The organism is Mesorhizobium sp. 8, assembly GCF_006351905.1.
GTDB lineage: Bacteria > Pseudomonadota > Alphaproteobacteria > Rhizobiales > Rhizobiaceae > Mesorhizobium > Mesorhizobium composti.
Genome location: NZ_CP040914.1, coordinates 613,626 through 671,296 on the forward strand (window position 1 = coordinate 613,626; position 57,671 = coordinate 671,296).

A 57,671-nucleotide genomic window follows, 5' to 3' on the forward strand; every position below is an offset into this window, starting at 1 on the left:
GATATCGGCCATCAGGCCGCATTTTTCGGCGACGGGAATGAATTCGCCGGGCGAGACCATGCCGCGCGTCTTGTGCTTCCAGCGCACCAGCGCCTCGACGCCGCCGATCGAACCGTCGACAAGCGAAACCTGCGGTTGGAAAAAGACCTGGAAGCCTTTTTCGGCGATGGCCGTGCGCATATCCTGCTCGAGCTGCTTGCGATGGTCGAGTTCGCGGCGCAGCTCTTCCGAGAAGAAGGAGAAGGTGCCGCCGCCGAGTTTCTTGGCCGAGTAGAGCGCGAGATCCGCATGCACCATCAGGTCCTTGGCGTTGTCTGCGTCGACCGGATAGACGGCGATGCCGGCGCTCGCGCCGGGCAGGATGGTGGTGCCCTGGAAAACGATCGGCTGGTTGACGCGCGACAGGATGCGCCGGGCCACCATGTTGATGTCTTCGGTGTCGCCCGCCCCGTTGAGGATGATGACGAATTCGTCGCCGCCGAGCCTGATGCACAGGTCGGAGGCGCGGCAGGATTCGCGCATGCGCTGGGCGGTCGCCACCAGAACGTAGTCGCCGGCCGCATGGCCCAGCGTGTCGTTTATCTGCTTGAAGCGGTCGAGGTCGAGCTGGACCACCGCCAGCCGCTCGCGCCGGCGATATGCACCCTTGATGAGCGTGTCGAAATGGTCGGTGAGGAAGGCGCGGTTGTGCAGCCCCGTCAACCCGTCGTGCACGGCGATGAAGGCCATGGAATTGCGTGCGTCGATGAGTTCGTGGGTCTTGCGCAGGATGGCGTTCGACATCGGCCGGAAAATGAACAGCGCGACCAGTATGATGACGCCGATGGTGGCGAAGAACAGGTTGCGATGCAGGTTGAGCATGCCCTGCGAGCGCCGTTCGGCCATGGCGCTGATACGCTGGCCGAGGGCCGAGTAGCCTGACAGCGTGGCGTTGGCGAGCGAAGGGTCGAGAGCGGTATATTCGCCGCCGGCCTTGCGGGAGTTCGCGCCGGCATAGCTGCGATCGAGCTCCGCTTCGAGCGCAGCCGTCAGCCGCCGCCCGTTGGCGGCTAGCCCGACGGAAAAATAATCGAGATGGAACGGCTTGCCGTAGAGCACGCTTTCGATCGAATTCGGGTCGTACCGTGCCGGTGAGGTCGGGTCGGCGTCCGTGTCGTCGACAAACAGGTCGTAGTTCTTCTCGAATTCCTCGGTGGCAACCTTGAGGTCGCGGACGAAGGCCGGCTTCCTGTTGGGCGAGGCCGCTTCCGCGGCGCTTGCGAGGAAGACGATGCGCTGCGACAGCGCTTTTTGCGTCGACACCATGTCGAGCAGGGCGCCGTCGCGCTGCTGGGCAGCCATCATCTCCTGCAGGAGCACGAAGGAGGCGACCGCCATGGCCGCGATGATGAGCAGGGCAACCCAATAAGCGCTCTTGATCAGGAGCACGAGCCGGCCGGAAACGGCGGCTTGCACGGATGGCTGCGACATCGACCGGATTGCTTTCCCAAGATGCGTTCTGCGAAGGATCGTGGGCAGGCAATGGTTAAGGTGTGAAGAAAACACGCCGCCTGCGCCGGGCCGTCGATGCCGAAAAGATGTGCAATGGTTATCGACTGGTTGCGAAAAGCGCATGCTTTGCCGCAATTTCCGCGATCGCGTGTTTTGCGGTGGATTTTTGTTGCGCCCGGCGCGACAGTCGCCCGCGACAAAAGGGGCAGCGCATGACCAACGCATTTCTTTCCCACATCGATGCGGAGCTCGAAGGATTGAAGGCCGCAGGCCTCTACAAGGCCGAACGCGTCATCACCTCCATGCAGTCGGCCGAGATCGAGGTGGCGGGCGGGGCGAAGGTGCTGAACTTCTGCGCCAACAACTATCTCGGCCTCGCCGACAACGCCGAACTCAGGCAGGCGGCGAAGGCCGCGCTCGACCGCTACGGCTACGGCATGGCCTCGGTGCGCTTCATCTGCGGCACGCAGGAGGAGCACAAGCAACTTGAGGCGAGGATTTCATCGTTCCTCGGACTGGAAGATACGATCCTCTACGGCTCCTGCTTCGACGCAAACGGCGGCCTGTTCGAGACGCTGCTTGGCGAGGATGACGCCGTCATTTCCGATGCGCTGAACCACGCCTCGATCATCGACGGAGTGCGGCTCTCCAAGGCCAAGCGCTTCCGCTACGCCAACAACGACATGGCGGCGCTGGAGGAAGAATTGAAGAAGGCGGAAGGCTGCCGCTTCAAGCTGATCGCCACGGACGGTGTCTTTTCCATGGATGGCATTATCGCCAACTTGAAGGGTGTGTGCGACCTGGCCGAGAAATATGGCGCCATGGTCATGGTCGACGACAGCCACGCCGTCGGCTTCGTCGGCAAGCACGGGCGCGGCTCGGCCGAGCATTGCGGCGTCGAGGGCAGGGTGGACATCATCACCGGTACGCTCGGCAAGGCGCTCGGCGGAGCGTCCGGCGGTTATACGTCCGGCAAGCGGCAGGTGGTGGACTGGCTGCGCCAGCGTTCGCGGCCCTACCTGTTCTCCAACACGCTGATGCCGGCGATTGCCACAGCCTCGCTGAAGGTCTTCGACCTGATCGAACATGGCGACGGGCTGCGCAAGAAGCTCACCGACAATGCCGCGCGCTTCCGCTCGTCCATGACGAAGCTCGGCTTCACCCTGGCCGGCGCCGATCACCCGATCATCCCGGTGATGCTGGGCGACGCCGCACTTGCGCAGCAGATGGCGCAAAAGATGTTGGAGCGCGGCATCTACGTGATCGGCTTTTCCTTCCCTGTGGTGCCGAAAGGGCAGGCGCGCATCCGCACGCAGATGTCGGCCGCGCATTCGAGCGCCGACATCGACCGCGCGGTGGACGCTTTCGGGGAAGTGGGCAAGGAACTGGGGATTATCTGATGTCCAACATGATGCGTGCCTTGGTGAAGGCAAAGGCCGAACCCGGCATCTGGATGGAGCGGGTGCCGGTGCCGGAGATCGGCCCCAACGACGTGCTTATCAAGGTGAAGAAGTCCGCCATCTGCGGCACCGATGTCCATATCTACAACTGGGACCAGTGGGCTCAGAAGACCGTGCCGGTGCCGATGGTGACGGGGCACGAGTTCGTCGGCACCATTGCCGATGTCGGCTCGGCCGTGACCGAATACAAGGTCGGCCAGCGCGTGTCGGGCGAGGGCCATATCGTCTGCGGCCATTGCCGCAACTGCCGGGCGGGCAGGGGACACCTGTGCCGCAACACTTTAGGAGTCGGCGTCAACCGGCCGGGTTCGTTCGGCGAATATGTCGCCATTCCCCAGCACAATGTCGTGCCGATCCCCGACGACGTGCCGGACGAGGTGGCGGCGATCTTCGACCCACTCGGCAATGCGGTGCATACGGCACTTTCCTTCGACCTCGTCGGCGAGGACGTGCTGGTGACGGGCGCCGGCCCCATCGGCATTATGGGCGCGCTGGTGGCGCAGTGCGTCGGCGCGCGCAAGGTGGTCATCACCGACATCAACCCTTACCGGCTCGACCTCGCCCGCAAGGTCGGCATCCACCACGTCGTCGATGCCTCGAAGGAGAAGCTGCGTGACGTGATGCGGCAGGAAGGCATGACCGAAGGCTTCGACGTCGGGCTGGAAATGTCCGGCTCGGCGGTCGCCTTCCGCGACATGATCGACACCATGAACAACGGCGGCAAGATCGCCATCCTCGGCATCGCGCCGACCGGCTTCGAGATCGACTGGAACAAGGTCATCTTCAAGATGCTGACGCTCAAGGGCATCTACGGCCGCGAGATGTTCGAGACCTGGTACAAGATGATCGCGCTGGTGCAGGGGCCGCTCGACGTGACGGGCCTGATCACCCACCGCATCGGCATCGACGACTACCAGTCCGGCTTCGAGGCGATGAAGAGCGGCAATTCCGGCAAGGTGGTGATGGACTGGTGAAGGCTGTCGGCCGCCGTCATTCCTCGCCCTCGCGCATGAATTCTTCCAGCCGCTCCAGCCCGTAGTCGAATTCGGCAAGGCGCGCGGCGCCCATGGCCTGCGAGAGACGCCGCTCGAACGCCTTGGCCAACGGCACCATCTCTCCATAGGCGGCCAGCCCGGCTTTGGTCAGCGTCAGATGCTCGATGCGGCGGTCGTTCGCGTCGGGTGTGCGGGTGAGCCAGCGCCGCCGCTCCAGTTCCGCCACGGCGCGCGATACCTTGGTCTTGTGCATGGCGGACTGCTCGCCGAGCGTCTTGGCCGTCAGCGTGCCGTGCTGGCCGAGCCCCGCCAGCACGCGCCATTCCGGCCGCGTCAGGCCCAGCCTGTCCTTGTAGACGGCGGCGAACTCGCGGCTGACCAGATCGGCCAGCCGGTAGAGCCGGTAGGGCAGGAAATTCTCCAGTTCGAGGATTTCGGTTCTCATCGCATGATGTCCAATTGTGCGTCCTTCGAGGCTCGCTCCGCTCGCACCTCAGGATGAGGACCGCAGGGTGCCAACCCCGGCAAAGGAGCACCTGCGCCAACCTCCCTCATCCTGAGGTGCGAGCGGAGCGAGCCTCGAAGGACCGCACCACCAAGCCGTTGATAGTTACAAAATCGATGGTTACAGATGAAACAAATATGGTCAATCCGGGAGGATGCGATGGCCTTTTCCTATATGCCGGGCTTCGGCAACGATTTTGAGACGGAAAGCCTACCGGGGGCGCTGCCGCAGGGCCGCAACTCGCCGCAACGGCCGGCCTACGGGCTCTATGCCGAGCAGCTTTCCGGCTCGCCCTTCACCGCACCGCGCGGCACCAACGAGCGCTCCTGGCTCTATCGCATCCGCCCGAGCGTCAAGCACACCGGCCGCTTCAAGGGCGCCAGCTATCCGCATTGGAAAACGGCACCGAACCTCGGTGACCACGAGTTGGCCCTCGGCCAGTATCGCTGGAATCCGACGCCGATGCCGTCGGAGCCGACTGATTTCATCGCCGGCATCCGCACCATGACGACGGCGGGTGACGCGCTCGGCCAGTCGGGCATGGCGGCGCATGTCTATATCGCCAACAAATCGATGGTGGACGACCATTTCTTCAACGCCGATGCCGAGATGCTGATCGTGCCGCAGGTCGGCCGGCTAAATTTCGTCACCGAAATGGGCGTCATCGAGATGGCACCGGGTGAAATCTGCGTCCTGCCGCGCGGTCTCGTCTTCAAGGTCGAACTCGTCGACAAGGAAGTGCGCGGTTATGTCTGCGAGAACTATGGCGCCAAGTTCACCATGCCCGATCGCGGGCCGATCGGCGCCAACTGCCTCGCCAATCCGCGCGACTTCAAGACGCCCTGCGCATGGTGCGAGGACAGCGACCGGGCGACCCGACTGATCGTGAAATGGTGCGGCGCCTTCCACGAAACCATGCTCGACCATTCGCCGCTCGACGTGGTCGCGTGGCATGGCAACTACGCACCCTACAAATATGATCTCGCGACGTTTTCACCGGTCGGGGCGATCCTGTTCGATCACCCTGACCCGTCGATCTTTACCGTGCTGACCGCGCCGTCCGGCGAGGAGGGCACGGCCAATGTCGATTTCGTCATCTTCCCGCCGCGTTGGCTGGTGGCGGAAAACACCTTCCGGCCGCCGTGGTATCACCGCAACATCATGAGCGAGTTCATGGGCCTGATCCACGGCCAGTACGACGCCAAGGAGGAGGGTTTCGTGCCCGGCGGCATCTCGCTGCACAACATGATGCTGGCGCACGGTCCGGACGCGCCGGGCTTCGAGAAGGCGTCGAGGGCGGAACTGAAGCCTGTGAAGCTCGACCACACTATGGCCTTCATGTTCGAGACGCGCTTTCCGCAGATGCTGACGCGCTACGCGGCGCAAGCGCCGACCTTGCAGGAAGATTACATCGACTGCTGGAAAGACCTGAAAAAGCACTTCAACGGGACTGTGGAAGGGGATTGGAGTTAGGCGCCGACCCTGTATTAATGAGGTGCGTCCTTCGAGGCTCGCTCCGCTCGCACCTCAGGATGAGGACCGTTTGCGCTGCTTTCTCCTGAGAGGCAGTCGCCGACTTCCCTCATCCTGAGGTGCGAGCGGAGCGAGCCTCGAAGGACGCACGACAGAATGACCAAAACAGCGCGATTTGGGGAAAAGAACCGCATGAAACTCGCTACATTGAAGGACGGCAGCCGTGACGGGAAACTGGTCGTCGTCTCGCGTGACCTGACGCGCTGCACCGATGCCTCGTTCCTCGCCCGCACGATACAGGCCGCGCTCGACGACTGGACCCGCGTCGCGCCGCACCTGGCAGCATTGGCCGAGTCGCTGGAACACGGTTCGGTGCCGTCCGAGCGCTTTCACGAGAGCGATGCGCATTCGCCACTGCCGCGCGCCTACCAGTGGGCGGACGGCTCGGCCTACGTCAATCACGTCGAACTGGTGCGCAAGGCGCGCGGCGCAGACATGCCGCCGAGCTTCTGGACCGATCCGCTGATCTATCAGGGCGGCTCGGACGCCTTCGTCCCGCCGCGCGATCCGATCCGCATGGCCGACGAGGCCTGGGGCATTGACTGCGAGGCAGAAGTGACGGTGATCGTCGATGACGTGCCGATGGGTGTCGGCGCCGAGGAAGCCAAGGATGCCATCCGCCTCGTCATGCTGGTCAACGACGTGACGCTGCGCGCGCTGACGGGACCGGAACTCGCCAAGGGGTTCGGCTTCTTCCAGTCCAAGCCTTCCTCGGCCTTCTCGCCGGTCGCGGTGACGCCGGACGAACTCGGCGACGCCTGGGATGGCGGCAAGGTTCATCTGCCGCTGATGGTGGATCTGAACGGCAAGCCGTTCGGCCGCGCCAATGCCGGCATCGACATGACGTTCGATTTCCCAGCCCTGATCGCCCATGCGGCGCGGTCGCGGCCGCTTTCGGCCGGCACCATCATCGGCTCCGGCACCGTTTCCAACAAGATGGACGGCCAGCCGGGCAAGCCGGTATCGGAAGGCGGCGCCGGCTATTCCTGCATCGCCGAGCAGCGCGTCATCGAGACGATCCAGCTTGGCGAGCCGAAGACGCCGTTCCTGCGCTTCGGCGATACGGTGCGCATCGAGATGAAGGACAAGGCCGGACATTCGATCTTCGGCGCCATCGAGCAGACGGTGGAGAAATACGAGCGCTGAGCGTGCTACACGGCATTGCCGCGTGCTGACACAGTCTTGGCAGGAACGTCGCGGGTTCGCGTTGTAGCGCGGCTGCTATGCGTCTATTCAATGCCATGGCTGATCTGCTCGACCATTTTCGCCGCATGGCGGCGAACAACCTGTGGTCCAACGACCGTCTTTACCGAGCTGTTCTCGCCCTGAGAACGGGCGAATTCGAAACCGAGCGGACGAGCTTCTTCCCGTCGATCCGGGAAACGCTGAACCATATCCTTGCGGTCGATCTGCTCTATCTCGATTTCCTGGAGGAGGGGCCGCTCGGCGCGGCCGCATTCGACGATTTCGTCGCCTTCCATGCGCCGGCTCCGCTGTTCGAGGCGCAAACGGCTGCGGACCGGCGGCTGATGGTGTTCTGCGAGAAAATTACTTCGGCCGATCTCGATCGCCGTGTCGAAACCGACCGGCGCGAGCATGGAAAAATTCCCGAGCGCATCAGTGACCTGCTGGCGCATCTGTTCATCCATCAGATCCACCATCGCGGCCAGGTACACGCCATGCTCGCCGGCACGTCGGTGCCGCCGCCGCAACTGGACGAATTCTTCCTCGACTATGACTGGAAGCTCAGGAAGGAGGAGGTCGAGCGGCTCAAACTGTGAGCCGCTCAACGGAAAAGATCACTCCGCCGCCTCGACCTTGATGACGCCGCGGCGGATCTGGTCCTCCTCGATCGATTCGAACAATGCGCGGAAGTTGCCCTCGCCGAAACCTTCGTCGCCCTTCCTCTGGATGAACTCGAAGAAGATCGGGCCGATGACGGTCTTGGAGAAGATCTGCAGCAGGATCTTGGTCATGCCGCCGTCGACCACGCCTTCACCGTCGATCAGGATGCCGTGCTTCTTCATGCGCTCGACCGGCTCGTCATGGCCGTTCACGCGCTCGAACGACTTTTCGTAATAGGTGTCGGGCGGACCGGGCATGAACTTCAGCCCGTTGGCGTCGAGCTTGTCGGTGGCGTCGTAGATGCCATCGGTGCCGACGGCGATGTGCTGGATGCCTTCGCCCTTGTATTTCTTCAGGTATTCGACGATCTGGCTCGTCTCGTCCTTGGATTCGTTCAGCGGAATGCGGATTTTCCCACAGGGCGAGGTGATCGCTCGGCTGACGAGGCCAGTGATGCGGCCGTCGATATCGAAATAGTGGATCTGCGTGAAACCGAACAGGTCGCGGTAAAAATCCCACCACTTGTCCATGTTGCCGCGATAGACGTTGTGGGTGAGGTGGTCGAGATAGTAGAAGCCGACGCCCTCAGGCTTCGGGTTCTTCTCGCCGATCCAGTCGAACTCGGCATCGTAGGCCGACCCCTTCGCGCCATACTTCTCGATGAAATAGATCAGCGAGCCGCCAATGCCGACGATGGCCGGCACATCGAGCGCCTTGTCGGTACCGGCGTAGGGTTCGGCACCCTTCGACACTGCATGGTCGAAGGCATGCTTTGCATCGACCACGCGCCACGCCATGGAGGCGGCGCAGGGGCCGTGCTCATCGACGAACTTCATGGCATGCGAGCCGGGTTCGGCGTTGACGACGTAGTTGATGTCGCCCTGCCGCCAGACGGTGATGGCCTTCGTCCGGTGCTTCGCGACAGGTGCGTAGCCCATGCGCGCGAACAGCTCTTCGAGCTTCTGCGGCTCCGAATGGGCGAACTCGACGAACTCGAAGCCGTCTGTGCCGGCCGGGTTCTTTTCGGTGATCTTTGCCGGCGGTGCGTCGTGCGGGAAGGGGCCCATGGCGATTCTCCGTTGATTTGGGTGCGTCCTTCGAGGCTCGCTCCGCTCGCACCTCAGGATAAGGACCGCCTGCGCTAAGCTCTCCAGAGAGATGGGCACCGGCCTCCCTCATCCTGAGGTGCGAGCGGAGCGAGCCTCGAAGGACGCACTGCTGTTCAATGCGATGATAGGCCGAACGGCCCGCACGGTGCTTGCATTCAACCGCTTCGAATGACCCTTACATGCACGAACCGTGCATGATATGATAAATTTATGGCTGAGAGAGAAGATATAGACCAATTCGATCGCAAAATCCTCGCGCTTCTGCAGGCCGACGCGCGGCTCACCAACAACGATCTGTCGGAGCGGGTGAACCTGTCGCCGTCGCAATGCTCGCGCCGCCGCCAACGGCTGGAGGAGAGCGGCGCCATCAAGGGCTATCGCGCCGTGCTCGACCGCGACCGGCTGGGCTTTCCGCTGGTCAACGTCATTTCGGTGACGCTCGCCACCCACAACCGGGATAATGCCCGCCGTTTCGGCGAGTTGCTGGCGCGGCTGCCGGAGGTGCAGGAGGCGCATGCGCTGACGGGCGAGATGGACTACATCCTGAAGGTCGTGACGCCCGACCTGAAGTCGCTGTCTGACTTCGTCAACGGGGTGCTCCTGCCGCACGAGGCCGTGCAGCACGTCAAGACGGCGATCGTCCTGGAAACGCTGAAAGAGACGGGAGAACTGCCGCTCGCCGGCAGTTGACCTCAGACGAAGCCGACCGCGACGCCTTTTTTGCGGAAATAGGATTGCATCAGCTTGCGGCCCTGCCGGTTCGGCTGGACGAGCTTGCTCGTCTCGAAGGTGGCCTCCTGTACACCCTCCCGCGCCATGGCGCCCTTGAGCGCGGCGATGTGGACGTCGAGCTCTTCATTGTCGTTGCGAAGGGAGGCGTAGATGGCCTCGATGGCCTGGGAGACTGTGATATCGGTCACGGGATTCGATCCTTGAGAGTGCCGCGTGACTAGCCGCGCTTGCGTTCCTGCACAAGGGCATAGAGGTTGGTGCAGCGCGCGCCGGAGCGGCAGAATGCGAGCACCGGCACTTCGAGCTCGTCAAGCGCCTCGGCCTGGTCCTCGACATTCTCCACCGTCATCTGGCCGCTGACGACCGGAATGTAGCGGAAGGCCAGCCCGGCGGCCTCGACCGCAGCCCTGATGGCGTCGTGCGACGGCTGGCCGGGCTGTTCTTCGTCCGGCCGGTTGCAGATGACGCTCCTGAAACCGGCGGCCTTGATGGCGCCGACGTCTTCGGCCGCGATCTGGCCCGATACGGCGTAGTCTTCGGTGATCTGGCGATATTCCATGACATCCTCGCAAGCGTAAACGTGGCGCGCAGTCTTGCCAGTCCCGCGTCGCGGCGGCAACGGTTTTATCGGCCGTCAGGCCGTCTTGTAGGACGCGAGGCGCGCTTTCAGCGCACGAGCGGCGGCAATGCCGGCGACCACCGCCGCCACGAAGACCGGCACTTGCCAATAGCCGAGGCCGAGCGCGGGTATGGAGGCGCCGGGGCAGAAGCCGGCGATGCCCCAGCCAACCCCGAACAGCGCCGCGCCGCCGACCAGTTCGCCGTCGATGCCGCTGCGGGTGGGCAGCGAAAAAGACGGCTCCAGGACGGGCGCCCTGCGGCGGCCGAAGACCAGCCGGTATCCGGGCAGGGCGACGGCAAGCCCGCCCGCCATGACGAGGGCCAGGCTCGGGTCCCATGTGCCGGCGGGGTCGAAGAAGTTCAGCACCTTGGCCGGATCGATCGTGCCGGAAATGGCGATGCCGAGGCCGAACAGGCCGCCGATGAGGAAGGCTGAAACGACTTTCTGCATCGTCATGCCCCGATCAGGTGGCGGATGACGAAGACGATGACGAGCGCGGCGGCCATGAAGGTGGCCACGGCGGCGAACGAGCGCGGCGACAGGCGACCTATGCCGCAGATACCGTGGCCGCTCGGGCAACCGCCGCCGAAATGCACGCCGATACCGACGAGGAAGCCGCCCACGATCAGCGCCCCCGGCGAGACCGGGACGTCGAAGGAAAAGCTTCCGCCGACGGCCATGTAGACGAACGGGGCGACAATCGCGCCGGCAAGGAAGGCGGCCCGCCATGGCCAGTCGGCGGCAAGCGGCGGGATCAGGCCGGACAGAATTCCGGTCATGCCGGCGATGCGACCGTTGAACGCCATCAGAAGCACCGCCGCGAATCCGATCAGGGCGCCGCCGAACAGCGATTGCCAGGGGGTGAAGTCGGTCATGGCGGAAACCCTTTCGATGCGGGCGGATATAGGTTGCCCGCATCGATCGTGCGAGTGGCATCCGTTCGACGGGTCAGCTTCCCAGGATCGCGCCTTTGATCTGGCGGATGTTGTTTTCCATCATGTCGATATAGGTCGCCGCCGGCCCGTCCGGACCGGAAAGCGCATCCGAATAGAGCGAGCCGCCGACCTTGATGCCGGTCTCGGCGGCGATCTGCTCGATCAGGCGCGGATTGGTGATGTTTTCCACGAAGATCGCCGCCGCCTTGTCGTTTTTCACCTGTTCGACCAGCCTGGCGACGTCCGCGGCGGAGGGGTCCGACTCGGTCGATATCCCCTGCGGGGCAAGGAAAGTCAGGCCGTATTCGTGCTCGAAATAGCCGAAGGCGTCATGCGAGGTGATGACCACGCGTTTTTCCACGGGAATGGCGGCCATGGCCGCGCGCACCTCCTCATCGAGCGCCTTGAGTTTTTCCATGTAGGTCTCGGCGTTCTTCCGATAGGCGTCGCAGCCCTCGGCATCGGCCGCGCAGAAGGCGTCGGCGATGTTGCGGACGTAGATCTCGGCATTCGGAATGGACTGGAACGCATGCGGATCGGTCGCGCCGTAATCGTGGTTGTGAGCCTCGTCCTTGTCATGATCGTGGTCGGCATGGCCTTCGTCCGCTTCGGCGAATTCCGGCTTGAACTCGATCGTGGTGACGCCCTTCGACAGTTCGACGGTCGTAGCCTTGGTGGCACTGGCATCGACCAGCCGCTTGAGGAAGCCTTCGAAATGCAGGCCGTTGACCAATATGACATCGGCCTTGCTCATGGCGACGGCATCCGCTGGGCTCGGCTCGTAGACATGCGCATCGCCGTTCGGTCCGACGATGGTGGTGATGGCGACGCGATCGCCGCCGACGTTCTTGGCAAGATCGGCGATGACGGTGAAGGAGGCCACCACCTTCAGCGGTTCTGCGAAGGCCTGCGATCCTCCGAGTGAACTTAATGTTATAACAATCAGAGCAAGGACGCGGCGAAAGGTCTTCAGCATGAGCGTGTCTCCTTGGGTCAGGCGGTTCTGTGGCGGTGGGTGACCAGACGGGCGCGCAGCGCGCCCCGCGTGCCGGCCAGCACGGAAACGAGATAGACCGCGCCGGCCGACAGGATGATGGCGGGACCGGAGGGCAGGGCGGCATGATAGGACAGAAGCAGCCCGGCGACGCAGGAGGCGAAGCCGATCGCCACCGCCGCGACGCACATGGTCTCAACGCGGGCAGTCCAGAAGCGCGCGGCGGCGGCGGGCAGGATCATCAACCCGACCGACAGCAGCGTGCCAAGTGCCTGGAAGCCGCCGACGAGATTGATGACGACGAGCCCGAGGAAGATGAAATGCACCGGGCTGCCCAGCCGGCTGACCGAGCGCAGGAACAGCGGGTCGAGGCATTCCGCCACCAGCGCGCGCCAGAAGACGAATAGGGTCAGGAGCGTTATCGCCGTGATCGAACCGATCAGCCACAACGCTTCGTTGTCGAGCGCCAGAACCGTGCCGAACAGGACGTGCATCAGGTCGACGCTGGAGCCGCGCACCGACACCATCAGCACGCCGAGTGCCAGCGAGATCAGGTAGAAGGCGGCCATGGAGGCATCCTCGCGCTGCACGGTGAAGCGTGAGACGGCACCGGCGCCGAGCGCCACGACGATGCCGGCGACGAGGCCGCCAACGGTCATCGGCAGGATTTCCAGTCCGTAGAACAGGAAACCGGCAGCGGCGCCCGGCAGGATAGCGTGCGCCATGGCGTCGCCGGACAGGCTCATGCGCCGCAGCATCAGGAAGACGCCGACCGGACACGCGCCGGCCGACAGAAGCAGCGAACCGAACAGCGCCTTCTGCATGAAGGCGTAGTCCACGAACGGGGCGACAAGGAGGGCGTAAAGGGTTTGCATCACGCCGCCTTCGGTCCGTTGGCGGAGGCAAGGGCATCGGCGTCATGCGCGTGATGATGGTGCGCGTGACCATGATCGTGCGCATGATGATGGGCGTCCGGCTCGCACCACGGCGCGTCGTCTTCCCAGGCTTCGTGGAAACGCCTTGCGCGCGCCATGTTTTCCGGTCCAAGCGCGGTCGCCGTCGCGCCCCATGCCACAGGCTGGCGGGCGAGCAGCAGCGTTTCGGGGAAATTATGGCGCACGAGATCGAGATCGTGTGCCACCACCATGACGGTCCGTTCCTCTCCGTGCCAGCGCTTGATGAGGGCGATCAGGTCGCCGACCGTCTTGGCGTCGACGGCATTGAACGGTTCGTCGAGCAGGATCAGCCCGGCATCCTGCACCAGCACGCGCGCGAACAGGGTGCGCTGAAGCTGGCCGCCCGACAGCGTGTCGAGCGCGCGCGTCTCGAAACCCTCCAGCCCGACGGCGGCCAGCGCCTCGGCGACCGCCGCCCGGTCCTGAGCCGTATGACGGCCCAGCAGGCCGCGGCGAGGCCAGAGTCCCAGCGAAACCAGGTCGACCACCCGCGCCGGAAAAGATCGGTCGAGTTCCGATTGTTGCGGCAGGTAGGCAATGCGCACGCCGTCCGCCTTCGTGACGGCGCCGGCCATCGGCTTCAGGGCGCCGACAATTCCCTTCATCAGTGTCGACTTGCCCGAACCGTTGGCGCCGACGACCGCCGTCAGCGAGCCCCTGCGCACCACGCCGTCGAGGTGATGCACGGCCGGATGGCTGCCGTAGCCGAGCGTCAGGTCACGAAAGGTGAGGCAGGCCTGGTCCATCGGTCGTCCAGCAGGAAGTGGTTCGGCGCTGGGTATGTGATGTTATTACATTTGTCAATCGCCGCGTCGCTTCTTTCCCTCGGGACGAGAATGCGCGGCGAATGGCTGGCTGGACCCACAGATCGCTGCCGCGCATGGCTTGCCGCGGGCGGCTGGCGCCACTACACAGGCGCCGAAGCAACCCGGAACCTTGAAAGGAACTATCCATGACCGTTCGTCGCATCGATGTCGGCCCGCGCATGAGCCAGATCGTCATCCACGGCAACACCGTCTACCTGGCTGGCCAGACCGGCGAGGGCGAAGGCGTCGGCGCGCAGACGCGCGACATCCTCAAGTCCGTCGACGAGCTGCTGGCCAAGGCCGGTACCGACAAGACGAAGATCCTCCAGGCCATCATCTGGCTGTCGGACATGGCGACCTTCGACGAGATGAACAAGGAGTGGGAAGCCTGGGTGCCGCAGGGCCACACGCCGGCCCGCGCCACCGGCGAGGCGAAGCTCGCCGCACCGAAATACAAGGTGGAAATCATCATCACCGCGGCGATCTGAGCCGGCTTTCGGTTTTCATCCGGCGGCCCGCGCGACCATCGCGCGGGCCGTTTTCGCAAGATGGATGCAAAACGATTAAAACCTGTCTTGAAGTGTTATCGGCGGGTTCGTGGAATCCGGGCTTGCTGACGACGCCGCATCACGAAAAAGCCCCAATCCTTTCTCTTCGATCCGCCCGGCATGTGCAGGGGTGCATGCCCGGAGGTTGTCGGGGGGACAACGCCTGCTATTGTGCGTCGGGATGAAAGCGCTGCCTCACTCGACATCCATCGCAATGCAACCAATCGCAGTCGCATCGGTTTTCGCACTACGATCCGCGGCACCGTCGCGGGTCATTCCCGCCTTTTGGACTCTTCGATGAACATTCAGACCAGCCCCAAGCAGCTAGAAGCGACCGGCACGGGGTTTCCCGCTTCGCCGGAAGATCCGATCCGCGCGCAGTTCCTTCCCGAGGAACGCCTGCGCTCGCTCGGCGAGAAGCTGGCCAGGGGTGAGGTCACGGAGCTCGAAGGACTGGAGGTCTTCGATTTCCAGGCGCGCATCCGCGACAACGCCAAAAAGATCCTCGAGGTCTACCGCACCGTCAACGCCGCGCAGGGCAAGGGCGAAACGGTCACGCCGGCGGCGCAATGGCTGCTCGACAACAACTATCTGGTCGAGGAAACTATCTACCAGATCAAGCGTGACCTGCCGCGCCGCTTCTACCGGCAGCTGCCGAGGCTGCAACTGGCGAACGGCAAGAGCGTGCCGCGCGCGCTCGCCCTTTCGTGGGCCTATGTCGCGCATTCCGACAGTTCGGTGTCGGCCTCCATGTTCAAGGCGATCGTCGAGGGGTTCCAGTCCGTCGAACCGATGAAGATCGGCGAGATATGGGCGCTGCCATCGCTGCTGCGCTTCGTGCTGATCGAGAACCTGCGGCGGCTGGCCGTGCGGGTTGCCCGCTCGCGCTCGATGCGGCTGATCGCCAACGAGGTCGCCGACAAGGTTCTGGCCGACCGCAAGGACGACGATCTGGCGCTGCTTTCGCCCTATGCCGCGCATGCCCGCGACACCACCTTCGCCACCCAGCTTCTCTACCGGCTTCGCGACGGCTCGCAGAACGCCGGCAGGGCGCTGGAGTGGCTGGAGGGCGAACTGGAGAAATCGGGCTCGGACGCCGAGGAGATCATCATCGCCGAGCACCAGACGCTGTCGAGCGGCAACGTCACCACCGGCAACATCATCCGCGGCCTCAGGCTCATCAACGACGTCGACTGGACGGTCTGGTTTGAGGAGGTCAGCCGTATCGATGCGCTGCTGCGTGAGCGCACCAATTTCGCGTCGCTCGATTTCGCCTCGCGCGACCAGTACCGCCAGGAAATCGAGGAACTGGCCAAGCGTTCGGACAAGTCGGAATATGTCGTCGCCGAAAAGGCGACCGAACTTGCCGGCTACGCCCAGCGGCCGGGCGTCGCGCAAGGTGACGTCCTGCCGGCAGAGTGCGTCGATGTCGGCTTCTTCCTGGTCGGGCCGCGCCGCCTCGAGCTTGAGCAGGCGATCGATTTCAGGCCGGCTTTCGGCCTGCAGTTGAAGCGCGCCTTCGGCCGGGCTGGCTGGCTCGGCATCGTCGTGCCGGTCTTTCTGCTGACCGTCCTGTTGATGTGGATGGCGGGCAGCGCGCTCGCCGCCCTGAACCTTCTGTCGCCGACCGCCATCGGGCTGATCCTCGTCCTGTTCGCCGTGCCGGCCAGCGAGGGCGCGCTGGCCTTCTTCAACACGATGGTGCTGCTGTTCCTGAAGCCGTCGCGGCTTGTCGGCTACGAATACAAGGACGGCCTGCCGGTCGAGGCGCGCACGCTGGTGGTGGTGCCCTCGCTGATCGGCTCGCGCGACGACGTCGAGGAAAACATCCGCAACATCGAGGTGCATCACCTCGCCAACATCTCGGACGAACTCCACTTTGCCCTGCTCTCGGACTGGCCCGACAGCAAGCAGGAGATCAGCGCCAACGATACCGAGATCCTTCAGTTTGCCCGCGAACAGATCGCCCGCCTGAACATGCGCTATCCCGCCGAAGGCGGCGTGCCGCGCTTCCACCTCCTGCATCGCCGCCGGCTCTACAACCCCGCCCAGGAGTGTTGGATGGGCTGGGAGCGCAAGCGCGGCAAGTTGCATGAGCTGAACCTTTTGCTGCGCGGTGACAGCGACACCACCTTCATGCCTCTCGACGCGCCGCTGCCGGAAAACATCGTCCACGTCATGACGCTCGACGCCGACACCCGCACCACGCGCGACGCGATCGTGCGGCTGGTCGGCAAGCTGATGCATCCGCTGAACAGGCCGCAATTCGACGCCGGGCGCCGCACCGTCACCGCCGGCTACACGATCCTGCAGCCGCGCATCACCCCCTCGCTCACCACCGGCGACGAGGCCTCTTTCTTCCAGCGCGTGTTTTCCGCCAACCGGGGGCTGGATCCTTACGTTTTCGCCGTCTCCGACCTTTACCAGGACGTGTTCGGCGCCGGTTCCTTCACCGGCAAGGGCCTCTATCACATCGACGCCTTCGAGGCGGCGCTGAAGGACCGCATCGACGAAAACACCGTGCTCAGCCACGATCTGCTGGAAGGCGCGCTGGCCCATTCGGCGCTCGTTACCGATGTCGAGCTGGTCGAAGACTATCCCACCCGCTACTCGGTCGATGCCTCGCGCCAGCACCGCTGGGCGCGCGGCGACTGGCAGCTGCTCAATTTCATCCTCGATCCGCGCTCCGGCGTGCCGGCGCTGTCGCGCTGGAAGATGGTCGACAACCTGCGCCGCTCGCTGACGCCGATCTTTTGGGTCATGGCCTCCATAGCCGGCTGGACGCTGCTGCCCTTCACGCAGGCGGCGCAATGGCAGGCGGTGCTGATCCTGACGCTGTTCATGGCGCCCACCTTCGACATCGTGAACGCCATGGTGCCGAAGAACCTGGACGCGACGGCGCGCGGCCACTTCTCGGCACTCGTGCGCGACGTCGCTTTCGGCACCGCCATGGTGGCGCTCAAGGTGGTGCTGATGGCGCATCTCGCCTGGATGATGGGCGATGCCATCGCTCGCACGCTCTATCGGCTGTTCGTCAGCCGCAAGAACCTGCTCGAATGGCGCACCGCCTCGCAGGCCTACAAGAGCGGCAGCAACGACTTCGGTTCCTATTACGGCATGATGTACGGCGCCGTCGTTATCGGCGTGATCGGTCTGGCGATCCCGGTGCTGGCCGACTCGACCGGCGCCTTCGTCGCCTTCTTCTTCGCCCTGTTCTGGATCGGCTCGCCCGCCTTCGCCTGGCTGATCAGCCGTTCGGCCGAGACGGAGGACCGGCTGCACCTGTCGCCGCAGGACGTGCATGCGCTGCGTATCGCGGCGCGGCGCACCTGGCATTATTTCGAGACGTTCGTGACGGAAGAGCATCACCACCTGCCGCCGGACAATTTTCAGGAAAATCCGCTTCCCGTTGTCGCGGCGCGCACCTCGCCGACCAATGTCGGCGTCTATCTCCTGTCGGTCGTGTCGGCGCGCGATTTCGGCTGGATCAGCCTCACCGATGCGGTCGCCCGCATCGACGCCACGCTCTCGACCATCGAGGGCATGCCGCGCAGCCGCGGCCACCTCTACAACTGGTATGAAACGCGCGACCTCAAGCCACTCTATCCGCTCTATATTTCGGCCGTGGACAGCGGCAATCTCGCCGGTCATCTGGTCGCCGTGGCCGCCACCTGCGCGGAATGGGCGGAGGCGCCCTCTGTGCATCTCCAGGGCGATTTCGACGGCATCCTCGATATCGTCTCCATCCTGGAGGAGAGCCTTGACGAGCTGCCGGACGATCGTCGCCAGCTCAGGCCGCTGCGGCAGAGGCTGTCCGACCGGCTGGACGGCATGCGCCGCACCGTGCGCACCATCAAGTCGCAGCCGGAAATGGCATCGATCCGCACCATCAACCTGGCCGTCCTGGCCGGCGAGATCCGCAAGCTCGCCGCCGCCATCCACACCGAAGCCGGCTCGACGCACAGCGACATCATCGCCGACTGGGCCGCGAGGCTGGAGGCGACCTGCGAGGCGCATGTCAGCGACGCCCACAGCGACGACAAGGCGGTGGAAGGCTTGCGTGCCAAGTTGCTGGAACTGCGCGAGCGAGCCCGCCGCTTCGCCTTCGAGATGGATTTCTCCTTCCTCATGCGGCCCGAGCGCAAGCTTCTGTCGATCGGCTACCGGGTGGAAGAACACCAGCTCGACGAGGCCTGCTACGACCTTCTGGCCTCCGAGGCGCGGCTGACCAGCCTGTTCGCCGTCGCCAAGGGCGACCTGCCGACCGAGCATTGGTTCAAGCTCGGCCGCCCGATCGTCGAGATCGGCTTCCGCGGCGCGCTGATGTCGTGGTCGGGCTCGATGTTCGAATACCTGATGCCGCCGCTGGTGATGAAGGAGCCGGCCGGCTCCATCCTCAACCAGACCAGCAACCTCATCATCAAGCGCCAGATCCAGTACGGCCGGTCGAAGAACGTGCCGTGGGGCATTTCGGAGGCCGCTTACAACGCGCGCGACCGTGAGATGAACTACCAGTACACCAATTTCGGCGTGCCGGGCCTCGGCCTCAAGCGCGGCCTTGGCCAGAACACGGTGATCGCGCCCTATGCGACGGTGCTTGCCGCGCAGTTCATGCCGCGCGAGGCGGTGGAGAACCTGAAGCGCCTGAAAGCCATAGGCGCGCTGGGCCGCCACGGCTATTACGACGCCATCGACTTCACGCCGCAGCGCGTGCCGGAAGGCGCCACGCATGCGGTGGTGATGAACTACTTCGCGCACCATTCCGGCATGTCGATCGCAGCCGTCGCCGACGCCGTATTCGAGGGACGCCTGCGCGACCGCTTCCACAGCGATCCCGTCATCGAATCGGCCGAGCTCTTGTTGCAGGAAAAGGCGCCGCGCGAGATTCCGGCCGACACCGTCCGCACCGAGGCGGAAGAGCGTACCTCCGTCGACGAGACGGTGGTGCAGAGCCCCGATACCCGCGTCATCCTCGACCCGGCGCTGGCGCTGCGGTCCACCAATCTCCTGTCCAACGGCCGCTATTCGGTGATGGTCAGTGCCACCGGCTCCGGCTACAGCCGCTGGGGCGAGCTTGCCGTCACCCGCTGGCAGCCGGACCCGACGGAAGACAGGCTGGGCTCCTTCGTCTTCCTGCGCGACGTCGAGACCGGCGACTGGTGGTCGGCGACCACCGAACCGCGCAAGGCATCGCACGAAACGGCGCAGGCGCTGTTTTCCGACGACAAGGCGAGCTTCATCAAGAGCGTCGGCTCCCTGCGCTCCGAAGTCGAGTGCATCGTCGTGTCGGAAGGCAACGGCGAGGGCCGCCGCGTCACGCTCTACAATGACGGAGCGACGGACCGCCACATCGAGGTAACGTCCTTCGCCGAACTCGTGCTGGGTTCGGAAGCTTCGGACAACGCCCACCCAGCCTTCTCCAAGATGATGGTGGAGACGGAGATTTCCGCCGACAACGGCACCATCTTCGCCACCCGCCGCAAGCGCGATGCCGGCGAGCCCGACATCGCCATGGCGCATTTCGTCACCGACCCGTCCAGTCTGGCCCGCGACACCGAAGCCGAGACGGACCGCCGCGCCTTCATCGGCCGCGGACGCAGCATCGCAGACGCGGCGGCCTTCGATCCGGGTGCGCGGCTGAGCGGCAGCGCCGGTTTCACGCTCGATCCCATCGCGGCACTGCGGCGGCGCGTGCGCGTGCCGGCCAACAAGAAGATATCGCTGGTGTTCTGGACCGTCGTCGGCGCCAACCGCACGGAAGTGGAGGAGGCGAGGGCGCGGCTGGACCACGGCGAAAGCTTCGCCCGCCAGGCCATGCTCGCCTGGACGCGCTCGCAGGTACAGACGCGCCATATGGGCCTTTCGCTTACCGACGCCGCCAACGTGCAGCAGCTCGGCCGTTACCTGATCTACCCCGATCCGTTCCTGAGGCTGCCTTCGGAAGCGATCTCGTCGGGGCTGGGCAAGCAGTCCAGCCTGTGGCCGACCTCGATCTCGGGCGATTTCCCGATCCTCGCGGTGCGCATCGCCGATGTCGCCGACCTGGAGATCGTCGCCCAGGCGCTGCGCTTCCAGGAATATCTGCGTGCTCGCGGGCTGATGGTGGACCTCGTCGTCGTCAACGAGCAGGCCTCGTCCTACGTGCAGGATCTCCAGCAGGCGATCGAAGCGCTGTGCGAGAACAGCCGCGTGCGCGGCACTGAGCTCGGACCGCGCCAGCACATCTTCGCCGTGCGCCGGGACCTGATGGACGAGCCGACCTACCGTACGCTGCTGGCCGTCGCGCGCGTCGTCCTGCATACCCGCAACGGCACCATCTTCGACCAGATCGAGCGGGCCGAGGCGACCGCCTTGCAGGCGCGCGACGAGATGCGCGCCCTCGGCGGCGCCGAACCCGCCAAAGCGCAGCCGGCGCGGCAAGAAACGATCAAGGACGTCGCGGCGGACGGATCAGGCCTCGACCACTGGAACGGCTTCGGCGGCTTCGATGGCGACGGACGCCATTACGTCACCCGCCTGACCGGCCGGCGCACCACGCCGCAGCCCTGGATCAACGTCATTTCCAACGCCGCCTTCGGCTTCCATGTCTCGGCCGAAGGGGCGGCCTTCACCTGGAGCCGCAACAGCCGCGACTATCAGTTGACGCCGTGGTCGAACGATCCGGTCACCAACCGGCCGGGCGAGGGCGTCTATATCCACGACCTCGACAGCGGCGAGGCCTTCTCGCCGATGGCGGCCGTCGTGCGCGATCCCGCCGTGACCTACGAAACCTGGCACGGGCAGGGGTTCTCGACGTTGCGCGCCACGCGCGGGCCGCTCGCCATGGACCTGACCCATGTGGTCGACCCCGACGATCCGGTGCGCGTCTCGCGTCTGCGCATCCGCAATGAGGGCTCGTCGCCGGCAAGGCTGCGCATCTATGCCTATGCCGAATGGGTGCTCGGCACTCACCGCTCGAAGACGGCGGGCACTATCGTTCCGTCGCAGGACGCCGCGACCGGCGCGTTGTTCGCGCGCAATCCCTACGGGCTGGATTTCGGCGGCCGCATAGCCTTCCTCGCGGCTGACGAACAGCCGCAATCCGTCACCGCCGACCGCCAGGAATTCCTCGGGCGGCATGGATCGAGCGAGAAACCACAGGCGGTGCTCAACGGCACGGCGCTTTCCGGCCGCATCGAGGCAGGCGACGATCCTTGCGCGGCTTTGGCGCGTGACGTCGAGATTCCGGCGGGCGGCAACGTCACGCTGCTGTGGCTGCTGGGCGATGCGGCATCGCCGGAGGAAGCCGGCGAGTTCATCCGCCGCAATCGCGAGAAGGATTTCGACCAGCGGCTGGCCGACAACGAACGCGACTGGCGCGCCTTCCTCGATACCGTCCAGGTCGAGACGCCGGACAAGGCGCTGAACGCCGTGGTCAACCACTGGCTGCCCTATCAGGCGGTCGCCTGCCGCATCCGCGCTCGCTCGGCCTTCTACCAGGCAAGCGGCGCCTTCGGCTTCCGCGACCAGTTGCAGGACACGCTGTCGCTGCTCATGCACGACCCGGCGCTGGCGCGCGAGCAGATCCTGAACGCGGCCGGCAGGCAGTTCCCGGAGGGCGACGTGCAGCACTGGTGGCTGCCGCGCACGGGCGCCGGCGTACGCACGATGATCTCCGACGACGTCGTGTGGCTGGCCCACGCGGTCAGCCGCTATGTCACGGTGACCGGCGACAGCGCGATCCTCAAGGAGCCGCTGCCCTTCATCGACGGGCAGGTTCTGGCCGAGGGCGAGCACGACGCTTTCTTTGCGCCGGAAGTCTCAAAGCGCTCGGTTTCGCTCTATGAGCATTGCGCCCGCGCGCTCGACCTCGCCATCAAGCGCAGCAGCCCGGCCGGCCTGCCGCTGATCCTCGGCGGCGACTGGAACGACGGCATGAACCGCGTCGGCGAAAAGGGCAAGGGCGAGAGCGTGTGGCTCGGCTGGTTCCTGCTCGGTACGCTGCGCGACTTCGCCGCCGTCGCCAAGGCGGAGGGCGACGACAAGCACGCCAAGGCCTGGGAAAAGCATGCGGACATGCTGAAGCGTGCGCTGGAGAACACCGCCTGGGACGGCGAATGGTATCGCCGGGGCAGTTTCGACGACGGCACGCCGCTCGGCTCGCACGACTCTGCCGAATGCAAGATCGACTCGATCGCCCAATCGTGGAGCGTATTGTCGGGCGAGGGCGATCCGGCGCGCTCGCGCACGGCCATGGATCAGGCAAGACGCATGCTGGTCGACGAGGATCTCAAGATCGTCAAGCTGTTCACGCCGCCTTTCTCCAAGACGGACAAGGACCCCGGCTATATCAAGAGCTATCCGCCGGGCGTGCGCGAGAACGGCGGCCAGTATACCCATGCCGCGACTTGGTTCGTGATCGCGCTGGCCGAGATGGGGCAGGTCGACGAGGCCTATCGCTGCCTGTCGATGCTCAACCCGGTCAACCACGCGCTGGACGAGGCGGCTGCCGAGCACTACCGCGTCGAGCCTTATGTGGTTGCCGCCGACATCTATGCCGGCGACAAGGGCGGGCGCGGCGGCTGGACATGGTATACCGGCTCGGCAGGCTGGCTCTACCGCGCCGCCGTCGAGCATGTCCTGGGCATCGAACGGCAAGGCAGGCGCATCGCCTTCAACCCGAAAATCCCAAGCGATTGGGATGGTTATTCGGCCAAGCTCACCTTGCTCGGCGCGCGCTGCTCGGTGCGCGTGGTGCGCGCCAAGGCGGCCAAATCCGTCTCGCTCGAGGTCAATGGCGCAAAGGTGAAAGGCGCCTCCCTGGACCTGAAGAAGGGCGGAAACTTCGACGTCGTGGTAAAAATCCCCGGCTGAAACAGCCTTTTCACGGCCGCCCGGACCGGGCGGCCGAAAGCGCGCCGCTCAAAATTGCCGCAACGGCAGCGGTTGCCGCAATTTCGCCGCAGAGCAGGCATTTCACCTTTTATCTCAACTCGTTACCGTTCACGGCAAATTTCCGGCCGTTGCCATCTTTTGTTCGCCGAATCGGAACGCAAGGGGCTTTCGGCCATTGTTTTCCGACCTGCCGAACGATACTTGTTCACGCCGAATGGGACAGCGCACAACTGATAGGTTCGTGGAGTAGCCAAGGTGTCCATCCTTCAGATCTACTGGCGAGCGCTGGGTTATCTTGCCGCCGACAAGAAGCGGGTGTTCTTCATCTGCTTCGCCAACGTAGCCCTCGCGGTCATCGCCATCCTTGAGCCGATCATGTTCGGCCACGTGATCGATTCCATTTCCGACCACACGGACGTCGTGCCGCCGCTGGCTATGTGGGCCGGCCTCGGCGCCTTCAACATCGTCGCCTTCGTGCTGGTGGCGCGCAGCGCCGACCGCTTCGCCCATGCCCGCCGCAGCGAGGTGCTGTGCGAGTCCTTCGAGCGCATCATCACCATGCCGCTCTCGTGGCATCACCAGCGCGGCACGTCCAATTCCCTGCACACGCTGCTTAGGGCCGTCGAAACTCTGTTCAGCCTGTGGCTGGAGTTCATGCGCCTGCATCTCTCCACCGTCGTGGCGCTGGCGCTGCTGATCCCGACCGCGCTGTCGCTGGACCTTCGCATGTCGGTGGTGCTCATCGTACTCGGCGTTCTCTACTTCGCCATCGGCCGCCTCGTCATGCGCCGCACCAAGGAAGGCCAGGCCAGCGTCGAGCGCCATTACCACAAGGTGTTCGCGCATGTGACCGACTCCGTCACCAACATTTCGGTGCTGCAGAGCTACAACCGCATCGGCCACGAGACCGAGGCGCTGAAGCGCTACGCTACCGATCTCCTGAAGGCCCAGAACCCGGTGCTCGACTGGTGGGCCATCGCCAGCGCGCTGAACCGGCTTTCATCCACCATCTCCATGATGGTGGTGCTGATGATCGGCGCCTATCTGGTCACGCAAGGGCAGTTGCGCATCGGTGAAGTGATCGCCTTCACCGGCTTCGCCACGCTGCTGATCGCGCGTCTCGACCAGGTCTCGGCCTTCGTCAACCAGATTTCCGAGGCCCGCGCCAAGCTGGAGGAGTTCTACCGTCTGGAAGACTCCGCCGTCGACGAGGCCGAGCCCGAAGGCCTGCGTGACCTGAACGCCGTCACCGGCCATATCCGCTTCGAGAACGTCGGCTTCGAGTTCGCAGCTTCCAGCCAAGGCGTCGAGGACGTGTCCTTCGAGGTGCAGGCGGGCCAGACGGTCGCCATCGTCGGCCCGACGGGTGCGGGCAAGACGACGCTCATCAACCTCCTCCAGCGCGTCTATGCGCCGCAGAAGGGCCGCATCCTGATCGACGGCGTCGACACGCGCACCGTGACCCGCAAGTCGCTGCGCCACGCCATCGCCACCGTGTTCCAGGATGCCGGCCTGCTCAACCGCTCGATCGAGGACAACATCCGCATCGGCCGCGCCGACGCCAGCAACGATGACGTCCACGCCGCCGCCGAGGCCGCCGTGGCGCAGGATTTCATCCTCGCCAAGAGCGAAGGCTACGACACCATCGTCGGCGAGCGCGGCGGCCAGCTTTCGGGCGGCGAGCGCCAGCGCATCGCCATCGCCCGCGCCGTCCTGAAGGATGCGCCCATCCTGGTGCTGGACGAGGCGACGAGCGCGCTCGACGTCGAGACGGAGGGCCGCGTCAAGGAGGCCATCGACGACCTCAGGCGCGACCGCACGACCTTCATCATCGCCCACCGGCTCTCGACCGTGCGCGATGCTGACCTTGTGATCTTCATGGACAAGGGCCAGGTCGTCGAGCAGGGCGGCTTCGTCGAACTGTCGATGCGCAACGGTCGCTTTGCATCACTGCTGCGCGCCGGCGGCCTGCTCAACGACGAGGAGGTTCGCCGCATGAGCCGCCTTTCCGCCGTGCAGGACGCTGCCGCCTGACGAGCCGTGTCCGGGCGGCGGCGCCTTGAAAGCACCGCCGCCGCGACAAGCCGTCGATTGCCCGAACCGTCGCGCCGGTTTATGTAGCGGCCTATGAGCGAGACGAGCGCACGCCCGACCGGCTGGATGGACCTGGCGAACCCGACCCGGTTCGTCGCCTTTGCCACGCGGCTGGCGCCCTGGCTGTGGACGATAGCCGCAATCATCCTGATCGGCGGGCTCTACCTGAGCTTCGCCGCGCCCGGCGACTTCCAGCAGGGCATCACCGTGCGCATCATGTATATCCATGTGCCGTTCGCCTGGCTGGCGATGCTCTGCTACACGCTGATGGCCGTCTCGGCGCTCGGCACGCTGGTGTGGCGTCACCCGCTGGCGGATGTCGCGCTGAAATCGGCTGCGCCCATCGGTGCCGCCTTCACCGCGCTGGCGCTGATCACCGGCTCCATCTGGGGCAAGCCGATGTGGGGCACGTGGTGGGTGTGGGATGCCAGGCTGACCTCGGTCTTCGTGCTGTTCTTGATGTATCTCGGCATCATCGCGCTGACCCGCGCGCTCGACGATGCCGGCCGCGCCGCCTGGGCGGCTGCCGTCATCACCCTGGTCGGCTTCGTCAACATCCCCATCATCAAGTTCTCGGTCGACTGGTGGAACACGCTGCACCAGCCAGCCTCTGTGTTCAGGCTGGATGGCCCGACCATCGACATCTCCATGCTGGTGCCGTTGCTGGTCATGGCGGTCGGCTTCACCGTGCTCTTCTTCGCCCTGCATCTCACGGCAATGCGCACCGAGATCCTGCACCGGCGTATCGTCGCCATGCGCCGCATGGCGGCGCGCCAGGCGAGCGCATAAGCGGCATCGACACGCCCGGACCATTCCGCTAATGCGGACAGGTCGTCCAGCCGAGTCCGGGAACGCCCATGAAACGGTCCGCCGTCAACGCCATCATCCGTGAAGCCGACGCCTTCATCCGCTCCTTCGGCTATGTCATGCCGCCCTTCGCTTATTGGTCGCCCGATGAGATGAAGGCGCGCCGGCAGAGTTCGGCTGGCATCTTTTCGTCCCGTCTCGGCTGGGACATCACCGACTACGGACAGGGCAAGTTCGATGAACTCGGCCTGTTCCTGTTCACCGTGCGCAACGGCCGCTTCGAGGACATGAAGAAGGGCGCCGGCATGCTCTATGCCGAGAAGATCATGATCTCGCGCAAGGACCAGCTTTCGCCGATGCACCGCCACGTCATCAAGGCGGAGGACATCATCAATCGCGGCGGCGGCAAGCTGGTGCTGGAACTGTTCATGCCCGATGCCGATGGCGGCATCGATCCTAACGCCGAGGTCTCGGTGCCGGTGGATGGCACCATCCGCAAGCTGCCGGCCGGCGGCCTGTTGAAACTCGATCCGGGCGAGAGCGTGACGCTGCTACCGGGCGTCTGGCACGCCTTTTGGGCCGAGGGCAGGGACGTGCTGATCGGCGAGGTTTCGACCGTCAACGACGACCTGACCGACAATATCTTCCGCGATCCCATCGGCCGCTTCGCCGCCATCGACGAGGACACGCAGCCACTGCACCTCCTGGTATCCGACTATGAGAAGTGGGTGGGCTAGCGCGACCGGAATGCGCAAGGCGGTGCAAAAGACATGATGGCGACCGCGTCCGATCTCGGATTGACCTGCGGCACGCTGCCGGCCGGCGAATGGAACGCGATCACTGACGTGCCCGGCGTCCGCGTCGGCCACTGCACGGTGCGCGAAGGCGAGGTGAACACCGGTGTCACCGCGATCCTGCCGCATGGCGGCAACCTGTTCCGCAGCAAGGTGATGGCCGCCTGCGACGTCATCAATGGCTTCGGCAAGACGGCGGGCCTCGTGCAGGTCAAGGAACTCGGAACCATCGAGACGCCGATCCTGCTCACCAACACGCTGTCTGTCGGCACCTGCCAGACTGCGCTGGTGCGCGAGGCGATCCGGCTGAACCCGGACATCGGCCGCACGACCGGCACGGTGAACGCCGTCGTCGGCGAATGCAACGACGGGCCGCTGAGCGACATACAGGCGCTTGCCGTAACCGAGGCGCATGCGCTTGCCGCGCTGGCCGATGCGCATGAAGGCGCAGTCGAACAGGGCAGCGTCGGCGCCGGCACAGGCATGACCTGCTTCGGCTTCAAGGGCGGCATCGGCACCGCTTCGCGCAAGCTTTCCCTCGGCGGAGGCGAGCATCATGTTGGCGTCCTGGTCCTGTCCAATTTCGGCCGCGCCGGCGATCTCGTGCTGCCGGACGATCGCCGGCCCGATCCGCGTCAGCGCCAGGACGCCGAACGCGGCTCGATCATCGTTGTGCTGGCGACGGACGTTTCCATGCAGCAGCGCCAGCTTGCCCGCGTCGCCCGCCGCGCCGGCGCCGGCATTGCGCGGCTCGGCGCATTCTGGGGCAACGGCAGCGGCGACATCGCCATCGCCTTCAGCACCGCGAACGGCAGCGATCACGACGAAAAGCGGGATTTCATCCCCATGATGACCCTGAACGACGCCCGCATCGACCTGCTTTTCCGGGCAGCGGCCGACGCGACGCAGGAAGCGGTACTGAACTCGATGCTGGCGGCGGAGCCCTTCGTGGGCCGCGGCGGTGCGCGCCGGGCTTCGCTCGCCGACTGGCTGCGCGAGCAGAAATCAGCGGCGGAACGCGGTGCGCCTGGAGCTGGGCGTCGGCTGCCATAAATCGCCTCGGTTCGCTCGGGGTGGCTCGGCAGCCGAAGCGATAATTCCGGAATTGCGCAGCATGAATTCCTTCATGCTATCGAGAAGCTCGGTCTCGTCGTGCATTCCGGCACCGAAAAGCGACATCAGGGCGCGCGCCACGTCGTCGGCGGCGCGGCTCCCGCATTTTATGTCGTTCTCCCGGCAAACGCGGTCGAAGACCTGCTTCAAGACCGTCATGTCGCTCGGATAGGCGATGCCGGGAGATGACTTGAATGGGGCTTGCATGGCTCCACCTCCATTGGGGCGGAAGCATGGTGCTCGCTCACAGCCGTCGGCGCCCTGTTTCACTGCCGACGATTAAAACATTATACACCGGTTGACGGTGCTCGTCTGTTCACTTTGACATAGCGTACGCAAAAACCTGCCAGTTGATCCGACGACGCGTCGTCTCTCTTGAACCAGCCCGGAATCAAGGCAACTGAATCGACGGATCCGCGTTGTGTCCGCCAAGCTGGAGTGCAGGCCATGGGCCTTTTGAACAAGGTGGCCGCCGGAATGCATCGCGGAAATAGGGAAAAGCCATGACAAGGGTCTTGTACGCTGCGGCGATGATCGCCGCCTTTGCCGTCATCGCCTTGCTGCTGGTCGCGCCAAGGACGCAACGCGCGGTCGACACGACCGAAACCGCGTCCATCGTCGTGGGCGATTAGCCAAATCGCGCATCCGCGAACGGGATCGGCAACAGCCGAAGGCTAGGTGTTTTTTCGCCTCTCTCTTTGTTGTTTCTGCGCCAGCTTGCGCCGCACTTCCTCAAGCGCGATGGCGAGCAGGTTATCCACCTCTTCCAACTCGGTCTTCGCCTCGCAGGTCGAGATATAGCGACGCAGTTCTTCGATGGTTGCGCGGACGTGTTTCATCCACTGTCTCCCGTGCAGGATAGCTACAACACCGCGTGCGCTCGTTCGTTCCTCACCTTCAGTTTTTGCGGAGCTCGCCTCATCGTCAATTGTCCGGCTGTCGGGATGTCGTTGCAGTCACAATTCGGTTTTCAAGGGAACGGGGCCGGATTCCTGACGTTTGCCTCCTTCAGATGCTGCGCCTCGGCCAGCGAACGAAGTGAAAGGACAGAACCATGAGACTCCAGATCATAAGTAGTATGGCCGGCCTGTTGTTGATCGGTGGCATCGGTGCCGCTGCCGCCCAGGATGTCATCATCCAGCCCGAACAGCAGACCGTGATCAAAGAATACGTTCACAAGAAACCGCTGGCATCGATCAATCTGCTCGGTGCTGAGCTGAGCATCGGTTCGACCCTTCCCGACACGGTCGAACTCCATGAAATCCCTGACGTTCAGTATCGCTACGTCGTGGTGAACGACCGCACCGTGGTGGTGGATCCCTCGACGAGGAAGATCGTGGAAGTCATCGAATGACAAGGCAAAAAGCCTGCGGTCTCGATTGACCGCGGGCGGCCCTGTTTATTGAATCACCCCGTGCCCGCCACGAGCAGGACGTAAACCAGTTCGTTTCCCGCTCAGTCCCCGATCTGACTTGCCGTCCGTTCGTAGACAGCGAGGCCGGTCTCCATGTCCACGCCCGCCAGACTGACGTCGTAGCCCCAGAGCTTGCGGACATGGCGCAACGTGGCGTCACAGCCGGTCTCCTCCAGCACGATGCCGTCCTTGATCTTGTGCTGGAGGCGCAACTGCCGGTCGCCGAGCAGGTCGACATCCACGACCTGGATGTTCGGCCGGGTTGCGCCGATATCATAGCTGTCGGCCAGTGCTGACCGAACCTTCTCGTAGCCGCGCTCGTTGTGGATCGAGGCGACCTCGTAGAACGGCTCGTCGGCCGTATCGGCAAGAACGAAGAAGCGCCATTTCCGGATCAGGGCCGGACTGAGATACTGGCGGATGAAGGACTCGTCGCGGTGGTTGGCCCATGCGTCGAGCAGGACTTCGCGCCAGTCGCCGCTGCCGGCGATATCGGGAAACCAGTCGCGGTCCTCGGCCGTCGGCTGGGTCACGATGCGCTGGATATCCTGCATCATGTCGAGGCCCAGCGCGTAAGGATTGATGCCGGAAAAGCGCGGATCGTCGAAGCCCGGCTGGAAAACCACGTTCGAATGGTTCTTCAGGATCTCCAGCATGGCGCCTTCGCCGATCATGCCGCGGTCGAACAGCGTGTTCATCAAGGTGTAGTGGACGAAGGTGGCGCAGCCCTCGTTCATCACCTGCGTCTGGCGTTGCGGATAGAAATACTGCGCGATGACCCTTACGATCCTCAGGATTTCGCGCTGCCATGGCTCGAGCACCAGACTGTTCTTTTCAAGGAAATAGAGCAGGTTCTCCTCGGGAAGGTTCAGCGTCTCCTTCCGCTCGGCCGTGCTGTCGTCCGGCTCGTCGTCCTTGCCGTCCTTCGAAGCGGGCAGGGTGCGCCAAAGGTCGTTGTAGGACTGTTCTTCGTATTCGAGGCGTTCGCGGATTTCTTCCCGTCGCTGTTCCGAAGTCAGCTTCGGTGGGCGGTGGTAGCGGAACACGCCGTGATCCATCAGCGCATGGGCCGCGTCGAGCATGGCTTCCACTTCGGCGAGGCCATGGCGTTCCTCGCACTGGGCAATGTAGCGCTTGGCGAAATCCAGGTAACTCAGGATCGAGCTCGCGTCGGTCCATTGCCGGAACAGGTGGTTGTTCTTGAAGAAATGGTTGTGGCCGAGCGCGGCATGCGCCGTCACCAGCGCCTGCAGGGCCATCGTGTTTTCCTCCATCAGGTAGACGATGCAGGGATTGGAATTGATGACGAGCTCATAGGCGAGGCCGCGTCCGCCCTTGCGATAGAGCAATTCCTGATGGAGGAAATGCTTGCCGAACGACCAATGCCGATACATCAGCGGCATGCCGACGGAGGAGTAGGCGTCCAGCATCTGCTCCGACGAGATGATTTCCATCTGCACGGGATAGACGTCGAGGTGAAGGTCCTCGATCGCGATCGCCTCGATGGCGTCATAGGCGCGAGACAGCAGCGGGAAATCCCAGTCGGAGCCCGAAAACAGCAGTCCGGATCTGGCGGCAGACTGTGTCATCCCCGTTCCTCTCAGCCGCCCTGCTGGTCCGGTTGCCTCGTGAACAACTGGCGGAACACCGGATAGATGTCTGCCGGCGTGGCGATGCGGCTCATCTGGAAATTCGGCCATTGTGCGCTGACGGCCTCATAGGCATGCCAGAGGGACGTGCCGTTCTCGGTAGAGCCGAAGATGTGGCTCTCCCGTTCGTCGATGATCTCGACATAGGCGAAATATTGGCAGAGCCGCATGATCTCGCCGTCGAGCAGCGCGATGCAGCGCTCGGAATCGGTGGCGAAATTGTCGCCATCGGACGCCTGGGCCGCGTAGATGTTCCATTCGCTGCTGGGGTAACGTTCGCCGATGATGCGTCGCATCTCTTCGAGCGCGGTCGAAACGACGGTTCCGCCGCTTTGGGTGCTGTAGAAGAAGGTCTCCTCGTCCACCTCCTGCGCCTGATGCGTGTGACGGATGAAGACGATCTCCGTCGCGTCGTAGCGCCGTTTCAGGAACAGGTGCAGCAGCACGAAGAAGCGCTTGGCCATGTCCTTTTCGCGCTCGCCCATCGAGCCAGACACGTCCATCAGACAGAACATGACGGCGTTGGCGTTCGGGATGGGTTGGGCGTCGAAGCGGTTGTAGCGTATGTCGACAGGATCGACATAGGCGATCAGCCGCCGCCGCCGCTCCAGCCGGTCCAGCTCCACCTTCAGGGCGGCGATCCGCTCGCGCGCCGCGACGCACGGCGTGCCTTTTTCGAGAGCCGCGATTTCGCGTGCAATCGCATCGAGTTCTTCCTGTTTGGGCCGCTTCAGCGCGATGCGGCGGCCATGGCTGTTGCGCATGGTGCGGCCGACATTGATGCTGGTCGGCGAACCGGTTGCCGTGAAGCCGGCGCGGCGCGGCTTGAAGGCAAGGATTTCCTTCAGGTTGACCTTGACCAGGTCGGGTAGCTCCAAATCCTCGAAGAAGAGATCGAGCACCTCCTCGCGCGACAGCACGAAACGGAAATCGTCTTCCGTTTCCTTCAAGCCCGGTCCGGAACCGGGCATGCCCGGAGCCGGCCTGGGCAGCCGGTCACCCGGCGCGAAATGCTTGTTGCCGGGCAGCACATGCCGGCGTCGGCCGCTGTCCCTGGCGTCGCTGAAGCTTGGCTCGCTCGTGCCGTTGGCCGGCATCGAAACGGTGTGTTCAGCGTCGACATCGGCGATCTTGCCGGACCGGACCTGTTCGCGGATGCTTCGCTTGAGCTCGTTGCGCGCACGCCGGATAAAGCGCTGGCGATTGCCCAGGCTCTTGTCCTTCGGGTTCAGCCGGCGGTCGATGAAGATTGGCATGACGAGCCCCTGACCGGTTTCAGCCCGCCTTGTTCACCCGCATATACCAGTCCACCAGCCGGCGGACCTGACGCTTGGTGTATCCTCGCCCGACCATGCGCTGGACGAATTCCGTGTGCCGCTTCTCGGTCACGCTGTCCTGTTTGGAGCCGAAGCTGATGACCGGAAGCAGGTCCTCGACCTGGCCGAACATCCGCTTCTCGATCACCTCGCGCAGCTTTTCGTAGCTTGTCCACGCCGGGTTGCGGCCATTGTTCCTGGCCCGTGCCCGCAGCGTGAACTTCACCACCTCGTTGCGGAAATCCTTCGGATTGGCGATTCCGGCCGGCTTCTCGATCTGCGACAGCTCGTTGTCCAGCACTTCCCGGTTGAGGATCTGGCCGGTATCGGGGTCCTTGTAATCCTGGTCCTCGATCCAGGCGTCGGCATAGGCGATATAGCGGTCGAACAGGTTCTGGCCGTATTCGCTGTAGGATTCCAGATAGGCTTTCTGGATCTCGTGGCCGATGAATTCGGCGTAGCGAACCGCGAGTTCCGACTTGATAAAGTCGAGATACGCCGTTTCCGTTTCCTTCGGGAACTGCTCGCGCTTGATCGCCTGTTCCAGGATGTACATCAGATGGACCGGATCGGCCGCCACCTCCTGCGTGTCGTAGTTGAAGGTCTGCGACAGGATCTTGAAGGCGAAGCGCGTGCTGACACCGGTCATGCCCTCGTCGACGCCGGCGGCGTCGCGGTATTCCTGGACCGACTTCGCCTTGGGGTCGATTTCCTTGAGGTTCTCGCCGTCGTAGACGCGCATCTTCGTATAGAGCGGCGAGTTGTCGTGCTCGGCCAGCCGGGTCGAAACCGTGAAGCGGCTTAGGATATCCAGCACTTCCGGCGCGCAGGGGCTGCCGGCCAGTTCGCTTTCGCGCAAAAGCTTTTCGTAGATCTGCCGCTCTTCGGCGACACGCAGGCAGTAGGGCACTTTGACCACTAGGATGCGGTCGAGAAAGGCCTCGTTGTTCCTGTTGTTCTTGAATTGCAGCCATTCCGACTCGTTGGAATGCGCCACTACGATGCCCTGGTAGGGGAAGGCGCCGAAGTTCTCGGTGCCGTTGTAGCTGCCTTCCTGCGTCGCTGTCAGAAGCGGATGCAGAACCTTGATCGGCGCCTTGAACATCTCGACGAATTCAAGCAGCCCTTGCGTCGTGCGGTTGAGCCCGCCGCTGTAGGAATAGGCATCGGGATCGGACTGGCTGAAATTCTCCAGCTGGCGGATGTCCACCTTGCCGACGAGAGCGGAGACGTCCTGGTTGTTTTCGTCGCCGGGCTCGGTCTTGGCGATGCCGATCTGGCGCAGCCGCGACGGCATCAGCCTGACCACGCTGAACTTGGAGATGTCGCCGGCCAGTTCGTCGAGGCGCTTGGCCGCCCAGGGCGAGATCAGGCCGTTAAGCCGCCGCCGCGCGATCCCGTATTTGTCCTCCAGCAGGTCGGCCATGCGATCGGGATGGAAAAGGCCGAGCGGCGACTCGAAGACCGGGCTGATCGCCTTGCCGACCTTCAGGGTGTAGATCGGCCGCTCCTCCATGAGCTTCTTCAGCCGCTCTGCCAGCGACGACTTGCCGCCGCCGACGGGGCCGAGCAGGTAGAGGATCTGCTTGCGCTCCTCCAACCCCTGCGAAGCGTAGCGGAAGTAGCCGGCGATGCGCTCGACCGTGTCTTCCATGCCGTAGAAGTCGGCGAAGGTCGGATAGATCTTGATCGTCCGGTTCGAGAAAATCCGGCCCAGCCGCTCATCCTTGCTGGTGTCGACCAGCGTCGGCTCGCCGATCGCGTCGACCATTCGTTCGGGCGCGGAGGCATAAAGCGATTTGTCCTCTCGACAGGCCAGCAGATATTGCTGGAGGCTCATCTCCTCCTCGGCCGCGCTTGCATAAATCTCCGAGAAAAGATCGAAGACGTCGGAATTTTTCTCGATCATGGCTGCCTCGCCTCGGGACCGGTCCGGTTGCGGTCACCCGCTCTATCAACTGCCGGATACCCGCGTGGTTCCGTTCACAAGTCGGAGATCGCACCGGCCGCCGGTTCTGGGTCGATCGCGCGGAAGATTTTCAACCGTCCGTTGCCGGTCGAAGCGGCTCCAGGGTCCAGTCGGGAATTGGCCTGACGTGCCGCCCCCGCGCCTTGGGCACAGGACTTCCGATATATATCTAGGCGGTGTCCTGGATCACCAGCGTCAGTATACCCGTCGGGTCGACGGCTGCCGCGACCACCTGCGTGACGTTGAGTCCGTTCTGGGCAAGCATGGTCATGGCTGCCGGCGATGACTGGATCGATGCCTGCAACTCGCGCAGATCGTTAGCGCTGGTCTCGTGCAGCTTCGTCTCGACTACGCTCTTCAACTGCGGCGGCAGGTCTTCGAGCCGCACGATGTTGATGACCGTCACGTTCTGGTCCGGAGCAGCCTCGGGTGTTTGCTGTGCAGGCGGCTGGGCAGGAAGTTCATCCGTTGGCGCCTGTGCCGTCGCCGGTTGAACAGCGGCAACAACAGAAAGGGCGGCAACGAGCGTCAGAATACGCATGGCTTCGCCTTTCATGTGGTGATGCCATAACCCGCCCGGACGTGGCAGGTTCCGAACCAAATTCAAGTGCGCTCTTAGCGATTCCAGTTAAAGCGCGATCCGGCCCCGGTAGACCAGGGCGGGAAAATCGCATACCGGCGCCGATCCGCGAGGCGGCTTACCGTTTCTAATGCGATGCCGTTGTTTTTCGCTTCTCCTGCCCTAATTGTTTTCCCTATCGGCAGCAAATGCCATGGGCGCTGTCGGCTGTGAGCGACGAGCATGTTCCGCCCCAAAGCGAAAGGGCGAAGCCATGAGAGGTCTTTCCGTTTCCAGTAGCGGTATCGTCTATCCGGACGACATGAAACTGCTCAAGCAGGTGTATGATCGCATCTGCCACGAAAATCATGTGGAGGAGGGGAGCAAGGACGCCGAGAAAATCGCCCAGGCGGCCATGTCGCTTTTTCAGGCCGGCGTCTTCGACGAGGCCGAACTCATGGCCGGCCTCGGTGAATTCATCAAGCGCCGGTCGTGAGGGCCGGCGAAGCCCTTCTCAGCATGGTTTGTCGACCCGCAGCTGCGGGAGAGAACGGCTGGCGAAAGGGATGTCCCGTTCGAGAAGCCGTCCGAGCACGACGCTGGTCTCGTCGAGAATCCCGCGGATGTCTTCCCTGGTCAGGCTGTCGACATGGTCGGCGGCATCCTGCACGTTGACAAGCAGATCGATGCCGCGCTGGTGGAGATGCATGAGTACCTCCTGTGCCCCAGCGGAGATCGAAGCATCTTTGGCAGGGTTCGGCAAGCGGCTGCAGGTTGCAGGAATCTATTTCCGGCCGGGCTCCCGCCTGTCCGACTCCTTCATCCGCTTTTCGAGTTCGTAGGAAAGCCACCGGCAGAACATGCCGATGACCGACGTTGCCGCGCCGCCGAGCAGGCATACGGTCAACAGGGCGCTCCTGTGCGCGCTCGACCAGCTTACAACCGCGAGCATCAGCACACTGATCGCTGAAATCAGGTAACCCAGTCCTTTGAGCTCGTGCAAAGCGTGTCTGGACATTCATTCGCCTGAAGCAGGAAAGCTAATTCCACCCGCTCCGCTTGATCAGCCGCGCAGCTTCTTCCTTCGTCAATCCCAGGCGCCGGCTGAAATAGTTCGCCTCGATGGCCCGCTCGATGCGGTCGCGCTGAGCCTTCGTCGATCTTGGGCCGGTCCGTCCCGGAAAGGGAGGAGAGTGGCAATCCGCCACCCTCCTTTCCTGCTAATGCTGGCCACCTTTCCGACCCGCTTCGGAGGCGCGCTGACGGTCTTCGGCGAAATTGCCGCTGCCGCCGCGATGACCGCCCTGTTGGCCCCTGTTGCGGTCTTCGGCCTGCTGCTGCCGGCCGCGGTTCTCGTCGTTCTTGTGGCTCTGCTGGCCAGCTTTCACATGCTGTTCGTGGCTACCGCCTTGGGGCATGGTTCTTCTCCTTGGGTTCTTTCGTTCGAGCCGCTTCATGCGCCTCGTGCAAACTAACCAATGGCCCTTTCCGCCGTTCCGTAACGTAATATTTCGTGACGCCCGCGGCTGCACGAAACACCGCAAAGCGGCTTTCCGCCATTCCCAAAGTTGGAGGACCTGACCGAACAGCGCTTCGACGCTACGAGGTGCGGTTGCCGGAATCGAGGGTTGAAAAGCGTTCGTGGATTCCTCCATGACGAAGGATGGTATCCACGCCTTAACCCGCTCGCCGGCAAGCCCCCTGGTCGGCAAGGGCATCGCATCATCGCGTCGGTATGGGCGACGGATCAGGACCCGGCTCAGGCCTGGGACCAGGCGGCATCGGCGGTTGCGGATCCGGCGGCACCGGGCGCGGCGGCGTTGCCACGGTCTGCAACGGTGGCTTTCGCGTCTCGTCCGGATTCGGACGTGGAACTTCGTCGGGCAGCCGGTCCGGTTTCGGTTCATCGATCGGCTTCGGCCCGTCCGGCAACGGGCCCGGCAAGTCTTTGCCGGGAACGGGTTTCTCAGGATCAGGCATCGCTCGTTCTCCCTTCGAGTTACCAACATCGGTCCGGCCGGATTGGTTCCTCGTCAGGCAACGGAGCTTCAACTCCGAACGAGCCAGTTTTCGGGATTCGGATCAATTGCCAAATCCGCAACCGCCTTGTCCCAGCAAACTTGCTCGACGACCAATGCCGCCAGCTACACCACTCCGTGGGACACCATCGGTGCAGCTCCGGCACAGTCCGCGAGATTGAGGATTTCGTTAAGGTCCTTAGGTGAGGCTGCCGCTTCCGAATTGTGGCCTCACCGACCACGACTATCCATATCCAGTAAGGAAGCTCTGGATGGGGCGGATTCGAGCAGAATGGTAACGCCATCCAACTCAATCTCCGCGATTGGGCTTCCAAGAAAGACGGAGTCTCGTTCCTGCCCTGCATATACACAAGGAGCGCTAGTCGTCCTTCTGCCAATCGGGACGCATTCCAGCCAGCGAAGCAATCAAGCTTGACGCCTGTCGTCTAACATGGCTTGGCGCCGATTCTCAGCCGGTGCTTTAACACTTTGAAAAGCCTGCTGGGGTTTATGGTTGTCACTCTGGCGGCATTCTGTCCAACTGTCGGCCGTGTGCGAATCGTCGGCGTTAACTGCTGAGGGCCGCAGGGGGAAGGGGCGTTGTAAATCTCCGTCACGAAACTGCATGAGTGTGTTTGCGCGGCTGGCAGCAATGCCAGCGGAGTGCGGCACTCAGGATCGGGTGAACGAAGCTTGGGATAGAAGTGGCAGACTGTACGAGATACGGCACACCGGAAAGACGCTTCTTAGCGCTCGTGGACAAAGGGTATCCATAGTTTGACTGCTGCGATGGCGACGAAGCCGAGGTAGGATTCCTTTGTCTTGTCATAACGGGTGGCGATGCGCCGCCAGTTCTTGAGCTTGTTGAAGAGGCGCTCGATCTGGTTGCGCCATTTGTACTTGGCTTTGTCGTGGAGGATGGGCTCGCGCCGGTTGCTTTTCGAGGGAATGACAGCCTCAACGTTGGCGCTGGAGATCTCTTCGCGGATTGCATCGGCGTCATAACCCTTGTCGGCGAGGAATGCCTCGATCCGATCGGAGATCATCCGGAACAACGGCGCGAAGCCTTGTGTGTCGTGCGTTTGCCCAGGCGTCAGGACGAAGCCGAGTGGCCGCCCCTTCGCATCGCACCGTGCATGGAGCTTGGTGGTGAAGCCGCCGCGCGATCGGCCAAGCGCCTCGGTCTCCTGAGTCCCCTTTTTATGCCGATCGCACAATGATGTGCCCGGACAATGGTGCTGTCGATCATGTCGGCGCTTCGATCCCGCTCGACCATCTCCGCCAGCGTTTCGAGCATCGCTTCGAACACGCCGGTCTCGACCCATCGCCGATATCGGCGGAAGACGCTGTTCCACTTGCCGTATTCGTCAGGCAGATGTCGCCATTGCGCTCCGGTGCGCGCCATCCACATCATGCCTTCGAAATAGCGCCGGTTGTCCTGCGCAGGGCGGCAACCGCGTCCTCGTTCGGCAGGAAGAAGCGGGCCGATCAGCGCCCATTCCTCGTCCGTCAAACCAATCCGTTCGCCCAAGGCTCCCTCCAAATGGAAGCCTTGAATCAAAACCGGATTCCGCAGTCAACCTTTGTCCACGAGCGCTAGCGTCCGACCAAACCGAAGCAGGAACTGCAAGATACTCGCCCCGAGAAGCGGCCTTCTCGCGCTTACTGCGTGGTGGCCGCATGACGAAGTGGAAAGGCGAAGCGGCGAGCTACGCTCCCAATTTAGCCACTTACGTTTCATCCTCCGCCAAGGCCTTGGGGACTACTCTGCTGCCCATGGCGGTATTGATCGCGAGCGTGGCCGGGCCCGCCTTCGCGGCAGATAGATATTGGGATGTCAATCAGACGGCCGCCGGCAGCGGCGGCACCGGCATCTGGGATCTTGGTAACCTTTACTGGAGCGACAACTCCAGCGATACGCTTGGCCCCTATAACCAGCCGTGGGCCAACGGCGACAACGCTATCTTTGCCGGCACAGCCGGCACGGTAACGCTTGGCGCGCCGATCATCGCCAATGGCCTAACCTTCAGCACCAGCGGCTATACGATCGCGGGGAGCGCCAATATCCTGACGCTCGGCGGCACGACGCCGACTGTCTCGGTGACCGCCGGCACTTCCACCATCAGCGCCATCATCGCCGGCTCAGATGGACTCGCCAAGGCAGGCGCGGGCACGCTGTTTCTGACCGGAGCGAACACGTTCAGTGGCGGCATAACGCTGAGCGGCGGTGTATTGCGCGCCAGCAACAATGCCGCGTTCGGCGCGCCAGGCAACATAATCACGACCACGACCAACGCAACGCTCACCGTCGATTCGGGCACCATGGACCGGTCCGTGTCGATCGCGGGAGGAACCACACTCACCGTAAGCGGTGCCGGCGTGGGGGCGGCGCAGTTTACCGGTTCGGGTAACCTCAGCGTGGCCAGCGGCGCCACGCTTAGCAACGACAGCAGCAACTTTACCGGAACGGTGCAGCTCAACGGGGTGGGCCAGGGCGTCGGGAATGTTGCATTCACCTCAGTTCGGAATGTCGGCGAGGCGAGCTCACTGGGTGCCGGCGGGACAATTACATTTACGGCCGGAAGTCAGTTTTCGGACAACATAACCTATATCGGCGATGGCGACAGCTCGAACCGCGATTGGGTGTTGTCGGGCTCAACGCTTCGCCGTTTCAACAACTCGGGCACGGGAACGCTCATCCTCACCGGCAACTTCAATCTGGCGCAAAACACCCAGTTCAATGCCGCGAGCGGGGATTTCGACCTCCAGGGCATACTCAGCGGCGTTGCTTCTGGCGTCACCTTCACAGCTGCCGCGGCCCGCAGCGTCACGCTTGCCGGAGCCAACACGTTCGCTGGCACCGTCATCCTGAACGGTGGGGGTACCATCAACGCCTCCGTTCTGGCGGACGCGGGGCTCGCCAGCTCATTCGGGCAGGGATCGGCGATCGCTATAAACGGCGCCACATTGCGCTACACGGGCGGTGCAACCAGCACAGACCGCACGTGGGTCCTGTCAAACAACACCATGCTGCAAAACGACGGCACTGGCGGCCTGACGCTCACCGGCGCCATTGCTTTCGATCCCGTAGCCAGCATTGATACCCTCAACCTCGGCGGCAGCTACGCCGGGGAAAATACGATCGCCAGCAACATCGGCGATTCCGGCCGCATCGTCGCGAATGGCGCCGGCACCTGGGTGCTCAGCGGCGACAACAGCTATACGGGCGGCACCACGGTCGAGAGCGGAACGCTGCGCGCGGGCAGTGCGACGGCCTTCAACCAGCTGAGCTCGCTGACCGTGAATGGCGGCACGTTCGACCTCGGCAGCTATGACTACAGCTTCACCAGGCTGGACGGCACCGGCGGAACGGTGCAGCTTGGTGCTGGCGGTCTCACTGTGGGCGTCGCCACCGGTATCAGCTCGAGCTTCGCAGGCAGCATCCAGGGCAGCGGCGGCTTCACCAAAGGGGGTGGCGGCACGCAGACGCTGACCGGCGCAAGCACCTATACCGGCGACACCAATATAGCGGGCGGCACGCTCGCCCTTGACTTTTCCTCCGCCGGAGGACCGACGAGCAACATCATCTCAAGTGCCTCGGCCCTCAACATGGCAGGAGGCACCGTGCAGGTTACGGGCGCCGCCGGCGAGGCGAACAGCCAGACTTTCAACGGGCTCAACCTCACGGGCGGCAGCAACAGGGTTACGGTGGCTGCGGGGGCGAGTGGCGGCACCGTGCTCGTCAATTTCGGCAACGTCATAAGAACGGGCGGCCAGATCGACTTCGGTATCGACGCGGGAACGACGATGACCGTGGCGCCGGGCACCACGCTCGGCGGCTGGGCCACGGTCAACGCCACCGACTATGCGGATGTGGATGCCAGCAACAATATCATCGCCTTCACGGCCTATGATCTCAAGGACGATGCCGGCACGTGGGTGGACGGCGATATCGTCACCGACACCGGCGGCGCGGCGAGCACACCCTTCTTCGGCACGGTGAGTGAGGCGGGTGGCGACAATGTCGTCCAGCTCGGCGGCCTGCGGTATACGGTGGCGAGAAACTCTGGCGTCAATGTCGGAGCCGGCCAGACGCTCGGTGTCGACGGCACCATCATCGTCGCCGACAGTGTTGGCAGCGCGAGCCAGACGATTTTCGGCGGTTCGGTCAGGGGGGCAGTCGGCGGTGCGCTGGGCATCCAGCAGAACAGCGCCGGTACCTTCACCATCAACTCGACCATCGTCAACAGCGGCGGCGCCACGGGGCTCACCGTCGGCGGTATTGGCGCGGGCACTGTCGCACTTGGCAACCCTGACAACAGCTATACTGGAGCGACCTGGGTTACCCGGGGCAGATTGTCGGTCGCAACGCTCGCCGATGGCGGCACGAACAGCAGCATCGGCGCGTCCCTGGCGGATTCTTCCAACCTGGTACTCGAAGGCGGTACGCTCAACTATACCGGCGGCAACGTCACGACGGATCGCGGCTTCACGCTCATGCGCTCGGGCGCCATCACCGGCGGCACGATCCAGGTCACGCAGTCCGCGACCAACCTGACCTTCGGCGGTGAGATCGTCAGCCCCGACGGCGCCGGCCTCACCAAAACCGGCTCTGGTATGCTGACGCTTACCAGTGCCGGGAGCAGCTATACTGGAGCTACCCGGATCACCAGCGGCACGCTGTCGGTCGCAACGCTCGCCAACGGCGGCGCGGCCAGCAGCATCGGCGCATCGAGCAGCGATTCGGCCAATCTTGTCCTGCAGGCCGGCGCTACGCTGCAATACACGGGCGGCTCGGTCACGACCGACCGCGGTTTCACCATCGGTGGAAGTGCCGGTGGCGCGATAGACGTTGCCGACGCGAATACGGTTCTAGAGTTCAGCGGTGCTGTTGTTGCCGATGATTACGCCCCTTTGCTGAAGGAAGGGGCCGGCACTCTGGTTTTATCTGGGACCAATACGTATGTCGGCTCTACCCTTATAAACGGCGGAACTTTGCGAGCCGGGTCGGCGGAAGCTTTCGGCCGTGCCAGCACAATGAGACTGGCGGATGCGGCAGGCGTCACGCTGGATCTGGCCGGCTTCGACATCAAGGTTGGCGGCCTCGAGGGCGGGGGGGCCAATGGCGGCACCGTCACTCTCGGCGGAGCCACCCTGACGATCGGCGGCTTGAACGTGACCTTCAATGGTGAGGTCAGCGGCGCCGGCGGACTCATCAAGGAAAACTCCAGCACCCAGACTTTTGTGGGGTGCGGCAACAGCTATAGCGGCCCGACCACCATCCAAGGCGGTATGCTGTCCGTCGATTGCATTCGCAATGGCGGCGAAACCAGCGGCATTGGTGCATCCACCGCCGCCGCGAGCAATCTGGTCCTCACCAATAGCGGCACCCTACAATATACGGGCGACACGGTCACAACTGATCGCGGGTTTCACCTTGCTGGCGGCTGGGGTGGCTTCGCGGTCACGAAAGCCACGACCACGCTGGAGTTCACGGGTAACGTCACCAACGCCGCGAGCGGTGGCCTGGTGAAGGATGGCGCGGGCGCCCTGAAGCTTTCCGGCACCAACACTTACGGCGCCACTCTGCTCAGAGAGGGCACTCTGATCGCCGGCTCCAACCAGGCCCTTGGAACCGGCAGCATGGCGGTTTATGCCGGCGCGACCCTGGACCTGGCCGACAATCCCAACTCGCTCTTCGCTCTCGACGACAGCAACGACGTTGGCGGCACGGTCCGGCTCGGCTCGGCCGATCTGACGATCACCAACGGCGGGGCGAATTTCTTCGGTACGATCCAAGGAACTGGCGGCCTGATAAAGAATGGCGGCGGCGGCCAGGGATTGGGCGGCTGCGACAACAGCTACAGTGGCGGAACCGTCCTCAATGGCGGCTGGATCTACGCCGACTGCATAAGGGATGGCGGGCTGAACAGTTCGATCGGCTCGTCCAGCGCTGATGCGAGCAACCTCGTCATCGGCGGCACAGGCGCCGCTGGCTTGCTGTACAATGGTAGCGAGAATGCCACCACCGACCGCCGTTTCACGATGGGTAACACCGCCTATCTCAGATCTTCGGGCACTGGCACGCTCAATTTCACCAGCACGGCCGCGATTTCGCATACTGGTACAGGTGCACGACAGTTGCGTCTCGGCGGCACCAACAGCGGCACCAACATCCTCGCGGCGCAGATTGTGGACAACGGCGCCTCGGCGGTCTCGCTGGTAAAGGATCAAGCCGGCACCTGGCGGCTGACCAATTCGACCAGTTCCTACACGGGCGCCACGATTACCACCGCTGATGGCGGCGTACTCGAAGTCACCAAGCTCGCTGATGGCGGCGAAAACAGCAGCATCGGCGCGTCGACCGCAGCCGCCGGCAATCTGGTCATCAGCACCAACGGAACGCTGCGCTATGTCGGCGCTGGCGACAGCACCAACCGGCTGTTCACTCTCGGCACCGGTACGACCATCATCGAATCCTCTGGCACCGGCGCCGTCAACTTCACCGACAGCGGCGGCCTGATGGGCTTTACGGGCATCGGCGCGCGCGCCTTCACGCTCGGCGGCACCTATGCCGGCGACAACATCATGGGCGTGACGATCCGCGACCAAAGCGGAGCTAACCAGACCAGCCTCGCCAAGAACGACGCCGGCACGTGGATTCTCACCGCCGACAATACCTACACCGGCAATACCGTTATTAACGACGGTAAGCTGATCATCGGCAATGGCGGCACGACGGGGAATGTCGGCACCGGCGAGGTGATCCTTGCTTTCTCGACCGGCACGCTCGGCTTCAATCGCAGCGATGCCGGTGGTTTCAATTTCGCCGGCAAGATCAGCGGCCCAGGCATTATCGAGCAAATGGGCGAAGGCACCACGGTGCTGACTGCGACCAACAGCGCCGGCATGACCAGGATTACAGAGGGTGTGCTGCAGGTCGACGGCGGTCTGACAACCGGCATGATCGTCTTCGACGACGACGAGGCGACAACCCTTACCGTCAACGGCACCGTCCAGGGCAACGGTCTGCCGGTCACGATCGCCGGTGATGGGGCCTCCAACATCATCAACGTCAATGCAGGCGGCACCCTGACCGCTACAGGCGATCTGGGCAGTGGCAGTGACACGCTGAATGTGAGTGGGACGCTCGACACCGGCGCCGGCGTGCTTGGCCTGGGAGTGGGGAACGATACCCTGGTGCTCAACGACACTGCCGTATTCAGCGGTGGTGGCGTCGATGCCGGTACGGGTGGTGAAAGTGGCGTGGGTGACACCCTGCAGGTCGTCGCCGACACCGGGCGTACGCTCGATGGTGGCAACATCGCCAACTTTGAAAGCCTCGATAAAAAGGGCGCCGGTACCCTGATGCTGACGGGTGACCACAACTATGGCGCCGGGACGCGCATCGAGTCCGGGGACCTGAGAATCGGTAATGGCGCGACGCCAGCAACGCTTGCAACGCCGACCGTGGCAAACGAGGGCAGTCTCAGCTTCTTTCTCAATAGCGACTACTCTTTCGATGGCGTTATCTCGGGCAGCGGCCGCGTGGGCTCGTTCGGCACCGGCGTGATTACGCTTACCGGCAACAACAGCTACGCCGGGTCCACCACCGTCAACGCCGGTACCCTTATCATCAACGGAGATCAGTCCGGTGCGCAGGGGCAGACCAACGTCGGCTTCAGCGCCACGCTAGGCGGAAACGGCACGGTTGGCGGCGAGGTAAGGAGCCTGGGGGCCATTAATCCAGGTGGGGTCGGCAACCTGCCTGGCACTTTGAACATCAATGGAAATTTGTTGCTGCTCGCTGGCTCCCTTAACTACGATTTCGGTCGGGCGGGCGTGCCCGGTGGGGCTTTCAACGACCTTATCAATGTCGGCGGCAACCTGACGCTTGATGGCACACTCAACATCACGCAGACGCCGGGCGGTACCTTTGGTCCGGGTGTATACCGTCTTATCAACTACGGCGGGACCTTGACCGATAACGGTCTGAATGTCGCCTCACCCGACTATTTCGTGCAGACCTCGATCGACAAGCAGGTCAACCTGGTCAACTCCATAGGTCTGGCCCTTAGCTTCTGGGACGGTGATACCGGTCCGCATTCCGACAGCGCGGTCGACGGCGGTAGCGGCGTCTGGCGAGCAGCCGGAGACAGGAACTGGACCGACGCGACCGGTCTCTTCGCCGCGCCCTTCGACAATGCGAGCTTCGCCATCTTCCAAGGCGCAGCAGGCACGGTAGATGTCGACAGCACCACCAACGGCCAGGTGCAAGCCGTGGGCATGCAATTCGACGTAGATGGCTATGTCGTGCAGGGCGAAGGAATCGTGCTTGTCGATGACAGCACGCAGCCTGGTCTTCAGTCGATCATTCGCGTCGGCGACGGCACGGTGGCTGGCGCGGGCTATTCTGCGACGATCAGCTCAAGTCTCACCGGCACTACGCAACTCGTAAAGACCGACCTCGGCACGCTCGTGCTCTCCGGCACCAACACCTACACTGCCGGCACGGCAATCAATGGCGGCACAATCCAGATTTCGTCGAATGGCAATCTAGGTGCTGCGGGCGGGGCGCTCAGCTTGAACGGCGGCACGTTGCGCAACACGGCCGCGATCGTTACCGGCCGGGCCGTCGTGCTCAATGCGGGCGGCGGCACTTTCGACACGCTGGCCGACCTAACGCTGAGCGGCGCGGTCGGCGGGGTGGGCGTGCTCAACAAGACCAGTGCCGGCACGTTGGTGCTCACTGGCACGAACAGCTATCAGGGTGGCACCATCATCAATGGCGGTACGGTCGAGGTTTCGGCGAACGCCAATCTCGGCAATGCTGCCGGCGGGCTCACCTTCGACGGCGGCACCCTGCACACGACCGGTACGTTCGCCGCCGCGCGCAGCGTGGTGCTCAATTCGGGCGGCGGTACGTTCCAGACGGACGGTGGGACGATACTGTCATTGGCAAACGCTATGGCCGGCGCGGGCATGCTCACCAAGGACGGCGCCGGTACGCTGGTGCTGAGCGCTGACAACGTCTATGGCGGCGGCACGACGATCGCGGGGGGCACGTTGCAGCTCGGCGCAGGCGGGGCGGCCGGTACCATCGCCGGCGACGTGACGAACGACGGCACGCTCGCTTTCAACCGAAGTGACAGCTATGCTTTTTCCGGCCAGATCTCGGGCACTGGTTCGCTGGAACAGATCGGCAGCGGCACGACAGTTCTCGCTGCCGACAACAGCTATACCGCCGCGACCACAGTTCGCGCGGGTACGCTCATCGTCAACGGCGACCAGACGGCCGCGGCCGGGCTTACCACGGTCGAAGACGGTGGCACGCTCGGCGGCATCGGCACGATCGGCGGCAATGTCGACGTCCTTGACGGTGGTGCGCTGAACCCGGGGAAACCCGGCACGACGCCAGGGATGCTCACGATCAAGGGCGGTCTGACGCTGGCAGCCAATGCGTCGCTCAACTACAACTTCGGCCAGGCGGGTGTAGTCGGCGGGGCCTACAACGACCTGACCGTGGTGCAAGGCGATTTGAACCTCGACGGCACGATCAACGTCGCCGAGACGCGCGGTGGCGATTTCGGGCCGGGCATCTATCGCATCATCAGCTATGGCGGCGCGCTCAACGACAGTGGGCTTGCCACCACCTCGACCGACTACAATGTGCAGACCTCAATCGACAAGCAGGTGAACCTTGTCAGCACCGCCGGACTAGTGCTGAGCTATTGGGATGGCGACACCGGCCCCGCCAACCAGAGCAACGGCGCGATCGAAGGTGGCGACGGAACGTGGCGGGCCGGTGGCAATACCCTGTGGACGCAAGATGATGGCGCCCTCAACGGAACATTCGACAACGGCAGCTTCGCCGTTTTTGCCGGAACCGGCGGCACGGTGACGGTGGATGGCGCCTTCGGCGCGATCGACGTGGCCGGCATGCAGTTTGCGGCTGAGGGCTACATCATCCAAGGCAGTGACGTCACACTTGATGGGCCGCAATCGACGATTCGAGTCGGCGACGGCACGATACCCGGGTCCGCTTACCTCGCGACAATCGCCTCGAACCTCATTGGTAACAGCGAACTGGTCAAAACCGATCTCGGCACCTTGGTGCTTGCCGGCGCCAACCGCTATACCGGTGGCACCGCGATCAATAGCGGCACCCTGCAGGTCTCGGCCGACGCCAATCTCGGCGCCGCTCCGGGGGAGCTGAGCTTCGACGGCGGCACGCTGACCGCCACGCTCGCCTTCGCCAGCGCGCGCGACGTAACGCTCAATGCCGGCGGCGGCACATTCGACACGCAGGCCGACCTCGCATTGTCCGGTGTCCTCGGCGGAACAGGAAGCCTGACCAAGACTGGCAATGGCGCGCTCGTCCTCTCCGGGTCCAACGCATATGCCGGGGCGACCACCGTTGCTGAAGGCAGCCTCTATGTCGACGGCGACCAGAGTGGCGCGACCGGGCTGACCACCGTCAGGACCGGTGCAATGCTAGGTGGCGGTGGCGCCATCGGCGGCAGCGTCACGATCGCCGACGGCGGCGTGCTCAATCCCGGTGCGGCGGACGGAACGCCGGGCACGCTCGCGATTATGGGCGACCTTGCGCTTTCCGGTGGCTCGGTCCTCAACTACTCGTTCGGCAAGGCGAATGTCGTGGGTGGCACACTCAACGATCTCGTCACGGTCGGTGGCAATCTGGTGCTCGATGGCACGCTGAATGTCACCGAGACGCCCGGCGGCACATTCGGCCCCGGCATCTATCGCGTCTTTACCTATAACGGCTCGCTGACCAACAATGGTCTTTTGGTAGGGACGATCCCATCGAGCGGCTATTTTGTGCAAACCGCGGTCGCCAACCAGGTGAACCTCGTTAATACGGCGGGGCTGGCGCTGAGCTACTGGGATGGCGATGCTGGACCCAAATTCGATGGCGTCGTCAATGGCGGCAACGGCATCTGGCAAAGCTCTGCGGGCAACGACAACTGGACGGACGCAACCGGCGCGGTCAATGCGGGCTATGGCAACGGCGCATTCCCGGTCTTTGCCGGCGCGGCGGGTACGGTGACAGTCGACAACAGCCTTGGGCAGGTGACGGCCTCCGGCCTGCAGTTCGCCGTCAACGGCTATGCCATCAATGGCGAGGACATCCTTCTTGGCGGCCCGGCGTCAACCATCCGCGTCGGCGATGGCACGGGTGCGGGGGCGGAAATGGCGGCAATGATCACCGCCGCGCTCATAGGGGACACTCAACTGATCAAGACTGACCTTGGGACGCTGGTTCTTTCCGGTACGAACAGCTACATCGACGGCACCGCCATCAATGGCGGCACGCTCCAGGTGTCGAGCGATGCCAATCTTGGCGATGGGAGCGGCGCTCTCAGCTTCGACGGCGGCACGCTGCGCAATACGGCTTCCTTCAGCTCCGGCCGGAATGTGACCGTGAATGCCGGCGGTGGCACTTTTGAAACCGATGCGGATCTTGCCTTGTCAGGGGTCATCGGCGGAACCGGTCCTCTCACAAAGGCCGGTGCCGGCGTTCTGGCACTTTCCGGCGACAGTTCGAGTTTTGCCGGAACCACCTCGATTGCCGCCGGAACGCTCTCTCTCCGCGGCAGTCTCTGCGGCAATATGAAAGTGCTGGCCGGCGGACGGCTGGAGGGGACGGGAACAGTCTGCGACACCGACAATGCCGGCGCAGTAGCGCCGGGCATCGGCGGGATCGGCACGTTGACGGTGGACGGCACCTACAGTGGCAATCGCGGCACGCTGGAGATCGAAAGCGAGCTCGGCGGCGATGCTTCGCGAACCGACCGGCTGATCGTCGCCGGAAACACCTCGGGCGACACGAATGTCAAGGTCGCCAATGTGGGCGGCGGCGGCGCGCAGACCGTCGAAGGGATCAAGATCATCGATGTCGGCGGCGCCTCGGATGGCAAATTCTCGCTCCTCGGCGACTATCTCTTCGAGGGCCAGCAGGCGACAGTGGCGGGTGCCTATGCTTACCGCCTCTATAAGGGCGGCGTCAGCACACCGAGCGACGGCGACTGGTACTTGCGCTCGGCCTACATCAATCCCGACGATCCTGAGCCGCAGCCGCTCTACGCGCCATCTACCTCGATCTACGAGGCCTATGCCGGCGTGCTGCAGAGCTTCGACCAGCTCGATACGCTGCAGCAACGTGTCGGCAACCGCTCCTGGGGGCCGGGTGCGACGCCTCAAGGTGCAGACGATCCGACCGTAGGCCCCGTGGATGGCCACGCAATCTGGGCCAGGATCGAGGCAGCACATGCCGAACTTGACCCCGGGACATCCACGACCGGAACCGATTATGACGTGACCACCTGGAAGATGCAGGCCGGTCTCGACGCCTTGCTGCATGAGGGCGAGGCAGGCGTTCTGATCTTCGGAATTACCGTCCACTACGGAACCGTCTCTTCGAACGTCTTCTCCCCGTTTGGCACGGGCTCAATCGATGCAACGGGCTACGGGTTCGGGGGCACGCTCACCTGGTACGGCAACAGCGGCTTCTATGTTGACGCGCAAGCGCAGGCGACCTGGTACAACAGCGATCTTACGTCCTATACGCTGGGTCGCAGGCTCGTCGAAGGCAATAACGGCTTCGGCCATGCGTTCAGCCTCGAGAGCGGACAGAAGATCTCCGTTACCGACAAATGGTCGCTGACGCCACAGGCGCAGCTCGCTTATTCGTCGGTCCGCTTCGACGACTTTACCGATCCGTTTGGCGCTGCCGTATCGCTGGCGGACGGCGACAGTCTCGTCGGCCGCCTCGGCCTCTCATCCGATTACGAGAACCAATGGGTAGACGAAGCCGGAAAAGTCAGCCGCGCCCACCTTTATGGCATTGCCAACCTATACTATGGCTTCCTCGAGGGCTCGAAGGTAGATGTTTCCGGTACGACCCTGGCGAGCGAGAACCAGTCGCTGTGGGGCGGACTTGGCCTGGGCGGTTCGCTGAGCTGGGACGATGGCCGCTATGCGGTCTTTGGCGAAGCGTTCGCCCGCACCAGCCTTCAGGACTTCGGTGACAGCAACGCCCTCGGCGGCAAACTCGGCTTGAGCGTGAAGTGGTGAGAGCGATGGATCGCAGGTTCGGCAATTGATGCGTTCACAAAATGCCCAGCATGCGTTTACCGCCGCTACAATCAGAAGGATAAGCATTTCGTGGTGACCCGTTCGTCCAACACTCTTGCAGCCGTTGCAGCGTCTTTGATGCTGTGCACGCCGGCAATTGCTCAAGAGGCCGCTTCCAAGCTGCCTGGCGGCGCGTCCTCTCTCCAGGAGACATATCAGGACTGGAGCCTTTCTTGTCAGGGCACGCCCAAAACGGTTTGTGGAATCTCGCAGCAGCAGATGCAGCAGAACGGGCAGCGTGTGCTTGCGATCGAGTTGCGCCGGAGCGCCGATGGCGGGCTCTCGGGCAATCTGGTCCTGCCGTTCGGACTTTCTCTCGATGCCGGCGCCGCCTTGCAGGTTGACGCTGCGGCGCCGCAGAAACCAGTGCGCTTCTCCACATGCCTGCCCGCCGGATGCCTTGTGCCGCTCACCTTCGACGCCGAGGAAGCCGCGGTGCTTAAGAACGGCACGGCGCTCAAGGTGAACGTGCAAAGCTCCGACGCCAAACAAGTCACGCTCTCCATCTCCCTAAAAGGGCTGGCAGCCGCCATTGCCCGCCTCGAAGCGCTGGGAACCTGAGTGTTTGAGCCGTCAGAGGTCAGCGAAGGCATTCGGTGTGAAATGCCCTTAGTCACCTGCAACTGAAGTTCGTCACAAATCAGGTTGCGAGTCCTCTCGATGCAGGTTCGAACCATCCCGGATCGCCGGAGGCCGTTTCATTTGAGTCACGCCGCCGCGGCAGGCTCTCGGCCCCTTCCGGCCCCCGAATTTGCCCTTGGAAGATACGGCCCTCGCAGAAGACGGAAATTGATTCCCACTTTGATCACCGCGGGATCGTCTGCCACCGCCCTTCCCATCGCGACGCTGGCGTGACGTCACTCCCAGAGCGCCAGGGCCGCATCGATCTGATGCTCGAAGACCTCGGGCCTGGGCGACCCGGTTCCCAGGACTAGTTCCTGGTACGCATCGCCCAGCGCCAGTTGGACGAGTTGTTCGGCGACGACAGGCGCGGTCGCAGCTTTGTGCTCCTCGGCCCATAGCTGTGCGATTGCAATCCGGACCTGGCGCGGTCCAGCCTCCCAGAACAGGCGTCCCAGGCCCGGCATCCGCTCGGCCTCGGCGACGATGGCGCGATAAAGCCGGACGCTGTCCGGCCTGGTAACGCCTGCCACGAACGTCAGCAGCAGTTCGCGAAGTCGCTGTCCGGCCGGCAGCAACCTTGGCGGCGGCCGGACGACCTCCGGCGCGCACATCGCCTCGACCAGCGCTTCGACCAGCGCCTCCTTCGACCGGAAGTGGCGATAGATGGTCTGCTTACCCACGCCGGCTTCGGCGGCAACCGCGTCCATCGAACCTTGAGCGAACCCCTCGCGCATGAAGACGGCGCGTGCGCCTTCGAGGATCGCCGCGCGCTTGGCGGGGTCGAGGGCGCGTCCGGGGCGGGGCGAGGTAGAGATAGTCATCAGCGATCCTTTACGAGACTGACTAGTCTCGCTATATGTCACGGCGAGACTAGTTAGTCTCGTTTAATATAGGAGACTTCAATGTCAACCGATCCTTTGGCCCTCGGCTACCTGTTCGCCGAGATCGTGTCCGGTCACGACGTGTCGCGCTTCGACGAGATCGTCGCGCCCGACTATATAAACCACAATGCCTTTACAGAGCCCGGTCGGGAGGGCGTCAAGACGGTCTTCGGCGCGATCATTGCGGGCGTGCCCGACCTCAAGGTGTACGCCGAAGACGTCTTCGTCTCGGCGGATGGCTCGCGCCTGGTGGGCCGCTACCGCTACCAGGGGACGCACAGTGGCGACTTCCTCGGCTATCCTGCGACAGGCAATGCCTTCGCCATGCGTTCGATCGATATCTGGCGTGTGGAGGATGGACGCCTCATCGAGCATTGGGACGAACTCAACACGCTCGACATCTTCACCCAGATCGGCGCCCTGGCGCCCCTTGGTCAGCCGGGTACGCATGGCGGACCCCGGCAGCCGGCAGCGTGAGGGCCATCCTATGCCAGTGGTCAAACTCTTCGCGATCGGGCTTCCGATTGCGCTCGGCGTCGTGATGATCGGGGCCGGAGCAGTCAACTTCGTCGGTCCTCGGTCAGTGCGCGAGTCCTTTGTGCGCTGGGGTTATCCAGCCGGTTTTCATCGGGTGACAGGCGGGCTCGAGGTGGTGGCAGGATTACTGCTGTTGGTGCCGGCTACATGGTGGGCCGGCGCGATAGGCAGTAGCGTGATCCTGTTGGCGGCGGCGGCGACGCTGATCCGCTGTCGTGAATGGAGCCATCTGCCGGGCGCCGTCGTTCTGGTGGCAGCGGCGGTAGGGACGCTGGCGATCCACGTTTAGAACCATACGTGATCCGCCGAAACCGCAAGATCAGTCGAGCGCGTCATGGCGCTGAACCGCTAGATGGGGCTGCCACGGAGAACGAAACGATGAAGGCGGCGCTTCGGACCTATCATGCCCGGATGCTGCGGGTGCTGGACTATATCGACCGGCATCTCGATGGCGATCTGGACCTGGAAACGCTGGGCCGGGTCGCCGCCTTCTCGAAGTTTCATTTCCACCGGCAGTTTGCGGCGACCTTCGGGTTGTCCGTCCATCGCTATGTCCAGCTTGCCCGCATGCGGCGCGCTTCGCGCCAACTGGCCTGGAACAACGCCGAAAGTGTCACCGACATAGCGATGGATGCCGGTTACGATGCTCCCGATGCCTTTGCCCGCGCCTTTCGGCAACGGTTCGGGCAATCGCCTTCGTCGTTCCGGAAGTCGCCCGACTGGGCGCCGTGGTTCGCGGCCTTCGGGCCTCTGGACAACGCAAGGAACAAGCTCATGCAGATCATCTTTACTCCCGACGACGTGACGATCCGCGACATGCCCCCGACGCCGGTGGCGATCATGGAGCATCGGGGCGACCGGGCAACGCTCGGCGCGACCATCGAGCGGTTCAAGGCCTGGTGCAAGGCGGCAAGCCTGTCGCCCGAGACAGGCCGCTCCAGCTTCATGGTCTTTCGATCCGAAAGGTGTCCCGCGAACCCGGCCGACTACAGTATGGACTTGTGCGTCGGCACCGACCAACCGATCGAGGCGAGCGACGAGGGGATGAAGGCCGGTGTAATCCCGGGCGGGCGCTGCGCGGTGCTGCGCTATCCCGGCAACACCAACAATCTCGAACCCGCAGCGCTCTACCTCTATCGTGACTGGCTGCCGGACAGCGGCGAGGAAGCGCGCGACTTCCCGATCTATTGTCAACGCCGGCTCTCGCCCATCGCGGAGATGCCGGCGCATGAAGTGGTCGTTGAATTGTTCCTGCCCCTGAAATAGCGCCTGCGGATGGCGGCTTTTGTCCCGCGTGGTGGACGCGACCAGGCGGGTAGGATTGATGTCTCTATGTCAGCCGAACGGACATACCGCCATCCGCGAGCATCGGGCTTTCCGTCACCATGGAAATCAGCTCCGATGATATTGTCGTAGAACTTGGGATTTCCGCGACTTCATGAGGGAGAGGCGAGAGCTGCTACGAACGCCAAGCCCTCACCTGGCGAACCAATGCTGCGACGTGTTCGGGTTGTGTAGTTTTTAGGATACCGTGCCCGAGGTTGAAAATGAACGGCCCTTCGCTCGCATGACGAAGAATGCGTTCAGCATCGGTAGCCAGCGCCTGCCCGCCAACAACCAGCAATTGCGGGTCGAGGTTACCTTGGATGCAGCGACCCAGCCTTCGCTGAATGGCCCCGGAGGCCCAGCCCAATGAGACGGTGCTATCGAGTCCAATGCAATTAGCATGGGTAGCCTGAGCGTACCCCTGATATAAGAGGCCTGCAGCTCGGGGGAAGGCGATGACAGGTATGTGAGGGTATCTCTGTCGAAGTGCCTCAATGATATTAGCGACAGGTTGAACACACCAACGTCTGAAGAACGGCTCTGGCAATATTCCGGCCCAACTCTCGAATATTTGTATTGCTTCGGCTCCAGCTTCGATTTGTCGTCCCAAGAATTGGGTTGCCGCAATGGTCAGCATGTCGATGAGCGGTTGAAATCCACTTGGGTCGGTCAGCGCCCATTGCTTGATAATCGCATGATCGGTCTCGCCTCCACCCCTACCTTCGACCATGTACGTGGCCACCGTCCACGGTGCACCAGCGTAGCCGATGAGAGCGACATCCGAGGGAAGGGACGCCGACAGCAGCCGAACCGTCTCGTAGATTGGGGCCAACTCCTCATGGAGACGCGATAAGCTCAGGTGCTGTTGGATGTCATCGGGGGAACGGATTGGCGGACTTAGGACAGGACCGTCGCCATCGCGATACTCAAGAGTCTGTCCAAGTGCCGCCGCGAGTTGCGGGAGATCGGCGAACAGGATCGCAGCGTCAAGCTGAAAGCGCCGAATCGGCTGGAGCGTGACCTCCGCCGCATATTGAGGCGAGTTACACAAGCTCAGCATACCTCCGGCGGCTTCACGCGTGACATGGTATTCCGGCAAGTAACGGCCTGCCTGACGCATTAGCCAGATCGGGGGTCGTTCAGTCCGCTCTCCTGCCAATGCTCGCAGGACCAGCTTTTTTGAAGAAGGCACCATAAGGCTCTCTAGCTATGCTTAGTCTTCTGCTGGACAGACGGGATGGTCCATAAATCGTCGCCGCAGTCACGAAAATCTCGAAACATTCATGACGATAGACGACCACAATGAGGTCGCTTGTCGACGGGAAGCTATGGGCCGGGCACGTCACGGGGCCGGACGGGTGGCTTCCGGCCCTGAAACTGTCGTCTGTGCGATGAGGTCTGACTACGGAACGGGCTTCTCAGCCGCGCCGGCTTTCAAGATCAGAGCGACGATCACCCCAAGCGCTGCTCCGCAGACGCCGACGAGATACACAGCCGAATATCCTTCGCTTGCGACAACCACGCCCGAAAGCGGGGCAGCAATGCCCATGGTGAGATCCCAAAAGGCGACGAAGGCTCCGAGCGCGCCACCGCGGTTTTGAGCCGGAACACGGCGAACCACTTCGACGCCGAAACTGGGCAGCACGAGCGAATAGCCGATGCCTGTAAGGCCGGCGCCTATGAACGCCATCTCCGGGGTTTCGGCACGCCAGAGTAAAACCTGGCCGACGGCTTCTATCGCCAGCGACACCGCAGCTACCTTGGCGCCGCCAAAGCGATCGGGCATTCGGGCGAAGAGCAGTCGCACGAGGATGTAGCCGACACCGAAAATAGTCAGCGCCCAGGCCGCACCTTCCCATCGCTTTTCAGCGAAGAGAAGGGTAACGAACGCGATAAGAAGGGCGAAGCCGAATGTCGCCAGCGTCACGCCCATTCCCGGCAGCCAAACCATCCGGACGACTTTGAGGAACGGAAGCCTCGGTCGAGCGTTCGGTTGAACGGGCCTCAATAGCAAAATGAATGGCGTGGCGGCGAGGGGCGCAAGCCCTGCTGCCAGCGAAACGCCCGCAAAACCGAACGCATCCTCGATCAGAACGCCCACCGGCGCACCGATCGCCATCGCGCCGTACATGGCAATGCCGGACCATGCGATGACCCGACCGCTATGCTGCGGGCCGAGAAGCCCAATGCCCCAGGCCATGGATGCAGTGATCAGCAGGCTCTCGCCGAGACCCAGGAGTACGCGTCCTGCTAGCAATATCGCAAGGCTGAACGGCGGTATGGCCACAAACCAAACCGAGGCAAGATAGATGACGCAGGACAGCGCGCAGGCCAGAAGGCCCTTGAACACGGCGCTGCGGGCTCCTTTTGCGTCGGCGATGTTGCCGGCATATTGCCGGGTGAAAAGTGTCGCGACCGATTGCGCGCCCATCGCCAGCCCAACCAAAGACGCGCCGAATCCGAGAGTGCCGTGAACCTGGCCCGGGACGACGGCAAGCGGGAGCCCAATCGCGAGGAATCCCAGGAAGGTCAGCAGACCGAGCGGCAGAAGCCACCGCACCGGCGAGATCGATTCAAAAGGAGACGTGTTGGACAGAACGGACATCTTTCCCTCGTTGTTAGGTTCGGACCCGCGGCCGGGTATATGCCCCGGTATCGGCGACGTTCCCGCGTGGATTCAGATAATTTGTCCGCGTGTGATTGAGAATTGAGCTATCCGGGCATAGTGAATTCACAAAGCGTGAATAATGGAGCGGAGAATGGACCGCCTCACCAGCATGGCCGTATTCGCGAAGGTCGTCGGCGAAGGAAGCTTTGCGAAGGCGGCCCGACAGATGCGACTTTCACCGGCGGCCGTAAGCAAGCATGTGCAATTGCTGGAAGAGTGGCTCGGCGCACGTCTCCTTAACCGGACGACACGTCGTATCAGCCTGACCGAAGCTGGCGCGTCGGTTTACGAGCGCAGCCTGCGTATACTGGAGGATGTAGAGGAGGTCCGGACGAGCACGGCGGAGAACATGGTGCGTCCAAGCGGAGTGCTGCGTGTCAGCGCCCCGATCTCCTTCGGCGCCCTTCATCTCGGGTCGATCTTCGCGGATTATCTCGCAATGTATCCGGGGGTCTCGATTGAACTCGTCCTGGATGACCGCGTCGTCGACATGGTCGATGAAGGTTTCGATGTCGCGGTACGTATTGCTCCGCTCAAGGATTCGAATCTGATTGCCCGCCGGATCGCGCCATCCCGCGAGATCGTCTGTGCGTCGTCAGCCTATCTGGCGAGACATGGGCGGCCCATGAAGCCGTCGGACCTCACCAAACACGATTGTCTAGACTATGCGTTGCGTGCGGATCGTGGAAATTGGCGTTTCGAGGGGCCAGAGGCGGACGTGACTGTGAAAGTTGCGGCGCGCATGACGGCAACGAACGGCCAAATCCTGCGCGATGCCGCGCTTAAGGGCGCTGGCATCATCCTGTGCCCGACATTCCTGGTCGGAGAGGACATCCGTTCCGGACGCCTGGAGCCGCTGATGCCGGACTTCAAGCCGGTGGGGCGCTCCATCCATGCGGTGTATCCCTCACGGCGGCACCTTTCCGCCAAGGTCCGCAGCTTCGTCGGGCTCCTCGCCGACCGCTTCGGCGAGGAGCCGCCTTGGGACAGGTGAGGGCGCCCCCAAGGAGCGTATCCGTTCCGTGCAAGGCTCGTCGCTCTCTTCTCGTCCGTCCCATGCTGGCGACGCCTATACTACGATCGGGATCTGACCGTTGTTGATGCTCTGCCGCGGCGACCGTCTTGACCGGCGGCCAGACCAGCCATCCCTGATTGCGGGGCGTTGACCATTCCGGACTAGGTTACAGGCCCCGGCGACGAATCGACGACGACTCGCGCCCGCCGACATAACCAGCGGCAACACCGGAGACCGCGGTTAGGTAGGACGGCTTTTCGCCACCTACGCACGTGTTGTCAAAGTCGAGAGCTGATTGGTGTCGTAGCGGTTTCGCAATTCGGCGAG

General features: G+C 63.4%; 44 protein-coding genes and 2 pseudogenes (2 of these 46 cut by a window edge). 21 read left to right on the plus strand and 25 right to left on the minus strand.

Features of this window, described 5'->3' with window-relative positions; genetic code table 11:
* On the minus strand, positions 1–1,470 hold the 5' portion of the coding sequence (locus FGU64_RS02870; RefSeq protein WP_139950798.1) for an EAL domain-containing protein. 612 nt of this gene lie to the left of the window's left edge; 1,470 of the gene's 2,082 nt are visible here — the first part of the coding sequence; its start codon is at positions 1,468–1,470; its stop codon lies off the left edge, out of view.
* Between the two features lie 233 nt (positions 1,471–1,703).
* On the opposite strand from FGU64_RS02870, the gene FGU64_RS02875 reads away from it, so the two are divergent.
* Together FGU64_RS02875 and tdh are read left to right on the plus strand one after the other, a co-directional pair.
* Positions 1,704–2,891 carry a glycine C-acetyltransferase gene (locus FGU64_RS02875; RefSeq protein ID WP_139950799.1) on the plus strand — a complete coding sequence of 396 codons (1,188 nt, stop codon included), beginning with the start codon at positions 1,704–1,706 and terminating at the stop codon, positions 2,889–2,891.
* Positions 2,891–3,925 (plus strand): L-threonine 3-dehydrogenase, encoded by a 1,035-nt coding sequence (gene tdh / locus FGU64_RS02880; protein ID WP_139950800.1) that lies wholly within the window; start codon positions 2,891–2,893, stop codon positions 3,923–3,925. Before FGU64_RS02875 ends, tdh begins: the two co-directional genes overlap by 1 nt.
* Before the next feature lie 16 nt (positions 3,926–3,941).
* On the opposite strand, the gene FGU64_RS02885 is transcribed toward tdh, so the two are convergent.
* Positions 3,942–4,391, minus strand: coding sequence for a MarR family transcriptional regulator (locus FGU64_RS02885; protein WP_139950801.1), 450 nt, complete (start codon positions 4,389–4,391; stop codon positions 3,942–3,944).
* Positions 4,392–4,610: 219 nt separating this feature from the next.
* On the opposite strand from FGU64_RS02885, the gene hmgA reads away from it, so the two are divergent.
* The 3 genes from hmgA to FGU64_RS02900 all read left to right on the plus strand — a co-directional run bounded on the left by hmgA (position 4,611) and on the right by FGU64_RS02900 (position 7,765).
* A complete protein-coding gene (gene hmgA / locus FGU64_RS02890; protein ID WP_139950802.1) occupies positions 4,611–5,924 on the plus strand; it encodes a homogentisate 1,2-dioxygenase in 1,314 nt (437 codons plus the stop codon).
* Positions 5,925–6,116: 192 nt separating this feature from the next.
* On the plus strand, positions 6,117–7,130 hold the full coding sequence (locus FGU64_RS02895) for a fumarylacetoacetate hydrolase family protein (protein ID WP_139950803.1): 1,014 nt from the start codon (positions 6,117–6,119) through the stop codon (positions 7,128–7,130).
* Between the two features lie 77 nt (positions 7,131–7,207).
* On the plus strand, positions 7,208–7,765 hold the full coding sequence (locus tag FGU64_RS02900) for a DinB family protein (protein ID WP_246671228.1): 558 nt from the start codon (positions 7,208–7,210) through the stop codon (positions 7,763–7,765).
* Positions 7,766–7,783: 18 nt separating this feature from the next.
* Here the strand turns inward: FGU64_RS02900 and hppD are convergent, their stop codons facing one another.
* Positions 7,784–8,896: a 4-hydroxyphenylpyruvate dioxygenase gene (gene hppD, locus FGU64_RS02905; protein ID WP_139950804.1), complete on the minus strand. Its 1,113-nt coding sequence runs from the start codon at positions 8,894–8,896 to the stop codon at positions 7,784–7,786.
* 252 nt (positions 8,897–9,148) lie between these two features.
* Between hppD and FGU64_RS02910 the strand changes: the two genes are divergently transcribed.
* Positions 9,149–9,628: an Lrp/AsnC family transcriptional regulator gene (locus FGU64_RS02910; RefSeq protein ID WP_136355856.1), complete on the plus strand. Its 480-nt coding sequence runs from the start codon at positions 9,149–9,151 to the stop codon at positions 9,626–9,628.
* 2 nt (positions 9,629–9,630) lie between these two features.
* Here the strand turns inward: FGU64_RS02910 and FGU64_RS02915 are convergent, their stop codons facing one another.
* The 7 genes from FGU64_RS02915 to aztA form a co-directional block, all read right to left on the minus strand.
* A complete protein-coding gene (locus FGU64_RS02915; RefSeq protein WP_139950805.1) occupies positions 9,631–9,858 on the minus strand; it encodes a hypothetical protein in 228 nt (75 codons plus the stop codon).
* 29 nt (positions 9,859–9,887) lie between these two features.
* Positions 9,888–10,229: a TIGR01244 family sulfur transferase gene (locus FGU64_RS02920; protein WP_139950806.1), complete on the minus strand. Its 342-nt coding sequence runs from the start codon at positions 10,227–10,229 to the stop codon at positions 9,888–9,890.
* A 75-nt stretch (positions 10,230–10,304) separates the two neighbouring features.
* Complete coding sequence (locus FGU64_RS02925; RefSeq protein ID WP_139955249.1) at positions 10,305–10,742, minus strand: DUF6691 family protein; 438 nt, start codon at positions 10,740–10,742, stop codon at positions 10,305–10,307.
* Between the two features lie 2 nt (positions 10,743–10,744).
* Positions 10,745–11,167, minus strand: a complete 423-nt coding sequence (locus FGU64_RS02930; protein WP_139950807.1) for a YeeE/YedE thiosulfate transporter family protein — start codon at positions 11,165–11,167, stop codon at positions 10,745–10,747.
* 73 nt (positions 11,168–11,240) lie between these two features.
* Positions 11,241–12,203, minus strand: coding sequence for a zinc ABC transporter substrate-binding protein AztC (gene aztC / locus FGU64_RS02935; protein ID WP_139950808.1), 963 nt, complete (start codon positions 12,201–12,203; stop codon positions 11,241–11,243).
* A 17-nt stretch (positions 12,204–12,220) separates the two neighbouring features.
* Entirely contained in the window at positions 12,221–13,096 is an 876-nt protein-coding gene (gene aztB, locus FGU64_RS02940) for a zinc ABC transporter permease AztB (RefSeq protein WP_139950809.1), read from the minus strand.
* Complete coding sequence (gene aztA / locus FGU64_RS02945; protein ID WP_139950810.1) at positions 13,096–13,923, minus strand: zinc ABC transporter ATP-binding protein AztA; 828 nt, start codon at positions 13,921–13,923, stop codon at positions 13,096–13,098. Before aztA ends, aztB begins: the two co-directional genes overlap by 1 nt.
* A gap of 206 nt (positions 13,924–14,129) precedes the next feature.
* Here aztA and FGU64_RS02950 point away from each other — a divergent pair, with 206 nt between their 5' ends.
* From FGU64_RS02950 to FGU64_RS02975, 6 genes are all read left to right on the plus strand, one after another.
* Entirely contained in the window at positions 14,130–14,471 is a 342-nt protein-coding gene (locus FGU64_RS02950) for a RidA family protein (protein WP_136355870.1), read from the plus strand.
* A 357-nt stretch (positions 14,472–14,828) separates the two neighbouring features.
* Positions 14,829–23,384, plus strand: a complete 8,556-nt coding sequence (locus FGU64_RS02955) for a glucoamylase family protein (RefSeq protein WP_139950811.1) — start codon at positions 14,829–14,831, stop codon at positions 23,382–23,384.
* A gap of 276 nt (positions 23,385–23,660) precedes the next feature.
* Positions 23,661–25,439, plus strand: a complete 1,779-nt coding sequence (locus tag FGU64_RS02960; RefSeq protein WP_136355874.1) for a glucan ABC transporter ATP-binding protein/ permease — start codon at positions 23,661–23,663, stop codon at positions 25,437–25,439.
* A gap of 93 nt (positions 25,440–25,532) precedes the next feature.
* Positions 25,533–26,288: a heme ABC transporter permease gene (locus tag FGU64_RS02965; protein ID WP_139950812.1), complete on the plus strand. Its 756-nt coding sequence runs from the start codon at positions 25,533–25,535 to the stop codon at positions 26,286–26,288.
* A 68-nt stretch (positions 26,289–26,356) separates the two neighbouring features.
* Positions 26,357–27,043: a D-lyxose/D-mannose family sugar isomerase gene (locus FGU64_RS02970; RefSeq protein WP_139950813.1), complete on the plus strand. Its 687-nt coding sequence runs from the start codon at positions 26,357–26,359 to the stop codon at positions 27,041–27,043.
* A gap of 33 nt (positions 27,044–27,076) precedes the next feature.
* Positions 27,077–28,153, plus strand: a complete 1,077-nt coding sequence (locus FGU64_RS02975; protein ID WP_139950814.1) for a P1 family peptidase — start codon at positions 27,077–27,079, stop codon at positions 28,151–28,153.
* On the opposite strand, the gene FGU64_RS02980 is transcribed toward FGU64_RS02975, so the two are convergent.
* Positions 28,106–28,420, minus strand: a complete 315-nt coding sequence (locus tag FGU64_RS02980; RefSeq protein WP_139950815.1) for a hypothetical protein — start codon at positions 28,418–28,420, stop codon at positions 28,106–28,108. The genes FGU64_RS02975 and FGU64_RS02980 overlap by 48 nt on opposite strands.
* Positions 28,421–28,716: 296 nt before the next feature.
* On the opposite strand from FGU64_RS02980, the gene FGU64_RS23680 reads away from it, so the two are divergent.
* Positions 28,717–28,845 carry a hypothetical protein gene (locus FGU64_RS23680; protein ID WP_269142505.1) on the plus strand — a complete coding sequence of 43 codons (129 nt, stop codon included), beginning with the start codon at positions 28,717–28,719 and terminating at the stop codon, positions 28,843–28,845.
* A 42-nt stretch (positions 28,846–28,887) separates the two neighbouring features.
* Here FGU64_RS23680 and FGU64_RS23185 read toward each other — a convergent pair whose 3' ends face one another.
* A complete protein-coding gene (locus tag FGU64_RS23185; RefSeq protein WP_168734476.1) occupies positions 28,888–29,052 on the minus strand; it encodes a hypothetical protein in 165 nt (54 codons plus the stop codon).
* Positions 29,053–29,267: 215 nt separating this feature from the next.
* Here FGU64_RS23185 and FGU64_RS02985 point away from each other — a divergent pair, with 215 nt between their 5' ends.
* On the plus strand, positions 29,268–29,567 hold the full coding sequence (locus tag FGU64_RS02985) for a DUF1236 domain-containing protein (RefSeq protein WP_136355884.1): 300 nt from the start codon (positions 29,268–29,270) through the stop codon (positions 29,565–29,567).
* A 101-nt stretch (positions 29,568–29,668) separates the two neighbouring features.
* On the opposite strand, the gene FGU64_RS02990 is transcribed toward FGU64_RS02985, so the two are convergent.
* From FGU64_RS02990 to FGU64_RS03005, 4 genes are all read right to left on the minus strand, one after another.
* A complete protein-coding gene (locus FGU64_RS02990; RefSeq protein WP_139950816.1) occupies positions 29,669–31,216 on the minus strand; it encodes a SpoVR family protein in 1,548 nt (515 codons plus the stop codon).
* Positions 31,217–31,227: 11 nt separating this feature from the next.
* Entirely contained in the window at positions 31,228–32,532 is a 1,305-nt protein-coding gene (locus tag FGU64_RS02995) for a YeaH/YhbH family protein (protein WP_139950817.1), read from the minus strand.
* A 19-nt stretch (positions 32,533–32,551) separates the two neighbouring features.
* Positions 32,552–34,501, minus strand: a complete 1,950-nt coding sequence (locus FGU64_RS03000) for a PrkA family serine protein kinase (protein WP_139950818.1) — start codon at positions 34,499–34,501, stop codon at positions 32,552–32,554.
* A 229-nt stretch (positions 34,502–34,730) separates the two neighbouring features.
* The gene (locus FGU64_RS03005) at positions 34,731–35,117 is read right to left on the minus strand and encodes a hypothetical protein (protein WP_230978694.1); all 387 of its coding nucleotides are present in this window, start codon (positions 35,115–35,117) and stop codon (positions 34,731–34,733) included.
* 325 nt (positions 35,118–35,442) lie between these two features.
* Between FGU64_RS03005 and FGU64_RS23190 the strand changes: the two genes are divergently transcribed.
* The gene (locus FGU64_RS23190) at positions 35,443–35,616 is read left to right on the plus strand and encodes a hypothetical protein (RefSeq protein WP_180375618.1); all 174 of its coding nucleotides are present in this window, start codon (positions 35,443–35,445) and stop codon (positions 35,614–35,616) included.
* 18 nt (positions 35,617–35,634) lie between these two features.
* Here FGU64_RS23190 and FGU64_RS03010 read toward each other — a convergent pair whose 3' ends face one another.
* From FGU64_RS03010 to FGU64_RS23470, 5 genes and pseudogenes are all read right to left on the minus strand, one after another.
* Complete coding sequence (locus tag FGU64_RS03010; protein WP_139950819.1) at positions 35,635–35,829, minus strand: hypothetical protein; 195 nt, start codon at positions 35,827–35,829, stop codon at positions 35,635–35,637.
* A 75-nt stretch (positions 35,830–35,904) separates the two neighbouring features.
* A complete protein-coding gene (locus FGU64_RS03015) occupies positions 35,905–36,138 on the minus strand; it encodes a hypothetical protein (RefSeq protein ID WP_139950820.1) in 234 nt (77 codons plus the stop codon).
* Positions 36,139–36,343: 205 nt separating this feature from the next.
* A pseudogene (locus FGU64_RS03020) lies at positions 36,344–36,418 on the minus strand (KGG domain-containing protein); the annotation flags it as partial.
* Positions 36,419–37,884: 1,466 nt separating this feature from the next.
* Positions 37,885–38,463 carry an IS5 family transposase gene (locus FGU64_RS03025; RefSeq protein ID WP_246671229.1) on the minus strand — a complete coding sequence of 193 codons (579 nt, stop codon included), beginning with the start codon at positions 38,461–38,463 and terminating at the stop codon, positions 37,885–37,887.
* Positions 38,358–38,699: pseudogene (locus FGU64_RS23470) on the minus strand (IS5 family transposase); the annotation flags it as partial. The pseudogene FGU64_RS23470 and the gene FGU64_RS03025, both read right to left, overlap by 106 nt.
* A gap of 119 nt (positions 38,700–38,818) precedes the next feature.
* Here FGU64_RS23470 and FGU64_RS03030 point away from each other — a divergent pair.
* Complete coding sequence (locus tag FGU64_RS03030) at positions 38,819–50,233, plus strand: autotransporter-associated beta strand repeat-containing protein (protein ID WP_139950821.1); 11,415 nt, start codon at positions 38,819–38,821, stop codon at positions 50,231–50,233.
* Between the two features lie 90 nt (positions 50,234–50,323).
* The gene (locus tag FGU64_RS03035) at positions 50,324–50,854 is read left to right on the plus strand and encodes an invasion associated locus B family protein (protein ID WP_246671230.1); all 531 of its coding nucleotides are present in this window, start codon (positions 50,324–50,326) and stop codon (positions 50,852–50,854) included.
* 296 nt (positions 50,855–51,150) lie between these two features.
* On the opposite strand, the gene FGU64_RS03040 is transcribed toward FGU64_RS03035, so the two are convergent.
* On the minus strand, positions 51,151–51,738 hold the full coding sequence (locus tag FGU64_RS03040) for a TetR/AcrR family transcriptional regulator (protein WP_139950822.1): 588 nt from the start codon (positions 51,736–51,738) through the stop codon (positions 51,151–51,153).
* Positions 51,739–51,819: 81 nt separating this feature from the next.
* Here FGU64_RS03040 and FGU64_RS03045 point away from each other — a divergent pair, with 81 nt between their 5' ends.
* The 3 genes from FGU64_RS03045 to FGU64_RS03055 all read left to right on the plus strand — a co-directional run bounded on the left by FGU64_RS03045 (position 51,820) and on the right by FGU64_RS03055 (position 53,601).
* Positions 51,820–52,275 carry an ester cyclase gene (locus tag FGU64_RS03045; protein ID WP_139950823.1) on the plus strand — a complete coding sequence of 152 codons (456 nt, stop codon included), beginning with the start codon at positions 51,820–51,822 and terminating at the stop codon, positions 52,273–52,275.
* 10 nt (positions 52,276–52,285) lie between these two features.
* Positions 52,286–52,624, plus strand: a complete 339-nt coding sequence (locus FGU64_RS03050; protein WP_180375619.1) for a DoxX family protein — start codon at positions 52,286–52,288, stop codon at positions 52,622–52,624.
* A gap of 89 nt (positions 52,625–52,713) precedes the next feature.
* On the plus strand, positions 52,714–53,601 hold the full coding sequence (locus FGU64_RS03055) for an AraC family transcriptional regulator (RefSeq protein ID WP_139950825.1): 888 nt from the start codon (positions 52,714–52,716) through the stop codon (positions 53,599–53,601).
* A gap of 193 nt (positions 53,602–53,794) precedes the next feature.
* Here the strand turns inward: FGU64_RS03055 and hemE are convergent, their stop codons facing one another.
* Both hemE and FGU64_RS03065 read right to left on the minus strand, forming a co-directional pair.
* The gene (gene hemE, locus FGU64_RS03060) at positions 53,795–54,856 is read right to left on the minus strand and encodes a uroporphyrinogen decarboxylase (RefSeq protein ID WP_139950826.1); all 1,062 of its coding nucleotides are present in this window, start codon (positions 54,854–54,856) and stop codon (positions 53,795–53,797) included.
* A 207-nt stretch (positions 54,857–55,063) separates the two neighbouring features.
* Positions 55,064–56,266 (minus strand): MFS transporter, encoded by a 1,203-nt coding sequence (locus tag FGU64_RS03065; RefSeq protein ID WP_139950827.1) that lies wholly within the window; start codon positions 56,264–56,266, stop codon positions 55,064–55,066.
* A gap of 154 nt (positions 56,267–56,420) precedes the next feature.
* Between FGU64_RS03065 and FGU64_RS03070 the strand changes: the two genes are divergently transcribed.
* Positions 56,421–57,323 carry a LysR family transcriptional regulator gene (locus tag FGU64_RS03070; RefSeq protein ID WP_139950828.1) on the plus strand — a complete coding sequence of 301 codons (903 nt, stop codon included), beginning with the start codon at positions 56,421–56,423 and terminating at the stop codon, positions 57,321–57,323.
* Between the two features lie 285 nt (positions 57,324–57,608).
* On the opposite strand, the gene FGU64_RS03075 is transcribed toward FGU64_RS03070, so the two are convergent.
* Positions 57,609–57,671, minus strand: the final stretch of a protein-coding gene (locus tag FGU64_RS03075) for a cupin domain-containing protein (protein ID WP_139950829.1). Its footprint extends 399 nt past the window's final position; 63 of the gene's 462 nt are visible here — the last part of the coding sequence; its start codon lies beyond the right edge, outside the window; its stop codon occupies positions 57,609–57,611.

Excerpts from the sequence above, each read along its gene's own strand:
- FGU64_RS03070 (WP_139950828.1), top strand. The coding sequence starts at position 56,421 with ATGGACCGCCTCACCAGCATGGCCGTATTCGCGAAGGTCGTCGGCGAA.
- FGU64_RS03040 (WP_139950822.1), bottom strand. The coding sequence starts at position 51,738 with ATGACTATCTCTACCTCGCCCCGCCCCGGACGCGCCCTCGACCCCGCC.
- FGU64_RS02995 (WP_139950817.1), bottom strand. The coding sequence starts at position 32,532 with ATGCCAATCTTCATCGACCGCCGGCTGAACCCGAAGGACAAGAGCCTG.
- FGU64_RS02990 (WP_139950816.1), bottom strand. The coding sequence starts at position 31,216 with ATGACACAGTCTGCCGCCAGATCCGGACTGCTGTTTTCGGGCTCCGAC.
- FGU64_RS03025 (WP_246671229.1), bottom strand. The coding sequence starts at position 38,463 with ATGGGTCGAGACCGGCGTGTTCGAAGCGATGCTCGAAACGCTGGCGGA.
- FGU64_RS03015 (WP_139950820.1), bottom strand. The coding sequence starts at position 36,138 with ATGTCCAGACACGCTTTGCACGAGCTCAAAGGACTGGGTTACCTGATT.
- FGU64_RS02930 (WP_139950807.1), bottom strand. The coding sequence starts at position 11,167 with ATGACCGACTTCACCCCCTGGCAATCGCTGTTCGGCGGCGCCCTGATC.
- FGU64_RS02920 (WP_139950806.1), bottom strand. The coding sequence starts at position 10,229 with ATGGAATATCGCCAGATCACCGAAGACTACGCCGTATCGGGCCAGATC.
- FGU64_RS02970 (WP_139950813.1), top strand. The coding sequence starts at position 26,357 with ATGAAACGGTCCGCCGTCAACGCCATCATCCGTGAAGCCGACGCCTTC.
- FGU64_RS03030 (WP_139950821.1), top strand. The coding sequence starts at position 38,819 with ATGACGAAGTGGAAAGGCGAAGCGGCGAGCTACGCTCCCAATTTAGCC.
- FGU64_RS02965 (WP_139950812.1), top strand. The coding sequence starts at position 25,533 with ATGAGCGAGACGAGCGCACGCCCGACCGGCTGGATGGACCTGGCGAAC.
- FGU64_RS02955 (WP_139950811.1), top strand. The coding sequence starts at position 14,829 with ATGAACATTCAGACCAGCCCCAAGCAGCTAGAAGCGACCGGCACGGGG.
- FGU64_RS23185 (WP_168734476.1), bottom strand. The coding sequence starts at position 29,052 with ATGAAACACGTCCGCGCAACCATCGAAGAACTGCGTCGCTATATCTCG.
- FGU64_RS02950 (WP_136355870.1), top strand. The coding sequence starts at position 14,130 with ATGACCGTTCGTCGCATCGATGTCGGCCCGCGCATGAGCCAGATCGTC.
- FGU64_RS03055 (WP_139950825.1), top strand. The coding sequence starts at position 52,714 with ATGAAGGCGGCGCTTCGGACCTATCATGCCCGGATGCTGCGGGTGCTG.
- FGU64_RS03045 (WP_139950823.1), top strand. The coding sequence starts at position 51,820 with ATGTCAACCGATCCTTTGGCCCTCGGCTACCTGTTCGCCGAGATCGTG.
- FGU64_RS02925 (WP_139955249.1), bottom strand. The coding sequence starts at position 10,742 with ATGCAGAAAGTCGTTTCAGCCTTCCTCATCGGCGGCCTGTTCGGCCTC.
- FGU64_RS03050 (WP_180375619.1), top strand. The coding sequence starts at position 52,286 with ATGCCAGTGGTCAAACTCTTCGCGATCGGGCTTCCGATTGCGCTCGGC.
- FGU64_RS02885 (WP_139950801.1), bottom strand. The coding sequence starts at position 4,391 with ATGAGAACCGAAATCCTCGAACTGGAGAATTTCCTGCCCTACCGGCTC.
- FGU64_RS02975 (WP_139950814.1), top strand. The coding sequence starts at position 27,077 with ATGATGGCGACCGCGTCCGATCTCGGATTGACCTGCGGCACGCTGCCG.
- hemE (WP_139950826.1), bottom strand. The coding sequence starts at position 54,856 with ATGGTGCCTTCTTCAAAAAAGCTGGTCCTGCGAGCATTGGCAGGAGAG.
- FGU64_RS23190 (WP_180375618.1), top strand. The coding sequence starts at position 35,443 with ATGAAACTGCTCAAGCAGGTGTATGATCGCATCTGCCACGAAAATCAT.
- FGU64_RS02875 (WP_139950799.1), top strand. The coding sequence starts at position 1,704 with ATGACCAACGCATTTCTTTCCCACATCGATGCGGAGCTCGAAGGATTG.
- aztB (WP_139950809.1), bottom strand. The coding sequence starts at position 13,096 with ATGCAAACCCTTTACGCCCTCCTTGTCGCCCCGTTCGTGGACTACGCC.
- aztA (WP_139950810.1), bottom strand. The coding sequence starts at position 13,923 with ATGGACCAGGCCTGCCTCACCTTTCGTGACCTGACGCTCGGCTACGGC.
- hmgA (WP_139950802.1), top strand. The coding sequence starts at position 4,611 with ATGGCCTTTTCCTATATGCCGGGCTTCGGCAACGATTTTGAGACGGAA.
- FGU64_RS03005 (WP_230978694.1), bottom strand. The coding sequence starts at position 35,117 with ATGAAAGGCGAAGCCATGCGTATTCTGACGCTCGTTGCCGCCCTTTCT.
- FGU64_RS02910 (WP_136355856.1), top strand. The coding sequence starts at position 9,149 with ATGGCTGAGAGAGAAGATATAGACCAATTCGATCGCAAAATCCTCGCG.
- FGU64_RS03010 (WP_139950819.1), bottom strand. The coding sequence starts at position 35,829 with ATGCATCTCCACCAGCGCGGCATCGATCTGCTTGTCAACGTGCAGGAT.
- FGU64_RS02895 (WP_139950803.1), top strand. The coding sequence starts at position 6,117 with ATGAAACTCGCTACATTGAAGGACGGCAGCCGTGACGGGAAACTGGTC.
- aztC (WP_139950808.1), bottom strand. The coding sequence starts at position 12,203 with ATGCTGAAGACCTTTCGCCGCGTCCTTGCTCTGATTGTTATAACATTA.
- FGU64_RS23680 (WP_269142505.1), top strand. The coding sequence starts at position 28,717 with ATGACAAGGGTCTTGTACGCTGCGGCGATGATCGCCGCCTTTGCCGTC.
- FGU64_RS02985 (WP_136355884.1), top strand. The coding sequence starts at position 29,268 with ATGAGACTCCAGATCATAAGTAGTATGGCCGGCCTGTTGTTGATCGGT.
- tdh (WP_139950800.1), top strand. The coding sequence starts at position 2,891 with ATGTCCAACATGATGCGTGCCTTGGTGAAGGCAAAGGCCGAACCCGGC.
- FGU64_RS02980 (WP_139950815.1), bottom strand. The coding sequence starts at position 28,420 with ATGCAAGCCCCATTCAAGTCATCTCCCGGCATCGCCTATCCGAGCGAC.
- FGU64_RS03000 (WP_139950818.1), bottom strand. The coding sequence starts at position 34,501 with ATGATCGAGAAAAATTCCGACGTCTTCGATCTTTTCTCGGAGATTTAT.
- FGU64_RS03065 (WP_139950827.1), bottom strand. The coding sequence starts at position 56,266 with ATGTCCGTTCTGTCCAACACGTCTCCTTTTGAATCGATCTCGCCGGTG.
- hppD (WP_139950804.1), bottom strand. The coding sequence starts at position 8,896 with ATGGGCCCCTTCCCGCACGACGCACCGCCGGCAAAGATCACCGAAAAG.
- FGU64_RS02900 (WP_246671228.1), top strand. The coding sequence starts at position 7,208 with ATGCGTCTATTCAATGCCATGGCTGATCTGCTCGACCATTTTCGCCGC.